Annotated in this window: 60 protein-coding genes and 1 tRNA gene (1 of these 61 cut by a window edge); 35 read left to right on the forward strand and 26 right to left on the reverse strand. The window is 71.2% G+C overall.

Annotated elements, in window-relative coordinates:
• Positions 1-220 precede the first annotated feature (220 nt).
• The 4 genes from AMY39116_RS0331095 (at position 221) to AMY39116_RS0331110 (ending at position 3,612) form a co-directional block, all read left to right on the forward strand.
• Positions 221-634, forward strand: coding sequence for a pyridoxamine 5'-phosphate oxidase family protein (locus AMY39116_RS0331095; protein ID WP_235716254.1), 414 nt, complete (start codon positions 221-223; stop codon positions 632-634).
• A gap of 16 nt (positions 635-650) precedes the next feature.
• On the forward strand, positions 651-2,162 hold the full coding sequence (locus tag AMY39116_RS0331100; protein WP_020421514.1) for a GAF domain-containing protein: 1,512 nt from the start codon (positions 651-653) through the stop codon (positions 2,160-2,162).
• Positions 2,159-2,854 carry a response regulator transcription factor gene (locus AMY39116_RS0331105; protein WP_020421515.1) on the forward strand — a complete coding sequence of 232 codons (696 nt, stop codon included), beginning with the start codon at positions 2,159-2,161 and terminating at the stop codon, positions 2,852-2,854. The genes AMY39116_RS0331100 and AMY39116_RS0331105 overlap by 4 nt, the downstream gene beginning before the upstream one ends.
• Before the next feature lie 137 nt (positions 2,855-2,991).
• Positions 2,992-3,612, forward strand: coding sequence for a VOC family protein (locus tag AMY39116_RS0331110; RefSeq protein ID WP_020421516.1), 621 nt, complete (start codon positions 2,992-2,994; stop codon positions 3,610-3,612).
• A 370-nt stretch (positions 3,613-3,982) separates the two neighbouring features.
• Here AMY39116_RS0331110 and AMY39116_RS0331115 read toward each other — a convergent pair whose 3' ends face one another.
• Complete coding sequence (locus tag AMY39116_RS0331115) at positions 3,983-5,149, reverse strand: kynureninase (protein WP_020421517.1); 1,167 nt, start codon at positions 5,147-5,149, stop codon at positions 3,983-3,985.
• A 132-nt stretch (positions 5,150-5,281) separates the two neighbouring features.
• Between AMY39116_RS0331115 and AMY39116_RS0331120 the strand changes: the two genes are divergently transcribed.
• Positions 5,282-7,069, forward strand: coding sequence for a long-chain fatty acid--CoA ligase (locus AMY39116_RS0331120; protein WP_020421518.1), 1,788 nt, complete (start codon positions 5,282-5,284; stop codon positions 7,067-7,069).
• A 3-nt stretch (positions 7,070-7,072) separates the two neighbouring features.
• Here the strand turns inward: AMY39116_RS0331120 and AMY39116_RS0331125 are convergent, their stop codons facing one another.
• Complete coding sequence (locus AMY39116_RS0331125) at positions 7,073-7,966, reverse strand: SDR family NAD(P)-dependent oxidoreductase (RefSeq protein WP_020421519.1); 894 nt, start codon at positions 7,964-7,966, stop codon at positions 7,073-7,075.
• A 437-nt stretch (positions 7,967-8,403) separates the two neighbouring features.
• On the opposite strand from AMY39116_RS0331125, the gene AMY39116_RS0331130 reads away from it, so the two are divergent.
• Entirely contained in the window at positions 8,404-9,597 is a 1,194-nt protein-coding gene (locus AMY39116_RS0331130; protein WP_020421520.1) for an MFS transporter, read from the forward strand.
• Between the two features lie 445 nt (positions 9,598-10,042).
• Here AMY39116_RS0331130 and AMY39116_RS48180 read toward each other — a convergent pair whose 3' ends face one another.
• Entirely contained in the window at positions 10,043-10,315 is a 273-nt protein-coding gene (locus AMY39116_RS48180) for a hypothetical protein (protein ID WP_354711842.1), read from the reverse strand.
• Between AMY39116_RS48180 and AMY39116_RS43915 the strand changes: the two genes are divergently transcribed.
• From AMY39116_RS43915 to AMY39116_RS0331150, 4 genes are all read left to right on the forward strand, one after another.
• On the forward strand, positions 10,212-11,441 hold the full coding sequence (locus AMY39116_RS43915; protein ID WP_369794369.1) for a GGDEF domain-containing protein: 1,230 nt from the start codon (positions 10,212-10,214) through the stop codon (positions 11,439-11,441). The two genes, AMY39116_RS48180 and AMY39116_RS43915, sit on opposite strands and share 104 nt — an antisense overlap.
• A gap of 652 nt (positions 11,442-12,093) precedes the next feature.
• The gene (locus tag AMY39116_RS0331140; RefSeq protein ID WP_020421522.1) at positions 12,094-14,256 is read left to right on the forward strand and encodes a phospholipase A2; all 2,163 of its coding nucleotides are present in this window, start codon (positions 12,094-12,096) and stop codon (positions 14,254-14,256) included.
• An 88-nt stretch (positions 14,257-14,344) separates the two neighbouring features.
• Positions 14,345-16,129 carry an LCP family protein gene (locus AMY39116_RS0331145; protein WP_020421523.1) on the forward strand — a complete coding sequence of 595 codons (1,785 nt, stop codon included), beginning with the start codon at positions 14,345-14,347 and terminating at the stop codon, positions 16,127-16,129.
• A gap of 190 nt (positions 16,130-16,319) precedes the next feature.
• Positions 16,320-16,793: a helix-turn-helix domain-containing protein gene (locus AMY39116_RS0331150; RefSeq protein WP_020421524.1), complete on the forward strand. Its 474-nt coding sequence runs from the start codon at positions 16,320-16,322 to the stop codon at positions 16,791-16,793.
• Between the two features lie 407 nt (positions 16,794-17,200).
• Here the strand turns inward: AMY39116_RS0331150 and AMY39116_RS0331155 are convergent, their stop codons facing one another.
• The gene (locus AMY39116_RS0331155) at positions 17,201-18,676 is read right to left on the reverse strand and encodes an NAD(P)/FAD-dependent oxidoreductase (RefSeq protein ID WP_027936374.1); all 1,476 of its coding nucleotides are present in this window, start codon (positions 18,674-18,676) and stop codon (positions 17,201-17,203) included.
• Positions 18,677-18,812: 136 nt separating this feature from the next.
• On the opposite strand from AMY39116_RS0331155, the gene AMY39116_RS0331160 reads away from it, so the two are divergent.
• Positions 18,813-19,367, forward strand: coding sequence for a TetR/AcrR family transcriptional regulator (locus tag AMY39116_RS0331160; RefSeq protein WP_020421526.1), 555 nt, complete (start codon positions 18,813-18,815; stop codon positions 19,365-19,367).
• Between the two features lie 230 nt (positions 19,368-19,597).
• Positions 19,598-20,077 (forward strand): hypothetical protein, encoded by a 480-nt coding sequence (locus tag AMY39116_RS44870; protein WP_020421527.1) that lies wholly within the window; start codon positions 19,598-19,600, stop codon positions 20,075-20,077.
• A gap of 4 nt (positions 20,078-20,081) precedes the next feature.
• Here AMY39116_RS44870 and AMY39116_RS0331170 read toward each other — a convergent pair whose 3' ends face one another.
• Positions 20,082-20,303 (reverse strand): DUF3618 domain-containing protein, encoded by a 222-nt coding sequence (locus AMY39116_RS0331170; protein WP_017984592.1) that lies wholly within the window; start codon positions 20,301-20,303, stop codon positions 20,082-20,084.
• Positions 20,304-20,404: 101 nt separating this feature from the next.
• Here AMY39116_RS0331170 and AMY39116_RS0331175 point away from each other — a divergent pair.
• Positions 20,405-20,478 (forward strand) — tRNA-Leu (locus AMY39116_RS0331175).
• Between the two features lie 32 nt (positions 20,479-20,510).
• Here AMY39116_RS0331175 and AMY39116_RS0331180 read toward each other — a convergent pair.
• Positions 20,511-20,861 (reverse strand): MerR family transcriptional regulator, encoded by a 351-nt coding sequence (locus AMY39116_RS0331180; protein WP_020421528.1) that lies wholly within the window; start codon positions 20,859-20,861, stop codon positions 20,511-20,513.
• Between the two features lie 86 nt (positions 20,862-20,947).
• On the opposite strand from AMY39116_RS0331180, the gene AMY39116_RS0331185 reads away from it, so the two are divergent.
• Positions 20,948-21,838 (forward strand): NmrA family NAD(P)-binding protein, encoded by an 891-nt coding sequence (locus AMY39116_RS0331185; protein WP_020421529.1) that lies wholly within the window; start codon positions 20,948-20,950, stop codon positions 21,836-21,838.
• 6 nt (positions 21,839-21,844) lie between these two features.
• Here the strand turns inward: AMY39116_RS0331185 and AMY39116_RS0331190 are convergent, their stop codons facing one another.
• The 4 genes from AMY39116_RS0331190 to AMY39116_RS0331205 form a co-directional block, all read right to left on the reverse strand.
• The gene (locus AMY39116_RS0331190) at positions 21,845-22,636 is read right to left on the reverse strand and encodes an aminotransferase class IV family protein (RefSeq protein ID WP_020421530.1); all 792 of its coding nucleotides are present in this window, start codon (positions 22,634-22,636) and stop codon (positions 21,845-21,847) included.
• Between the two features lie 63 nt (positions 22,637-22,699).
• A complete protein-coding gene (locus AMY39116_RS0331195) occupies positions 22,700-24,085 on the reverse strand; it encodes an alkaline phosphatase PhoX (protein ID WP_020421531.1) in 1,386 nt (461 codons plus the stop codon).
• 102 nt (positions 24,086-24,187) lie between these two features.
• Positions 24,188-24,400 carry a KTSC domain-containing protein gene (locus AMY39116_RS0331200; protein WP_020421532.1) on the reverse strand — a complete coding sequence of 71 codons (213 nt, stop codon included), beginning with the start codon at positions 24,398-24,400 and terminating at the stop codon, positions 24,188-24,190.
• Positions 24,400-24,846 (reverse strand): SRPBCC family protein, encoded by a 447-nt coding sequence (locus AMY39116_RS0331205; RefSeq protein WP_027936376.1) that lies wholly within the window; start codon positions 24,844-24,846, stop codon positions 24,400-24,402. The genes AMY39116_RS0331200 and AMY39116_RS0331205 overlap by 1 nt, the downstream gene beginning before the upstream one ends.
• A gap of 76 nt (positions 24,847-24,922) precedes the next feature.
• On the opposite strand from AMY39116_RS0331205, the gene AMY39116_RS0331210 reads away from it, so the two are divergent.
• Positions 24,923-25,381, forward strand: coding sequence for a nuclear transport factor 2 family protein (locus tag AMY39116_RS0331210; protein WP_020421534.1), 459 nt, complete (start codon positions 24,923-24,925; stop codon positions 25,379-25,381).
• Positions 25,382-25,465: 84 nt separating this feature from the next.
• Here AMY39116_RS0331210 and AMY39116_RS0331215 read toward each other — a convergent pair whose 3' ends face one another.
• Positions 25,466-26,191, reverse strand: coding sequence for an anti-sigma factor domain-containing protein (locus tag AMY39116_RS0331215; protein ID WP_020421535.1), 726 nt, complete (start codon positions 26,189-26,191; stop codon positions 25,466-25,468).
• Positions 26,188-26,781: an ECF RNA polymerase sigma factor SigK gene (gene sigK / locus AMY39116_RS0331220; RefSeq protein WP_020421536.1), complete on the reverse strand. Its 594-nt coding sequence runs from the start codon at positions 26,779-26,781 to the stop codon at positions 26,188-26,190. Before sigK ends, AMY39116_RS0331215 begins: the two co-directional genes overlap by 4 nt.
• Positions 26,782-26,864: 83 nt before the next feature.
• Between sigK and AMY39116_RS0331225 the strand changes: the two genes are divergently transcribed.
• On the forward strand, positions 26,865-27,206 hold the full coding sequence (locus AMY39116_RS0331225) for a putative quinol monooxygenase (RefSeq protein ID WP_020421537.1): 342 nt from the start codon (positions 26,865-26,867) through the stop codon (positions 27,204-27,206).
• On the opposite strand, the gene AMY39116_RS0331230 is transcribed toward AMY39116_RS0331225, so the two are convergent.
• Positions 27,194-28,981 (reverse strand): bifunctional sugar phosphate isomerase/epimerase/4-hydroxyphenylpyruvate dioxygenase family protein, encoded by a 1,788-nt coding sequence (locus tag AMY39116_RS0331230; RefSeq protein ID WP_020421538.1) that lies wholly within the window; start codon positions 28,979-28,981, stop codon positions 27,194-27,196. The two genes, AMY39116_RS0331225 and AMY39116_RS0331230, sit on opposite strands and share 13 nt — an antisense overlap.
• A 65-nt stretch (positions 28,982-29,046) precedes the next feature.
• On the opposite strand from AMY39116_RS0331230, the gene AMY39116_RS0331235 reads away from it, so the two are divergent.
• Together AMY39116_RS0331235 and AMY39116_RS43925 are read left to right on the forward strand one after the other, a co-directional pair.
• Positions 29,047-29,685: a TetR/AcrR family transcriptional regulator gene (locus AMY39116_RS0331235; protein WP_020421539.1), complete on the forward strand. Its 639-nt coding sequence runs from the start codon at positions 29,047-29,049 to the stop codon at positions 29,683-29,685.
• Between the two features lie 112 nt (positions 29,686-29,797).
• Positions 29,798-31,135: an MFS transporter gene (locus AMY39116_RS43925; protein ID WP_157358755.1), complete on the forward strand. Its 1,338-nt coding sequence runs from the start codon at positions 29,798-29,800 to the stop codon at positions 31,133-31,135.
• A gap of 630 nt (positions 31,136-31,765) precedes the next feature.
• On the opposite strand, the gene AMY39116_RS0331245 is transcribed toward AMY39116_RS43925, so the two are convergent.
• From AMY39116_RS0331245 to AMY39116_RS0331260, 4 genes are read right to left on the reverse strand one after another with little or no spacing between them, the layout of a single operon-like run.
• Positions 31,766-32,593, reverse strand: coding sequence for an SDR family NAD(P)-dependent oxidoreductase (locus AMY39116_RS0331245; protein WP_027936377.1), 828 nt, complete (start codon positions 32,591-32,593; stop codon positions 31,766-31,768).
• Positions 32,583-32,819, reverse strand: coding sequence for a hypothetical protein (locus AMY39116_RS0331250; RefSeq protein WP_020421542.1), 237 nt, complete (start codon positions 32,817-32,819; stop codon positions 32,583-32,585). The genes AMY39116_RS0331245 and AMY39116_RS0331250 overlap by 11 nt, the downstream gene beginning before the upstream one ends.
• Positions 32,816-33,856 (reverse strand): hypothetical protein, encoded by a 1,041-nt coding sequence (locus AMY39116_RS0331255; RefSeq protein ID WP_020421543.1) that lies wholly within the window; start codon positions 33,854-33,856, stop codon positions 32,816-32,818. Before AMY39116_RS0331255 ends, AMY39116_RS0331250 begins: the two co-directional genes overlap by 4 nt.
• Positions 33,853-34,395: a UGSC family (seleno)protein gene (locus tag AMY39116_RS0331260; protein WP_020421544.1), complete on the reverse strand. Its 543-nt coding sequence runs from the start codon at positions 34,393-34,395 to the stop codon at positions 33,853-33,855. The genes AMY39116_RS0331255 and AMY39116_RS0331260 overlap by 4 nt, the downstream gene beginning before the upstream one ends.
• Before the next feature lie 103 nt (positions 34,396-34,498).
• On the opposite strand from AMY39116_RS0331260, the gene AMY39116_RS0331265 reads away from it, so the two are divergent.
• The 3 genes from AMY39116_RS0331265 to AMY39116_RS0331275 are packed head-to-tail and all read left to right on the forward strand — an operon-like array spanning position 34,499 to position 36,787.
• The gene (locus AMY39116_RS0331265) at positions 34,499-35,887 is read left to right on the forward strand and encodes an MFS transporter (protein WP_039791861.1); all 1,389 of its coding nucleotides are present in this window, start codon (positions 34,499-34,501) and stop codon (positions 35,885-35,887) included.
• Between the two features lie 7 nt (positions 35,888-35,894).
• Positions 35,895-36,398 (forward strand): GNAT family N-acetyltransferase, encoded by a 504-nt coding sequence (locus tag AMY39116_RS0331270; RefSeq protein WP_020421546.1) that lies wholly within the window; start codon positions 35,895-35,897, stop codon positions 36,396-36,398.
• Complete coding sequence (locus AMY39116_RS0331275) at positions 36,395-36,787, forward strand: DUF2237 family protein (protein WP_020421547.1); 393 nt, start codon at positions 36,395-36,397, stop codon at positions 36,785-36,787. The genes AMY39116_RS0331270 and AMY39116_RS0331275 overlap by 4 nt, the downstream gene beginning before the upstream one ends.
• On the opposite strand, the gene AMY39116_RS0331280 is transcribed toward AMY39116_RS0331275, so the two are convergent.
• A complete protein-coding gene (locus tag AMY39116_RS0331280) occupies positions 36,771-37,343 on the reverse strand; it encodes a hypothetical protein (RefSeq protein WP_020421548.1) in 573 nt (190 codons plus the stop codon). The genes AMY39116_RS0331275 and AMY39116_RS0331280 overlap by 17 nt on opposite strands.
• Before the next feature lie 54 nt (positions 37,344-37,397).
• Between AMY39116_RS0331280 and AMY39116_RS0331285 the strand changes: the two genes are divergently transcribed.
• On the forward strand, positions 37,398-38,453 hold the full coding sequence (locus AMY39116_RS0331285; RefSeq protein WP_020421549.1) for a DnaJ domain-containing protein: 1,056 nt from the start codon (positions 37,398-37,400) through the stop codon (positions 38,451-38,453).
• Here the strand turns inward: AMY39116_RS0331285 and AMY39116_RS0331290 are convergent.
• The gene (locus tag AMY39116_RS0331290; protein WP_020421550.1) at positions 38,450-38,734 is read right to left on the reverse strand and encodes a winged helix-turn-helix domain-containing protein; all 285 of its coding nucleotides are present in this window, start codon (positions 38,732-38,734) and stop codon (positions 38,450-38,452) included. The two genes, AMY39116_RS0331285 and AMY39116_RS0331290, sit on opposite strands and share 4 nt — an antisense overlap.
• A 72-nt stretch (positions 38,735-38,806) precedes the next feature.
• Here AMY39116_RS0331290 and AMY39116_RS0331295 point away from each other — a divergent pair, with 72 nt between their 5' ends.
• Entirely contained in the window at positions 38,807-39,070 is a 264-nt protein-coding gene (locus tag AMY39116_RS0331295) for a helix-turn-helix domain-containing protein (RefSeq protein WP_027936378.1), read from the forward strand.
• Positions 39,071-39,581: 511 nt separating this feature from the next.
• Here AMY39116_RS0331295 and AMY39116_RS0331300 read toward each other — a convergent pair.
• On the reverse strand, positions 39,582-40,013 hold the full coding sequence (locus AMY39116_RS0331300; protein WP_020421552.1) for a TIGR03667 family PPOX class F420-dependent oxidoreductase: 432 nt from the start codon (positions 40,011-40,013) through the stop codon (positions 39,582-39,584).
• Between the two features lie 94 nt (positions 40,014-40,107).
• On the opposite strand from AMY39116_RS0331300, the gene pepE reads away from it, so the two are divergent.
• Positions 40,108-40,818 carry a dipeptidase PepE gene (gene pepE, locus AMY39116_RS0331305; RefSeq protein WP_020421553.1) on the forward strand — a complete coding sequence of 237 codons (711 nt, stop codon included), beginning with the start codon at positions 40,108-40,110 and terminating at the stop codon, positions 40,816-40,818.
• Here pepE and def read toward each other — a convergent pair.
• Complete coding sequence (def, locus tag AMY39116_RS0331310) at positions 40,787-41,434, reverse strand: peptide deformylase (protein WP_020421554.1); 648 nt, start codon at positions 41,432-41,434, stop codon at positions 40,787-40,789. The genes pepE and def overlap by 32 nt on opposite strands.
• A 46-nt stretch (positions 41,435-41,480) precedes the next feature.
• On the opposite strand from def, the gene AMY39116_RS43930 reads away from it, so the two are divergent.
• The 3 genes from AMY39116_RS43930 (at position 41,481) to AMY39116_RS0331325 (ending at position 43,198) form a co-directional block, all read left to right on the forward strand.
• Positions 41,481-41,906: a helix-turn-helix domain-containing protein gene (locus AMY39116_RS43930; protein WP_020421555.1), complete on the forward strand. Its 426-nt coding sequence runs from the start codon at positions 41,481-41,483 to the stop codon at positions 41,904-41,906.
• Between the two features lie 118 nt (positions 41,907-42,024).
• Positions 42,025-42,252, forward strand: a complete 228-nt coding sequence (locus AMY39116_RS43935; protein WP_020421556.1) for a hypothetical protein — start codon at positions 42,025-42,027, stop codon at positions 42,250-42,252.
• A 115-nt stretch (positions 42,253-42,367) separates the two neighbouring features.
• Positions 42,368-43,198: a PaaX family transcriptional regulator C-terminal domain-containing protein gene (locus AMY39116_RS0331325; protein WP_255346897.1), complete on the forward strand. Its 831-nt coding sequence runs from the start codon at positions 42,368-42,370 to the stop codon at positions 43,196-43,198.
• On the opposite strand, the gene AMY39116_RS0331330 is transcribed toward AMY39116_RS0331325, so the two are convergent.
• Both AMY39116_RS0331330 and AMY39116_RS0331335 read right to left on the reverse strand, forming a co-directional pair.
• Entirely contained in the window at positions 43,195-43,647 is a 453-nt protein-coding gene (locus AMY39116_RS0331330; RefSeq protein ID WP_020421558.1) for a MarR family winged helix-turn-helix transcriptional regulator, read from the reverse strand. The genes AMY39116_RS0331325 and AMY39116_RS0331330 overlap by 4 nt on opposite strands.
• A 37-nt stretch (positions 43,648-43,684) precedes the next feature.
• The gene (locus tag AMY39116_RS0331335; RefSeq protein ID WP_235716255.1) at positions 43,685-44,404 is read right to left on the reverse strand and encodes an IclR family transcriptional regulator; all 720 of its coding nucleotides are present in this window, start codon (positions 44,402-44,404) and stop codon (positions 43,685-43,687) included.
• Positions 44,405-44,486: 82 nt separating this feature from the next.
• On the opposite strand from AMY39116_RS0331335, the gene AMY39116_RS0331340 reads away from it, so the two are divergent.
• The 3 genes from AMY39116_RS0331340 to AMY39116_RS0331350 are packed head-to-tail and all read left to right on the forward strand — an operon-like array spanning position 44,487 to position 47,086.
• On the forward strand, positions 44,487-44,978 hold the full coding sequence (locus tag AMY39116_RS0331340; RefSeq protein ID WP_020421560.1) for a flavin reductase family protein: 492 nt from the start codon (positions 44,487-44,489) through the stop codon (positions 44,976-44,978).
• A 16-nt stretch (positions 44,979-44,994) separates the two neighbouring features.
• On the forward strand, positions 44,995-46,224 hold the full coding sequence (styA, locus tag AMY39116_RS0331345; RefSeq protein WP_020421561.1) for a styrene monooxygenase subunit StyA: 1,230 nt from the start codon (positions 44,995-44,997) through the stop codon (positions 46,222-46,224).
• Positions 46,225-46,255: 31 nt separating this feature from the next.
• On the forward strand, positions 46,256-47,086 hold the full coding sequence (locus tag AMY39116_RS0331350) for an alpha/beta fold hydrolase (protein WP_027936379.1): 831 nt from the start codon (positions 46,256-46,258) through the stop codon (positions 47,084-47,086).
• Positions 47,087-47,135: 49 nt separating this feature from the next.
• On the opposite strand, the gene AMY39116_RS0331355 is transcribed toward AMY39116_RS0331350, so the two are convergent.
• Positions 47,136-47,327 carry a DUF2795 domain-containing protein gene (locus AMY39116_RS0331355; protein WP_020421563.1) on the reverse strand — a complete coding sequence of 64 codons (192 nt, stop codon included), beginning with the start codon at positions 47,325-47,327 and terminating at the stop codon, positions 47,136-47,138.
• A 104-nt stretch (positions 47,328-47,431) separates the two neighbouring features.
• On the opposite strand from AMY39116_RS0331355, the gene AMY39116_RS0331360 reads away from it, so the two are divergent.
• From AMY39116_RS0331360 to AMY39116_RS0331375, 4 genes are all read left to right on the forward strand, one after another.
• Positions 47,432-48,049: a flavodoxin family protein gene (locus AMY39116_RS0331360; protein ID WP_020421564.1), complete on the forward strand. Its 618-nt coding sequence runs from the start codon at positions 47,432-47,434 to the stop codon at positions 48,047-48,049.
• A gap of 243 nt (positions 48,050-48,292) precedes the next feature.
• On the forward strand, positions 48,293-49,264 hold the full coding sequence (locus AMY39116_RS0331365; RefSeq protein ID WP_039791864.1) for a zinc-binding dehydrogenase: 972 nt from the start codon (positions 48,293-48,295) through the stop codon (positions 49,262-49,264).
• A gap of 317 nt (positions 49,265-49,581) precedes the next feature.
• Entirely contained in the window at positions 49,582-49,977 is a 396-nt protein-coding gene (locus tag AMY39116_RS43940) for a VOC family protein (RefSeq protein ID WP_020421566.1), read from the forward strand.
• The gene (locus AMY39116_RS0331375; protein WP_020421567.1) at positions 49,977-50,828 is read left to right on the forward strand and encodes a sigma-70 family RNA polymerase sigma factor; all 852 of its coding nucleotides are present in this window, start codon (positions 49,977-49,979) and stop codon (positions 50,826-50,828) included. Before AMY39116_RS43940 ends, AMY39116_RS0331375 begins: the two co-directional genes overlap by 1 nt.
• A 1-nt stretch (position 50,829) precedes the next feature.
• On the opposite strand, the gene AMY39116_RS0331380 is transcribed toward AMY39116_RS0331375, so the two are convergent.
• Together AMY39116_RS0331380 and AMY39116_RS0331385 are read right to left on the reverse strand one after the other, a co-directional pair.
• The gene (locus tag AMY39116_RS0331380; protein WP_020421568.1) at positions 50,830-52,473 is read right to left on the reverse strand and encodes a thiamine pyrophosphate-binding protein; all 1,644 of its coding nucleotides are present in this window, start codon (positions 52,471-52,473) and stop codon (positions 50,830-50,832) included.
• 22 nt (positions 52,474-52,495) lie between these two features.
• A complete protein-coding gene (locus tag AMY39116_RS0331385; protein ID WP_020421569.1) occupies positions 52,496-53,497 on the reverse strand; it encodes a glutathione S-transferase family protein in 1,002 nt (333 codons plus the stop codon).
• 93 nt (positions 53,498-53,590) lie between these two features.
• On the opposite strand from AMY39116_RS0331385, the gene AMY39116_RS0331390 reads away from it, so the two are divergent.
• A protein-coding gene (locus AMY39116_RS0331390) for a wax ester/triacylglycerol synthase family O-acyltransferase (RefSeq protein WP_020421570.1) crosses the window boundary here: on the forward strand, positions 53,591-54,346 show its 5' portion. Its footprint extends 609 nt past the window's final position; the window shows 756 of its 1,365 coding nt (coding positions 1-756); it begins with the start codon at positions 53,591-53,593; the stop codon falls past the right edge of the window.

Here is a 54,346-nt window from a genome sequence, read left to right on the forward strand (position 1 = left end):
TCGCCCCGCACCCCCAACCACAACCCCGGTCCCCACCCACCGCCGCGCCAACACCGCCGCCACAACCCGCGCCCACCCACCGCTCACCCCCACCCCCACCACAACCCCGCCCTCACCCACCCCCAGCCCAACCGGCCGCCGCGACCATCCCCAGCCGCCCCGGATCCCCCGGGTCCAATGGCCCTACCGGCCACCACCGGCCGGGGTGATCGTGGTGGCCGTGACGTTCCCCGCGCGCGAAAGACCGGTCGCTCCGATGCTCGATCCGTTCGGACTGGAAGTGCTGGGGCGGGAGCAATGCCTGGAGCTGCTCGCCACCGCCGGGATCGGGCGCGTCGTGTTCACCACGCGCGGTCTGCCCGCCGTCCAGCCGGTCCGGTTCGTGCTGGCGGACGACGCGGTCAACTTCGGCGCGCCGGCCGCCAGTCCGCTGTTCGTCGCCGCGCACGACGGGGTGGTCGCGTTCGAGGCGGACGCCTTCGCCCCGGACCTCGGGTCCGGCTGGTGGGTGACGGTGCTCGGCCGGGCCCGGGCCACCCGCGAACGCGCCAGGGCGTGGCCGGCGAGCACCGCCGATGACCGTTGGATCCGCATCCCGCTGGAAGTAGTCTCGGGTCGGCGGCTCGTGGGGTAGGGCTGCCGGAAGGGCAGTGGTGATCGGACCGGGCGTTCGCGGACTTGTCGAGGCCGTCGTCGGGGTCGCGGCTGACCTCAGCCTGCCCGAGATCCTGTCCAAGATCGTCACCAGCGCGTGCGGCCTCACCGGCGCCGCGCACGCCGTGATCCAGGTGCCGGACGCCGCGCCCGTGCGCACCGGCGACCCGGCCGCGCCCGGCTCGTCGCTGACGATGCCGCTGCACGCGCGTGGCGGGCGGTTCGGCGAGCTGCGGCTCACCGGCAAGGAGGGCGGGTTCACCGGCGCCGACCGGGAAGCCGTCGTCACGCTCGTCGCCGCGGCCGGCATGGCCATCGACAACGCCACCCTGTACGAGCGGACGCGCAGCCGCGAGCGCTGGTTGGAGGCTTCGCACGAGGTCACCGCGGCCCTGCTCACGGGCGAGGACCCGCAGCGCACGCTGCGCCTGATCGCCGAGCACGCCCGGGTGGTCGCGGGCGCCACGGCCGCCGCGGTCGCCGTCCCGCGCGAGGACGACCCCGGCACGCTGGTGTTCGAGGTCGTCGCCGCGGGCGAGGACGCCCCGCCCGGCCTGGCCGGGCTGACGGTGCCGGTCGACGGCACGGCGAGCGGTGCGGCGTTCCGCTCCGGTGAAGCGGTGGTCGTGCGCAACTACGGCCGCTACGCCGCCAAAGAGCAGGCCAAGGTCAACATCCGGATGCCGGATCAGATCACCGGGCTGGACTCGGCGGTCGCCGTGCCGTTGGTCGTCGGCGGGGAGACCCTGGGCGTGCTGCTGGTCGCGAAGTTCGGCGGCGCCGCGCCGTTCACCGACGACGAGGTCGGGCTGGCCCGCACGTTCGCCGGGCACGCGGCGCTGGCGATGGAGTTCGCCCGCGCCGAGGAGGACCGGCAGCGGCTCGCCGTGTTCACCGAACGCGACCGCATCGCCCGCGACCTGCACGACCTGGTCATCCAGCGGCTGTTCGCGACCGGGCTGGGGCTGGAGGCGCTGCGGCCGCTCGTCACGCAGCCCGAGGTCGCGGACCGGCTGACGGGTTTCGTGCAGGAGCTGGACCGCACCATACGCGAGATCCGCAACAGCATCTTCTCGCTGACCCAGCCCGACGAGGCCGCCGAAGGTGTGCGCGCGGAGCTGCTGCGGCTGGCGCAGGACTGCACCCCCGCGCTGGGGTTCACGCCCCGGCTGGGGTTCACCGGCCCGGTCGATTCGGCGGTGCCTGCCCCGGTGCGCGCCGATCTCACGGCGACGGTGCGGGAAGCGTTGTCGAACGTCGCCCGCCACGCGAAGGCGGACGCGGTGTCGGTGGAGGTGGCGGTGGACGTGGCCGGCCGGTCGCTGACGCTGACCGTCACCGACGACGGTGTCGGAATTCCGGACGAGCCCGGGCGGCGCAGCGGGCTGGTCAACTTGGGCGAGCGGGCGGCGCGGTGGCGTGGCAGTTGTTCGGTCGGCCGGAGTGGCGAGCGCGGGACGAAGCTCGTGTGGACGGCCGAGCTCAACGGCGCGGGGAGGGTGCGATGACGGTCTCGGTGTTCCTGCTCGACGACCACGAGCTGGTGCGGACGGGTTTGCGGACCGTGCTGGAGTCCGAAGGCGACATCCGGGTGGTCGGCGAGGCGAGCACCGTCGCCGAGGCCCTGCACCGGATTCCGCAGCTCACACCGGACGTGGCGATCCTCGACGTGCGCCTGCCGGACGGCGAAGGGATCGGGGTGTGCCGGGAGATCCGGTCGTCGGTGGATCCGGCGCCGGCGTGCCTGATGCTGACGTCGTACTCGGACGACGAGGCCCTGTTCGGGGCGATCATGGCTGGTGCCGCGGGATATCTGCTGAAGCAGGTGTCCGGGATGAACCTGGTGGACGCGGTGCGGCGGGTGGCGGCGGGCGCGTCCTTGCTGGACCCGGAGCTGACCGCCAAGGTGCTGAACCGGATGCGCGGCGAGGGTCAGGCGGATCCGGGGTACGCGCAGCTCAGCCCGCAGGAGCGGCGGGTGCTGGAGCTGATCGCGGACGGGCTGACCAACCGGCAGATCGGGGAGCACCTGCACCTGGCCGAGAAGACGGTCAAGAACTACGTGTCGTCGGTGCTGCACAAACTCGGCTTCGAGCGGCGTACCGAAGCCGCCGTGTACGCCACCCGGCGGCGTGACATTTCCCGTCGGCAAACAGGGCCATTGGACCCTGTTCGCGGCGCTCGTGATCGGCGAAGGTGAAGAGGTCAAAACAGAAGATTCTCGGCCGCGCCGGTCGCCGCGAGCTGAGATAACCGGCCGGAGCAGCGGCCTCCCACCCCTCCCGCTGCTCCGGTCAACTATTGTCTGTTGTGGACGGTGGGGGTAGGTTGCGCCGGATGGGGCTCACTGGGGCGGAGATCTCGGAAGCGGTGCACGACGCCGGCTGGCGGTACGTGCTGACGGGTTTGTCGACCGCGGTGGCGGTGCCGTCGGCGCGGGACGCGGGGGTTGTGGCGCAGCGGGTGCTGTCGGTGGCGGACGAGGTGGCGGTGGACATCCGGCCGGGTCGCGTGCGGCTGGTGCTCGCCCCGGTGACCGCGAGGGAGATCGACCTGGCCCGGCGCATCTCCGAGCTGGTGCGGGAGCTGGGACACGAGCCGTCGCCGGGGGACGCGCAGGTGCTGGAAATCGCGATCGACACGCTCGACGCTTCGCGGATCGCGCCGTTCTGGCGGGCGGTGATGGACTACGTCGACGGCCCGCGGCCGCCCGAGGTGGTCGACCCGCGGGGTCAGGGGCCGTCGATCTGGTTCCAGCAGATGGACGCCCCGCGCCCCCAGCGCAACCGGATCCACATCGACGTGTCGGTGCCGCACGACGAGGCGCAGCGCCGGATCGAAGCCGCGCTGGCCGCCGGGGGCGTCCTCCGATCCGCCGAGGCCGCCCCGGCATTCTGGGTACTGGCCGACGCCGAGGGAAACGAAGCGTGTGTGACGACCTGGCAGGGGCGGGACTAACGCTTCGGCGCCGCGCTGGCTTGTCCGCACTACCTCGCCGCGGCCAGCCTCGCCGGACTGCCTTGCTGCGGTGCCGACCCACCTGCGCGCCACGCTGCCTCACCGTGCTGCCGCGCGGCACTGCCACGCTGGCTTGCCGCACTGTCTCAGCTGCGATGCCGAGCCGCCTGCACGCCCAACCCGCACTCCGCACGCGCTTGAAAGGACCGTTCAACCGCCACGGCCCACCCAATCGCCCGTCGCACCTCGTTGAAATGCCCGTTCAACCCCGCACGACTGGGCACCTCACCGACCACCACGAATCACCCCGCCCAGAAAACCACCAACCACCCGCCGCGCAGAACCCCACCACCCAGACAACCCCAAACCCCTACCGCAACCCACTCAACTCCTCCGCCGCCCGCAGCACATCCGCGTACCGCACGTACAACCCGGCCAACCCGAACCGCAGGACTTCGGGCGGCCGGAAGTCCCCGATGACCCCGCGTGCGATCAGCTTCCCCATCGCTCCCTTGGCGTCCGGCCACGCGACCGACACCTGGTTCCCCCGCGCGTGCGACCGCGGCGTCACCACACGCGCGCCCGGCACCAGCGAGTCCAGGCACCGCAGGAAGAAGTCCCCCAGCGCGAGCCCCTTCGCGCGGACCTGGTCGATCATCACGTCGCGCCACACGTCCAGCGCGGCGTCCAGCGCCAGCATCGACAGGATGTCCGGCGTCCCGGTGCGGCCGCGGCTGATTCCCGCCCGCCCGGCATAGTCCGGAGTCATGCCGAACGGATCCGCATGCCCGGCCCACCCGGTCAGCGGCTGGTCGAAGTCGTCGAGCCACTTCCGCGCCACATAAAGGAACGCCGGCGCCCCGGGCCCGCCGTTGAGGAACTTGTACGTGCACCCCACCGCCAGGTCGACACCGGCGGCATCCAGCGGCACCGGCACCGCCCCCACCGAATGGCACAGGTCCCACACCACGACCGCGCCGGCCGCGTGCACCGCCGCCGTGATGCCCGGCAGGTCGTGCAGCTCCCCCGTCACGTAGTCGACGTGGTTGACCAGCACCACGGCCGTCCGCGGACCGACCTCCGACGCCAGCGTCCCGACCGGCACCCGCCGCACGGAGTGACCGGTCATGCGCGCCGCGCTTTCGGCGATGTAGCCGTCCGTGGGGAAAGTGCCCGCGTCGACCAGGATCTCCGGCCGTCCCGGGTTCAGCCGCGCCGCCGCGACCACCGCCTTGAACAGGTTCACCGTCGTCGAGTCGCCGACCACCACCTGGCCCGGCCCCGCCCCGATCAGCGGCGCGATGCGGTCGCCGATCCGCTCCGGCGCGTCCCACCAGCCTTCGTCCCAGGACCGGATCAGCCGCCCGGCCCACTGCTCGCCGACCACCTCCGCGAGCCGCGGCGCGACCCCGCGCGGCGGGGCGCCCAGTGAATTCCCGTCCAGATAGGACACGTCCGGGTCGAGATCGAACTCCGCCCGCTTGCCCGCCAGCGGGTCCAGCGCGTCGAGTTCGGCCGCTTCGTCTCGCAGCGACATCGTGTCCCTTTCTCTCTATCGCCCTGTGTTGGCGGTCACATAGGGTGGTGTCTCCGCCAGCTGATCACGAGGAGGTCGCAGTTGACCAGCCAACCGTCCGTCGCTGAGCAGGCCGAGGGCTTGACCATTCCCATGCTCCTCCGTCGCAACGCCGCGGAGTACGGCGACCTGCCGGCGCTCACGTCGCTGGACGACCCGGACCGCCCGACGCTGACCTGGTCGGCGTTCCGCGACGAGATCGCCGCGGTCTCCCGCGGCCTGGCCGACCTCGGCCTGCGCCGCGGTGAGCGGATGCTGATCATGGCGCCGAGCACCCCGGACCACCTGATCGCCGACCTCGCCGCCACGCACCTTGGCGCCATCTCGTGCACCGCGTACGCGACGCTGAGCCCGGAGCAGATCTCCTACGTCGCCCGCCACAGCGGCACCCCGATCGTGGTGCTCCAGGGCACCGACGAGCTCAAGCGCTGGCAGCAGGTCCTGCACGAGCTGCCCGCGCTGCGCCGCATCGTGATGATCGACGCGGACGCCGTCCCCGCAGGTGACGAGCGGTTCGTCAGCCTCGCCGAGCTGCGCGCCCGCGGCGCCGAACTGCACCAGGCCGACCCGCAGGCGTTCGAGGACAGCTGGGCGGACCTGCGCCCGGAGGACCCGATCGCGATGATCTACACGTCGGGCACCACCGGCGACCCGAAGGGCGTGGTGCTGTCCCACCACAACGTGATCTTCGAGGCCTACGCCGTGCACGCGCTGCACGAGTCGCCGATGCACCTGTCGAACATCGCGTACCTGCCCCTCGCGCACATCGCCGAGCGGGAGATCTCGATCTACATGCCGATCGTCTACGCCGGCCACGTGCACACGCTCGCCGATCCGACGCAGGTCGCCGGCGCGCTCGGCCGGGTCCACCCGCAGGGCTTCTTCGGCGTGCCGCGGGTGTGGGAGAAGATCGCCGCTGGGCTCAAGGCGATGCTGCCCAGCCTGCCCGAGGACCGGCGCGAAGCGCTGCTCTCCGCCAGCGACCTGCTGCAGCAGGGCTACAAGCTGCGCAACGCCGGCCAGGAGGTGCCCGCCGACCTCGCCGAGAAGATCGCCGAAGCCGACCGCACGGTGCTCGCCCCGGTGCGCGCGCTGCTCGGGTTCGACAAGCTGCACTTCTGCTCCAGCGGCGCGGCCGCGCTGCCGGTCGAGGTGCTGTACTTCCTCGCCGGGCTGGGTGTGGAGATCCACGAGGTGTGGGGCCTGTCGGAGACCTCCGGCGCGATCACGTCGAACTCGGCGAAGGCGTTCCGCGCCGGCAGCGTGGGTCGCGCGCTGGCCGACACCGAGATCAAGGTCGACGCCGACGGCGAGCTGCTGGTGCGCGGGCCCCTGGTGTTCATGGGCTACCTGCAGGAGGACGGCTCGATCGCCTCCGCGCTGGACGAGGACGGCTGGTTCCACACCGGTGACATCGGGACGATCGACGCCGACGGTTTCGTCACGATCACCGACCGCAAGAAGGAGCTGATCATCACCTCGGGCGGCAAGAACATCGCGCCGACCCGCATCGAGGGGCTGCTCAAGGAGCACCCGCTGATCGGCCAGGCGGTCGCGATCGGCAATGACAAGCCGTACGTGACGGCGCTGATCGTGGTCGACGACGAGTTCCTGCCGGCGTGGGCCGCGCAGCAGGGCATCGAGGGCAGCGACCCGGTGGTGCTGGCCGAGCACCCGGCCGTGCGGGAGGAGATCCAGCGCGCGGTCGAGGCGGCGAACGCGCGGCTGGCCCGCGTCGAGCAGATCAAGAAGTACCAGGTGCTGGCCAAGCCGTGGACACCGGAGAGCGGCGAGGTCACCCCGACGCTCAAGCTGAAGCGCCGGATCATCAACGACCGCTACGCGAACGACATCGCCGCCCTCTACACGGCGGACCAGTAGCGCCTAGGCCGAACGGAGAGGCGTGGTCCACTTGCGCAAGCGCGGTGGAACACGCTTCTCCAGGCCGTAGGGCTCCAGGTGGGCGCTGAACACCTCGTCGAAAGCCTGCCGCACCGTCTCGGTGTCCCACGTCTGCCGTTCGAGGATGGGCGCTTTCAGGTAGGGCTGCCCGACGATGTGCAGCTGCGGCCCGTTGCACCGCACGAGCTGCCCCGTGATGCCCTCCGCCTCGTCGCTCAGCAGGAACAGCACGACCGGCGCGATGCGGGACGGCGTCCGATCGGGGGGACAGTTGCGCAGCGAGCGCTCCGACTTCCAGACCATCCGGGTGTGGGCCAACGGGCAGACGGCGTTGACCCGGATGCCGGATTCCTCCAGATCGAGCGCCCAGGAGTAGGTGAGCGACGCCACCGCTCCTTTGCTCGCCGCGTACACGCCGAGCTTGCGCTGGCCGAGCGAGGCGCCGGAGGAGATGTTGACGATCGAGCCGCCGCGGCCTGCCGCGACCATGGCCTTCACGGCCGCGATCCCGGTGTACATCACGCCGAGGACGTTGACCTCGACCAGCTCCCGGACCTCGTCGAGGTCCTCCTCCCAGGGCAGCGCCTCGTAGTTGAGGCCGGCGTTGTTCACCAGTCCGTCGATCGCGCCGAACTCGGACACGCACAGGTCGACGATCGCCTGTGCCTGCGCCGGGTCGGCCACGCTGTGCCCGCTGGCCACCGCCCGCCCGCCGTGCGCGCGGATGTTCGCCGCGGTGCGTTCGGCCAGCTCGGCGTCGACGTCGTTGACCACGACCGCCGCGCCCGCCTGCGCGAGGTGCACCGCGAAGGCCTCGCCGAGGCCACGGCCGGCGCCGGTCACCACGACGGCCCGGTCCTGCATCAGCATGCTCATCGGTTCTCTCCCCACCGGCCAGTCCCCGAGCTCCAGCCCGTTCTCGGCTGTCTCCCTGGCCTGTGGTTCCAGTCTTCGCGCCGGGACTGCTCAACGGTGACCGCGCGCCGACGAACGGTCCGTCCACTGCGCTGAACGAGTGACGTCTGATCGGCCGGGCTTACCGCACCACGGGTCACGTGGCAGGGAAACTTCCACCGTTCGTCGTAACCCGAAGGTTAGAAGGTCTACGACCGTATGGGCCCAATGAGGAGATACGGTCGCGCTGTGACTGTTCGCCTGCGTGTAGTGAGCGGCATACTGATTGTTGCGGAATGTGTCACTTCGGTGATCGGCGTCACAGGAACCGGGCGGGCAGCGACAGAGTCAGTGAGCGCAGGCAGCCAGCCGACGAGGGGGAAGTGGGGAGAGGTGTGAAGACCACGACTCGCCCATCCATGGGTGCGGCGCTCGCCAACCGCGAGTTCCGCACCGTGTGGCTGGCCGAGGCCCAGTCGGTGCTCGGGGACCAGCTGACCACGGTCGCGCTGGCCCTCACCGTCTACCACCGCACCGGCTCGGCGCTGTGGTCCGCGGTCGCCTACGCCCTCACCTTCCTGCCCGCGCTGGCAGGCGGCCTCGGGCTGGCCCAGCTGGCCGACCGCTACCCGCGCCGCACGATCCTCGTGGTCACCGCGGCGCTGCAGGCGTTCTTCATCGCGATCATGGCCGTGCCGGGCATGCCGGTGGTGTGGTTGTGCGTGCTGGTCATGCTCGCGCGGCTGGCCGGCGCGCCGTCCAACGCCGCGCAGAACGCCCTGACCCGCGAGATCTTCACCGACGACGAGCTGTACCTGCGCAGCCAGGACATCCGCGGCATCACCACGAACACCACGATGCTGGCCGGGCTCGCGCTGGGCGGCGTGATCGTCACCGCCGCGGGCCCGTCGCTGGCGCTGGCCCTGGACGCGCTGACGTTCGCGATCAGCGCGGTGGCCCTGCACCACTGGGTGCGCCCGCGCCCGGCCGCGGGCGACGGCGACGGCTCCTGGTTCGGCGCCATCAGCTGGGTCGCCTCCCAGCGCAGGCTGCGCGTGCTGCTCGGCCTGTCCTGGCTGGTCGGGCTCGCCATGGTGCCGGCAGGCCTGGCCGCCCCGCTGGCGCGCGAGATCGGCGCCCCCGACCAGGCCGTCGGGTGGCTGCTGGCCGCGGACCCGCTGGGGTTCGCGCTGGGCGTGTTCGTCCTGTCCCGCTACGTCTCGGCCTCGGCCCGCCGCCGCACGGTCGGCGTGCTCGCGGTCGTGCCGACGGCACTGCTGCTCGCGTTCGGGCTGCGCCCGGACCTGGTGCTCGCCCTGGTCGTCCTCGCGCTGGCCGGCGCGACGGGCGCGTACATCATCACCGTCGGGGCCACGTTCATCACGTGGGTGCCCAACGAGCTCCGCGGTGGCGCGGGCGGGCTGTACCGGACCGGCCTGCGGGTCGCGCAGGGCGTCGGGGTCGCGCTCGGCGGCGTGCTCGCGCAGTGGTCCGGCGCGGCGACCACGGCGATCATGATCGCGGGCGCGGCCGGGGTGGTCCTCGGTGTACCCCTCGCGGTGGCGTGGGGCCGGGTGCTCGGCACGGACAGCGATGCGACCCGCACCGGCTGACGGCAGCGGCGGCTGCATTCGGAAGATCAGAAGTCACGGTCGCGCACGACGATTCACCTCACGTTATTCGGGCGGAAACAAACACAAATCGAGGGCACCTCAGAAGTCGCGGTCGCGCACGACGAACACCTCTCCCACGGGAACGAAAACGAGCGCTATTCAGACCAGGGGATCAGAAGTCGCGGTCAGACACGAGGAACACCTCCATTCGGTGCCTGTGGCCGGGACGCGTCACGTTCGCGCGGCCGCTCGTGGCGGCGGTACGCGACGCTTCGCGTGCGGTGAGATGATACCTGTTGATGGAAAGTACCCGGCGTCGTTCCGGGCACAGCAAAGTTACCCGGCGGCGGTACGCGATGTCGAGGGAAGGTGAGCCGATGCCTCCGCACCACGCGCGTCGGCGATCGCCTACACTCCACGGCGATCCGGACCTCAGGGAGGGCGTTCAGTCCATCGAGGAGCGAAATTCGGTACCCCGCCAAGCCGCGCCCGAGAGGGCGGAGGCGAACACAAAGCGTGATGCGTCGAGCACGCGCCGCGCCATGTTGCCGCGGAATTGGGCATTGTGGCGGCGGCCGAAGCGTTTCATCGTTTTCCTGCTCGTCACCGAACTGATTGCGGTCGCGTGGCTGGTCGTCGCATTCGTGAACGCGAGCCCGCCGAGCGGTCTCGATTGGCTGCGCTTCGCGATTCTCACCGTGGGCGCGACGGCGCACATTCAACTGACCCGGCGGCAGGAAGAACGTCGGCGAAATGCGGGCGGCCGGGTCCTGATCGACCTGACCGCGGTCTGGGTGGTGCCTGCCGCGATTATTCTCCCGGTGCCGTTGACGATCTTGGTCGTCGGCCTGGTCCGGGTGCAGCGCTGGTTCGTCGCGCGGCGGCCTGCGCACAACTTCGTGTACTCCACGGTGGCCCACATGCTGGCGGCGACGCTCGCCCACCAGGTCTACGTCGAGCTGGGTCCGCACGACTGGGGTTCGCTGGACGTCGCGGGCTCGCTCACCGAGTTCGGCTGGATGCTGGTGGCCGGGCTCATCTACGAGGGCGTGCAGATCCTCTACGTCGGATCCGTGATCGCGCTGGCCGCGCCGGAGAAGGCGAACGCGCGGACGGTGCTGGGCAGCCCGGCGGACAACGTGCTGGAGGCGATCACGATCGGCCTCGGCGCGGTGACGGCGATCCTGCTGGTGATCATGCCGCCGACGGTCGCGATCATGGCCGTGGTGACGGTGGTCTTCAACCGGCTCGCCGAGATCGAGCAGCTGCAGGCCGACGTGCGGACCGACCCGAAGACGCAGGTCGCGAACATGCGCGGCTGGACCGAGTCGGCCGAGCGGGCCCTGAACAGGGCGACGAAGGCGGCCGATCCGCTGGCCATCCTGATGATCGACCTGGACCACTTTAAGTGGATCAACGACACGTACGGCCACCCCGCGGGCGACGACGTGCTGCGGAACCTGGCGCAGCTGCTGGACGAGGTGACCCGCCCGAGCGACGTCGTGGGCCGCTTCGGTGGTGAGGAGTTCCTGGTGCTGCTGCCGGACACGGACCAGGCGGCGGCGACGGTCGCCGGGGAGCGCATCCGCTCGGCGGTGGCCGGACTGCAGATCAGGACGACCAACAAGCGCGGTGACCAGACGCTGGTGTCGGAGCGGACGGCCTCGATCGGGGTCGCGGTGTTCCCCGACCACGGCGACACCCTGCCGACGCTGATGCAGGCCGCGGACGCGGCCGTCTACGAGGCGAAGGAGGGCGGCCGCAACCAGGTCCGGATAGCCCGTGCCGCCCGCGATTCCGCGCTGACGCAACCCCCGCGCGAAGCCAAGCACATCACGCACTGAGCGATTGACGGGCGGCCCGGCGAAAGCCCTTCTCGCGCCCGCCGACTTGCACGCGCCCCCGCGCCAAGCGATTTCCGCCACGCCAGGGTGCAATTCACCCCGGCCACGCACGGCCACCTCAGACCACGCGCGCCGCCACGTCGATTCCCGCCACCGGAGCCCATTGCGGTCTGGCACCCCCGAGAAACCAGCACCGGCGCGGGCGACCGCCGTCATGGCAATTCCGAAGCCCCTCCCACACGGCACCCTCGAGACACGACCCCAACCACGCGGGCCCATCGCTACGGCGATTCCCACTACTGCGCGCCCGGCGCCCGGGCTCCCGTCCCCGACCCGCGCGACGGCATCGCCGAGACTCGACCACCGGCCACGCGACCAGCACAGCGATCCCCACCACGTCGCCCCGCCCTCCACGAGCGGCCCACTCACCCACCCACGACCGGCCCGCCCACAACCCCACGAAAGACCCACTGCACACCGAGAACGCCCCCATCCCCAGAGCACCCGCCCCCACCAGGGCGTTCGCCCTACCCCGGCCCCCCGACTCCTAAACCTCCCACCCCTCACCCACTAGAGTGGCGCACTCCGGAATCCACGATCAGGGAATTCCCTGGTGGCCGCAGAGGCCGCTCCCCTGCCACTCTGGGAGGCGATGATCACCCCAGCGACCTTCACCGACCACCCGCCACCCGGGCAGGCCACCACACCGGTGCCCCGGGTGCGCCGCCGCCTGGCCACCTCCGCCTGGCTGCTGGTGCTGTCGCTGGCCGTCGTCACCTTCGGGTTCGTCGCGTCACGGCCGGCCTCCCCGCCGGACGCCGGGCCGCCCACCGGCGGCGCCCTGGCCGCCCAGCAGGCCATCGAGGCGCTCGTCCACCCCGGCCCGCAGGCGACCGCGCTCGACCTCCTGCCCGCCGACTTCACCCAGGTCACCGGCGTCGTGCCGGGCCAGATGCAGGCGCGGGACGGCACGGTCCGCGCGGTGCACGTCGACGGCGGCTGCTCGACCCCGTGGGGCGACGACAACACGAAGTGGGACTACGCGGTCCCGTGCAAGGCACACGACCTGGGCTACGACCTCCTCCGCTACGCCGCCGCGGTCGGCCACCCCCTCGGCCAGGACGTCCGCGAGGCGCTGGACCAGCGCCTGTCCGACGACATGCACGCGGCCTGCGTCATCAACCCGATGGACTCGCCACGCACGTGCCGCGTCGTCGCGAGCCTCTACTCCGCCGGGCTCGTCGTGAACTCCTGGCACCAGCGCTGGGGCCCGCCGGTCGGCGACCCGATCGGCCCGCTGCTGGCAGGCGTCGCCGTGATCGGGTGCCTGTTGATCTTCCGGCTCCGCGGCTGGCTGCAGCACCGGCACGCCCGCGTCGCCACGCCCCCGCCGCCGGCCGCCACGAGGCCGCCTGCGCCGCTGTCCCCGTGGGTGACCCTCGGCGTGGGCAGCCTGGTGCTGCTGATCCTCGGGGAATCGGCCATCGCGCTGGCGCGGTGGGCCGGCGTGGGCGCGGACTGGCTGTGGCCGCTCACGTGGGTGGCTCAACTCGCCCCGGTGTTCTTCTTCGCCGGCGGCCGCGCCAACGCGGCGGGCTGGCGCGCCACCAGGGACAGCGGCGGCGGGTACCGCCAGTACCTCGCCCACCGCGCGAGCTGGCTGCTGCGCCCGGCCCTGATCTTCGTCGTGGTGGCGCTGCTCGTCCCGCTGGCGCTCGAACTGCTCGGCATCCCCGAGGGCACGAACGCCGCGATCATGCGCATCGCCCTGCACCCGCTGTGGCTGCTGGGCATCTACCTGCTCACGGTGGTGGCGACCCCGCTGATGCTCGCCCTGCACCGGCGCGCCGCGGCGGCCTCGGTCGCCGGCCTCCTCGCCTTCGTCGTGCTGGCCGAGATGGCGGCACGGGCCATCGGCTCGCCCATCCCGCGCTACCTGGCGGCCTTCGGCCTCGCGCTGCTCGCCCAGCAGGTCGCGTTCGGGCGGATCCGCACGTCCAACCGGCTGCTCCTGGTCGGTGTCACGGCCGCGGGGGTCACCGGTCTCGCCCTGCTCACCACGGTCGGCGGGCTCAGCCGCGACCTGCTCGGCGCGCCGGGCGCGCCGCCCGCGTTGTCCGGGCCCACCCTGCCGGTCCTGCTGCTCGGCGCCGCCCAGATCGGCCTGCTGGGCCTGGCCGCGAAACCGCTCGCCCGGCTGACCACCCGGTGCGCCGCCCTCGCCCGACTGGCGATGCGCGCGCCGATGAGCCTGTACTTGGGCTTCCTCGCCGCGATGCTGCTCGTCGTCGCGCTGGTCTACCTGCCGGACCACCCGGCAGCGATCTTCGGCTGGGTCCGCGACCCGCGCACGTGGTTCGCGCTGGCGCTGCTCGCGGTCCCCGCGCTGATGGTCTTCTGGTGGTTCGAGCGCCACCCGCGGGAGACGGCTGTCCCGGTCGCCGACCACCCGGCCTCCGACGGCTGGCTCGCCCACGCGGCGACCATGCTCGGAATCGGGTTCGCCGTGGTCGGGCTGTTCGGGTTCGCGCTGACCCGGTTCGGCGGTGACGACGGCTCGATCATGGGACTGCCGGTCGACCCGATCCAGAACCTTATCCAGCTGCTGATCGGGGTATTCCTCCTGCACACGGTGCGGACAGGGCTCAGCGGCGCGCGCAGCACGTGGGTCGTCACGGGGGTCGCGTGCGTTCCGGCGCTGCTGTCGGCGGCCGATCCCGTGACGATGGCGGTGCACGGCGTGACGGCCCTGATCGCACTGGCGGCGGTGGCCAGCACGCTCGTATCCACCAAGGCGGTGGCGCAAAACACGTAACCGAGTGTTGTGAACCACTTCCGGTTGGCCGTATGCGACGCTACGGCCGAGTAGGTGAACGATAGCGGCGACGAAAGGAGCACCTGGCGTGGACGACCCGCGGAACGATCGTGGGACCGGCCGGCCCGCACGGCCGCGACCGCGCCAGATCGACGCCCGCTACGAAGGCCCGGTCCGGCGCACGCCGGCGGACCGAGCCGGTCGCTCCTCCGCCGACCGCATCCCGCCCGAACGGGTGGGCCGCACCCCGGCCGACCGCGCCGGGCGCACCTCCGCGGGCCGCCCGGCCGTCGACCGCGCAGGTAAACCGGCGGGCAACCGCACCTCGGCAGGCCGCCCACCTGCCGGCCGCGCCGCACGGGGGCCGGCGCCCCGCGACCGGGCCGCGCCCGCCCAGATCCGCCGCCGTCCGCCGCCACCGCCGCCGAGGCGCTCGTCGCGCCGGGGCGCGAAGGTCGCCGTGGGGCTGGTGTCCCTGCTGGTCATGAGCCTCACCGGCTACGCGTGGGCGGCGATGCAGGGCCTGGTCAACGGCCTCACCACCACGGACGTGATCGACGCGAACCAGCCCGCCGACGGGGCCCGCGACATCCTCCTGGTCGGCATGGACAGCCGCACCGACGCGCAGGGCAACCCGCTGCCGGCGGACCTCCTCGCCCAGCTCCGCGCCGGTGTCGCGGACGGCGAGGAGAACACCGACACGCTGATCATGGTCCACATCCCCAACGACGGCAGCAAGGCCGTCGCGGTCTCGCTGCCCCGCGACTCCTACGTCAACATCCCCGGCTTCGGCAAGCACAAGATCAACTCCGCGTACGCCCGCGCGAAGGCCGCGGAACGCCGGAAACTGCAGGAAGAGGGCGAGACCGACGCCAAGTCCATCGAGGTGCAGTCCAACCAGGCCGGGGCCAAGACCCTCATCCAGACCGTCGAGCAGCTGACCGGCTCGACGATCGACAACTACGCCTCGGTCAACCTGCTCGGCTTCTCCGAGATCACCAAGGCCATCGGCGGCGTGGACGTGTGCCTGAAGGAGAACGTCAACGACCCGTACTCGGGCGCGAAGTTCACCAAGGGGCAGCACACGATCTCCGGTGTCGAGGCGCTCGAGTTCGTCCGGCAGCGGCACGGTCTTCCGCGCGGCGACCTCGACCGGGTCGTGCGTCAGCAGGTGTTCATGGCCGGGATGGCGCGCAAGGTGCTGTCGGCAGGCACCCTCGCCGATCCGGGCAAGCTGAACAGCCTCACCGACGCGGTCAAGAAGTCCGTGGTGCTCAACCAGGGCTGGGACATCCTCGGGTTCGCCCAGCAGATGAAGGGTCTCACCGGCGGGCAGCTGGAGTTCCGCACCATCCCGGTGGTCAACATGGACTACAGCACCCCGGATGACGGGCAGGCCATCCAGGTCGACCCGAACCAGATCCGGGAGTTCGTCCAGGGCCTGACCGCCCCGGCCCAGTCCGCACAGCCCGCCGAGACCGGTCCGGCCAAGTCGGCGACCACTGTGGACGTCCGAAACGGAACCGGCCGCGAGGGGCTCGCGTCCACGGTCCTGCAGAGCCTCACGGGCAAGGGCTTCACCGGCGGCCAGACCTCGAACACCACCTCGCGCAAGTCGACCGTGGTCCGCTACCCGGCAGGCGGCCAGGAGGCGGCCCAGCAGGTCGCCGACGCACTCGGCTCGGGCGCGACGATCGAGCAGGACCCGACCGTGACCAAGGGGCATGTCGTCGTGCTCGTCGGCAGCGACTACTCGACGTCCCCGTCGCGCGTGGTCCAGCAGGCGGCCGCCGCACCGCCCGCGAGCACCCAGGCCCCTGCGCCGGGCAGCGACGAGCCGATCACCGCCAACGGCATCACCTGCGTCAACTGACCACACCGTCCAGCCCACCCCGGGTTAGCCCGATCGGCCTAATAACGCCGGTCAAATGAAACGGACTGGGCAAAGTCGCGTAAGGAACCCGCACTCAGCGACTTACATACCCGTGAACACCGCTGGAGTTCGACCGGACGTGCCAGAGCAGGGGTGCGGCGCGACGCAAGGTCAGGGCAGGGGACGGGGAGTGCGCATCGACAATGACCTCTACCAGCGAATCCTGGGGGAGGAACTCCGCAAGCTGCGCCGGCGACGAGGCTGGACGCGCAAGGAGCTGAATCAGCACCTGCAGAGCGACATCTCGCTGCAGACGCTGGCGACCTACGAACTGGGCACGCGCCAGTGCTCGGTGGTGCGGCTCGTCGAGCTGTGCCTCGCAATGGACGAGCTGCCGCAGGACCTGCTGGCCCGCGTGCACCGGCGCGTCTTCGCCGACGAGCCGGGCAAGGTGCGGCTGGACCTGACCCGGATCGTCGCCGACGAGCGGACCGAGCTGCTGCCGCTGCGCCGGTGGGCGGAGGGCAGACTGCGCCAGCCCGGCGCCGCGCGCGAGGTGCGCCTGGACCGGGCGGCCATGTCGTGGATGGCCCAGCTGTGCAACCTCACTGTGCCCGAACTGCTGGACCGCCTACGCGCAATCTCCGGCGTAGAAGACGACTGACGTTCCTGCCGGAGCGCGACCCCAACTGGGCCGCACTCCGGCAGGACAAACTCCGCCAACCAGACGCCGCGCGACAGCGCGTCAACGGGACAGCCACGGCTTGGATAGCCCAGCTGCGCAACCTCACCGCCCCGCACCGCCGAACCGCCTACGCGCGATCTCCGACGTGGAAGACTACTGACACTCCCGGCCGGAGCACGACCCCAACCGGGCCGCACTCCAGCAGGACAAAGCCAACCCGGCACCGCGCGAGATGCGCGTCCACCGGGCGGCCAATGTCGTGCATGGCCCAGCTGCGCAACCTCACCGCCACCGCACCGCGGGACCGCCTACGCACAATCCCCGGCGCGCCGCCAATCCGGAGCGCGACCCCAACCGGGCCGCACTCCGGCAAGGCGTCACACGAGTCAGTCGCGGCCGACCAGCTCGAAGTCGGACGGCCGCAGCTTTCGCGTGTTCAGCCAGTACCGCCAGGTGAAGCCGGGCCAGATCGTCCGGTTCACGCCCTTCGCGTCGAGGTACCAGCTCTTGCAGCCGCCCTGCGTCCACACGCCCTTGGCCAGCTTGTGCTGGATCTCGGCGTTGAACCGCTCCTGCACCTCGGCCCGCGGCTCCAGCGCACCGGCGCCGGTCTGCTCCACCAGGCGGATCGCCTCGGCGACGTAGCGGATCTGCGACTCGATCATGAACACGACCGAGTTATGCCCCAGCCCGGTGTTCGGCCCGAGCAGGAAGAACATGTTCGGGAACCCGTTGACCGTGATGCCGAGGTGGGTCCGCATCCCCTCGGTCGCCCACTCCTTGTTGAGCTTGCGGCCCTCCACCCCGATGATGTCCAGGTTGTCGAACGCGTCGGTGACGTGGAAGCCGGTGCCGAAGATGATCGCGTCGACCTCGCGCTCCACACCCGTCGTGTCGATCACGCCGGTCTCGGTGACCTCGGCGACGCCGTTCGTGATCACGTCCACGTTGTCCCGGTTCAGCGCCGGGTAGTAGTCGTTGGAGATCAGCACGCGCTTGCAGCCCATCACGTAGTCCGGCGTCAGCTTCGCGCGCAGCGCCGGGTCGTCGATGTGCTTGTCGATGTTGGACTTCGCGAGCTTCTGCGCGACCTTCATCAGGCCCTGGTGGCCGTTGAAGCCGATCGCGCGGGCCTCCAGCATCCAGTACAGGAGGTTGCGGTAGGCGCGCTGCGTGCCGGGGACCTTCGCGAACACCGACTTGGCCCACTCCGGCATCGCGTGGTCCGGCTTCGGCATCACCCACGCCGGCGTGCGCTGGAAGACGTGCAACTGCTCGACCTCGGGCGCGATGGCCGGGATGAACTGGATCGCGCTGGCGCCGGTGCCCACGACCGCGACGCGCTTGCCGCGCAGGTCGTAGTCGTGGTCCCACTGCGCCGAGTGGAAGGTCTTGCCCTGGAACCGCTCGATGCCCTTGAGGTCCGGGATCTGCGGCAGGTGCAGCGCGCCGACGCCGTTGACCAGGAACCGGCCGCTGAACGTGTCGCCGTTCTTGGTGGTGACGTGCCAGCGGTGCTCGTCCGGGTCCCAGCGGGCGCCGGTCATCTCCTGGCCGAACCGGGTGCGGTCGTACAGGTCGTACTTGCGCGCGACACCGCGCAGGTAGTCCCAGATCTCCGGCTGTGGCGAGAACGAGCGGCTCCAGTTCGGGTTCTGCTCGAAGGAGAACGAGTACATGTGCGACTGGATGTCGCAGGCGCAGCCCGGGTAGGTGTTGTCGCGCCAGGTGCCGCCGACGTCGTCCGCCTTCTCCAGGATGACGAAGTCCTCGCGGCCCTCCTTGCGCAGCTGGATCGCCATGCCCAGGCCGGAGAACCCGGTGCCGACGATGATCACGCCCGTTCGCGTGTGCTCTGCCATGTACCTTCCTCCACACTGAGCATTAGGTGTTACCGCGAGTCCATCTTACTCGGAGTAGGTTACCTCCGGTAGAGTCAGTTTCATGACCGGGCCGACCCGTCGCAAACGCATGCCCCGAGCCCAGCGCGAGCAGCAGATGCTCGAGGTCGCGGAAGCGGTGTTCGCCGAGCGCGGGTTCGCCGCGGCGTCGATGGACGAGATCGCCGAGCGGGTGGGCGTGTCCAAGCCGATGCTCTACGAGTACTTCAACTCGAAGGAAGGCCTGCTGCTGGCGTGCGTCGCGCAGGCCAGGGCCGAGCTGCGCGAGGTGACCGAGCGTGCGGTGGCCGGCCAGACGGACGCGCGCGAGGCGCTGCGCAGCGGGTTGCGGGCGTTCTTCGTGTTCGCGCGCGAGCGGCGGCAGGGCTGGTCGCTGCTGCGCCACGAGCTCGCCCTGATCGGCACGTCGGCCTCGGACGCGCTGGAGGACACCCGGCGCCAGCAGACGGACCTGATCGCGAAGCTGATGGCGCAGTACTTCGACGCCGGCGAGGCGGGACACCTCCTGCTGGAGGCGACGGCCGAGCTCGTCGTCGGGGCGTGCGAGCGGCTCGCCATCTGGTGCGAGCAGCACGACGAGGTGACACCCGATCTGGCTACCGACCTCGCGATGGAGGTCCTGTGGGCGGGACTTGGTCTTCGCGCTCAGTGATCACGCGTATCCGCAGGTGGTTGCTCCATCCGGTCGTCACGCATCGCACAGTTTCGCCCAGAACTTGTCACGCAGAGTTCTGTTGATGTATCGATAGAAGCTGACAGAGCGTTAAGCAAATGGCGGCAGAAGCACGCCCGATCGGATGAACGCGATCGGCGTCATGAAGAGGCTTCGGATTGCTCCCTCAAAGTGGAGTTGCAGCCGAGAGCGGCAGGGGTGTGAGACTCATGGCGGTACCGATCACGGCGATCTACGTGCCGGAGGACGACGACTGGGCGGTCACCGTGACCGGCCATGGCAGGAGCCTGACCGCGCGGGCGCCGGGCATCATCGCGGCGCGGGACCGGGTCGACCAGTTCGTCGAGGAGCTGGGCGCGGAGGCGAAGGGGGCCACCGTCGTCCACCTGCTGAACGGCAGCGCGCTGGAGTTCACGGCCGCGTACATGACCGCGCGGCTGACGCGGCCCGAGCCGGCGCCGATCGAGGTTCCGGAGCCAGCCGCGCCCGCGGAGGCGTCGACGGCGGAGGAGGCACCGGCTGATGTACCAGAGCAGCCGGCGTCCAAGCCGGAGAAGAAGCCGAAGGCGAAGCTGACGGCGGACATCGGGGACGCGCTGACGGCCGCGAAGCCGGCGGCGCCGCAGCCGGCGGCCACCTCGTCGATCAAGGTGACCGCGGCCGCGAGCACGCCGGCCGCGCGGGCCTGAGCCCTCAGCGGAAGAGCTTGCGCACCAGCAGTGCGGCGACGAGCACGCCGACCCCGATCAGCGGGAACTTGACTTTGGGGTCGTCGAACTTCGTGCGCAGGGTCGTCTTGGCGTTGTCGGCCAGCCGCTTGGGGCTGGCCTTCTCGCCCAGCTGATCCAACGTCGACGCAAGCGCTTCGCGGGCCTTCACGATCTCCCGCTCGATGGTGTCCGGGTCGCGAGCCACAGGTCCTCCTCACCTTCGCAGGGCACAACCGTAGATCACGGCCCGCGACGGGCGGCACCGGCCACGCCGTACGAGGCCCGGGCGCTAGGCTGGTGGCGTCGGGGCCCGTAGCCCAATTGGCAGAGGCACATGGTTTAGGTCCATGCCAGTGAGAGTTCGAGTCTCTCCGGGCCCACCGCGAAGTCGCTCGACGGCGCCCGCCGTGCGTCAGGCGTCCTGGCGGCGCTCGATCACCGTGTCCAGTGCCGTCCGTGCGCCTTGCAGCCGGGCGATCGTCGCGTCGATGCGGGATCGTTCCGCGCGCAGTCGCTCCAGCACGCCGTCGCAGGCGGGGGTCGGCGGTTCGCCCCGCACGCATGTCCCGATCTCGGCTATGCCGGCCGTCGTCAGCCCGGCCGCGAGCAGCTCCCGGATGCGGCGCACCGCCGTCACGTCGTCCTCCGCGTAGTCGCGGTAACCGTTCGGCGTCCGCGCCGGCTGCAGCAACCCCTGTTTCTCGTAGTACCGCAGCAGCTGCTCGTCCACCCCGGTTCGCCGCGCGAGTTCTCCGATGCGCATCCGTCCGCCTCCGCGACTTGACCTTGTAACTGATTTCAAGGATTAGCTTCGACGCCGGACACGTCAACGTGACGAGAGGAACGGCAGTGACAGAGGTTTTCGTGGCCGGGGCGACCGGCATGCTCGGCGGCGCGATCGTGGACAGCCTGCTGCGGCGCGACGTCCGCGTCCGGGCGCTGGTCCGGCCCTCCAGCAAGCGGGAGACGGTCGATGCGCTCGCGGACAAGGGCGTGGTGATCGCCGAAGGCTCGCTCACCGAGGGGCCGGAACGCCTCGCCCGGTCGCTCGAAGGCGCGGACGTCGCGATTTCCGCTCTGCAGGGCGGGGAAGACGTCGTCGTCGACGGGCAGACGGCTCTGCTGCGCGCCGCCGAGAAGGCCGGCGTGCCGCGCCTGATCCCGTCGGACTTCGCCGTCGACCTGTTCCGCCTGGACGACGGCGACAACGTCTTCCTCGACCACCGGCGCCGGGCTCACCAGGCGTTCGACGGCACCCACGTACAGGTGACGTCGGTCCTGAACGGCGCGTTCACCGAGGTGATGACCGCGCCGTTCCTGGAAATCGTCGACTGGGACAACGACACCTTCGCCTACTGGGGCGACGGCGACCAGCCCTGCGACTTCACCACGGTGGCGGACACCGCGGAGTACACCGCCGAAGCGGCGCTCGATCCGGCCGTCGCCGGGCGGCCGGTCCGCGTCGCCGGGGACGTGCTCACGATGAAGGAGTTCCACGACGCGCTGCAGCGTGGGTCGGGCAGGCGTCTCGAACTCCGCGTGCGCGGCGACGTCGACGAACTGGAGGCCGAGATCCGGCGGCGCCGGGCCGTCGCCACCGGACCCGCCGACTTCGTCGCCCTCCAGTACGTCTGGGCCATGGTCACCGGGAAGGCCAAGCTCGACCCGCTCGACAACGACCGCTACCCCGCTGTCCGGCCGACCGGTGTGGCGGAGTTCGCCCGGCGCTTCGCGCGCTGACCGCCGTCACGGGGCGACCAGCGGCTCCTCCGCGTAGGCGCGGTGCAGCAGCTCCACAAAGGACTCCGGCGTGGCCAGCTCCACGTCGTCGATCCGGCGCACCGCCACGCCGGGTGTCCAGGAGTTCATGACCACCGCGCCGCGCAGGTCGCGCAGATCGGCCGTGGTCAGGACCTGCGATCGCTGCGGCACGCCGAGCCGGTCGAGTTGCCGCCGCAGGATGCCCATCGTGATCCCGGCCAGGACCGGCGCCTCGGGCCAGACCACCGAGGCGCCGTCCCAGAACGCCAGGTTCCAGATGGACGCCTCGGTGAGCCGGCCGTGGCGGTCGACGAACGCGGCGTCGTCGAAGCCGCGCGCCACCGCCTGCCGCGGGAAGTAGGTCTTGGCCACCTCGCCGACGTGCTTGAACGCGGGCAGGACCCGCTCGTACTCGAACGTCGCCAGGCTCAACGGTCCGGCCGGGCCGTCGGTGGCCGGTCCGGTGCGGACCAGCAACTCGGGCGCGGCGTCCGCCGTCGAGAACTCCGGCGAGTACACGGTGGCGCCCAGCGAGACGTCCTCCGGTCCCTCACGCAACGCGGCCCGCAGGTGCGCGAGCACCACGTCGTCGGCCAGTGCCCGGCCGAACAGCTCGGCCGACGCGGCACGCAGCCGGTTCAGGTGCAGGTCGAGGCCGCGGATCCGGCCGCCGCGCACCTGCATCGCCGTGAAGTGGGCGTACCCGGCGAAGGCGAGCGGGGCCAGATCCTCGGTGGTGGCCGGACGGCCGTTGCGGTGTACGACGAAAACGCTCATGCCGCCGAAACTAGAGCCTCACACCGGTGTGAGGCTCCAGCGGTGATGAGCTGGATCACCCGCTCAGCAGTCGCCCCACGGGCCGGTGATCGCGAAGACGTGGCCGGGGCTCTGGATGCAGGCGAACAGGATCCGCCCGTCCTGACTGAACACCGGCCCGGTGAACTCGCTGTCGTTGAGGTCGTTGCGCGCCAGCGGGTAGGACTTGCCGTCGCGGGTGACGCCGACGAGGTGGCTCAGGCCCTCCCCGTCCTCGGCGAGGATCAGGCCGCCGTGCGGGGACACGGTGATGTTGTCCGGCCCGTCGTAGTCGGTGTCGGCCTCCGGGTCGGGGTTCACGCCGTAGATCGTCTTCAGCTCGATCGTCTCCGCGCGCGGGTCGTAGAACCAGACCTGGCCGTCGTGCTCGTTGAGGCTGCCGTCGCTGATCCGGGCGTAGCTGGCGACGAAGTACGCCCCGCCGTCACCCCAGTAGGCGCCCTCCAGCTTGCGGCTGTGGGTCACCTGGCCCGGCTCGAACTGCTTGCGCACCGACACGGTCCGAGCGTCCCGGTCGGGCACGTCGACCCACCGGACCTTGTAGCGGGTGCCGGGCGTGGTCGCCTCCGACAGGTCGCCGATGTGCCTGCTGCCCTTGAACGCGCTCATCGCCTGCAGCCGGCCCGCGGTGTCGCCGCCCTCGGACAACGCCAGCGCCCGCAGCGCGCCCTTGCCCCCGCGGAAACCCTTCGGCGGCACCCACCGGAAGTACAGGCCGTTCGGCCCGCTCGCGTCCTCGGTCAGGTAGATCTCGCTGGTCTTCGGGTCGACGGCGACGGCCTCGTGCGAGTAGCGGCCGAGGAACTTCAGCGGGACCGGCTCGAGGTTCGCGTCGCGGTCGAACGCGTCCACCTCGAACACGTAACCGTGGTCCTTCTGGTACACGCCACCGGCGCGCTGCTCGGTCTCCTCGCAGGTCAGCCACGTGCCCCACGGGGTCTCGCCGCCCGCGCAGTTGTTGTGCGTGCCGGCCAGGCTGACGTACTCGCTCTTCCGGTTGCCCTCCCGGTCCACCACGATGGTCGTCGTGCCGCCGCCCGCGCCCGGGTCGTAGGTGAGGCCGGCCAACGCAGGCGTGCGGTGCGGCTCGCTGCCGCCGATCTCGTGGTTGTTGATCAGCACGAAGTCCCGGCCACTGCGGAAGCACGCCATGCCGTCGGGGTCGCTCGGGGTGAACTCGCCGGTCTCCAGCTTCGTCACGCCGGACTGCGCGATCACCTTGTACCGGAAGCCCTTCGGCAGCGCCAGCAGGCCGGCGGGGTCGTCGACGAGGGGGCCGTAGCCGGTGGCGCGGGTGACCTGCGCGGCCGCGGCGGGCGCCGCGATCGCGTCGACGCTGCCCGCGACGATGACCCCCAGACCGCTCGCCGCGCCGGTGCGCAGCAGATCACGCCGGGAAAGTGGAGCCATGACGACCTCCTGTGGTGGGAACCGTGCGAAGGGATCAAAACCGCCGATTCCGACCCGGGCGGGGACCGCAGACGACGCGCAGGCGAACGGACGGCGAACGGTTCAGGCGAGCCGCTCGTGCGGGTAGCGGTCCCGGATGCGGGCCTGGAAGTAGCCGCCCTTGCTCTCCGCGGCCAGCAACGCGCGGTAGATAGCGCTTTCCACGCCCAGGTACCGGTAAATGCCGTGGTGCAGGAATTCCACCTCCAGAATGCGCCGTGCCGCGTCGTACCCGACCGCCGCGAGCGCACTGGAGGAAACGGGGTGGCGACGCACTAGGGCCGTCCCGTTTCGAGCAGGTTCTTCAGCCTGCGCAGATCCTTGCGATTCGCGCGTTCCACCGCGGCGGCCATCACGCGGGCGCCCACCTTCGCGAATCCGCTCGGCTCGCCGCGGTTGCGCAAGACCATCCGAGTGCTGTGCGCGTCCAGGGATTCCCAGCTGTAGGTGGTTTCCATGGGGAACGGGCCCTGCGCGGTGCGCATCACGAGCCGTTCGCCGGGCACGAGTTCGATCACCTCGTACGTGTACCGCAGGGTCCGGCCGAGAAAACGCGCCACGAATCCGAGCCGGGTGCCCTCGCGCAGCGGTGGGCGGGTTTCCCATTCGACGTCCAGGATGTTGGCGTACCACTCGGGCGCGTTCGACGGGTCGCCCGCGTAGGACGCCACCTTTTCCCGGGGCAGCGCGACCACGATTTCGGTGCGCACGTCGACTGGCACGAATTCGAGGGTAGTTCAGCCTGCCCGGTTTTCGAACCGTACACTTCTTGCAACCGTTGCAAGAAGGAGGTCGACGATGACCGACTGGACCGCCGTGCACGAGAAGGCCGTGGCGGCCTTCGCCGAGGGCTGGGCGCGGCCACACCGGCAGGCGTGGGACGCACTGCTCGCGGAGGACGTCGAGCTGAACCAGCCGATGGTGCCGCCGACGCGGGGCAGGCAGGCGTGGGGGCAGGAGGCCGAACGGCTGCTCGGGTTCCTGCCGGACCTGCGGGGCGAGGTGCTCTCGTGGGCCGGACGGGAGGACCGGCTGTTCATCGAGCTGCGGCTGAGCGGAACCCTGCGCGGCAAGCCGCTCGCCTTCCGGGCCGTGGACGAGCTGTGGCTGACCGCCGACGGTCGGGTGACGCGCCGGGACTCCTTCTTCGACTCGATGCCGGTGGCGATGGCCGTCGCGGGGCGGCCCGGGGCGTGGCCGGCGTGGTGGCGATCCGGGCTCGGCCCCCTCACCGGACGACGCCGCTTGCAGCGGTGATCTCCCAGTCGCCGGCGCCAGCGCTGTCGGGTGTTGGCCAGTGCTGATGGCCAGGTGGCCGGAGCACCCCGGCCACCGGGCACGTCACGCCGGCATCGTGAACAGCACCACCGGCGCGCTGGTCGGCTGCTCCGAGCCGCCGGCGGGTTCGATCGTCACGGCGACCGTGCGCACCCCCGCCAGGCCCGCCAGCATCAGCGGCGCCCCGGTCGTTCCGGTGTGCCCCATCACCCCCGCCGGGTGCGGGCCCGCCGCGTCGATCGTCCACGCCTGGTACGTCACGTCGGCCGGCTGGTCGGGCATGCCGGTCATCATCAGCATCGCCCGGTCCTGGCTGGGCGACATCACCATCCGCGCCTCGCCCGGAATGCCCGCGTCCGCGCCGTTCAGGGTCTGCGCGTCGGGCGCCGACAACAGCCTCGTCACCGCCGCGTACTGCTCCTGGGCGGTCTCGAGCTGCCGCTCCGCCCGCACCGCGAGCACCCCGGCCACCGCCGCGACGGCGATCGCGATCACGGCCGCCGCCGCGAGGAACCGCGTCGTCCAGTTGCGGGAACCCCGCGTCGGCGCCCGGCGGCCTGGTGACTCCTGCCGCACCTGGCGCACGTCCCGCAGCACCCGGTCCCGCAGCGCCGCGGGCGGCGTCTCGGACACCGCCGCCCCGAGCCTGGCCGTCGTCGCGCGCAGTTCGGCCACCTCGCGCTCGCAGTCCGCGCACTCGGCCAGGTGCTCCTCGAACCGGCGCCGCTCCAGCTCGTCGAGCGCGTCGAGGGCGTACGCCCCGGTCAGCGTGTGGACGTCCGGGTTCACCGCGTCACCCCCAGGCAGTCGCGCAGGCGGATCAGCCCGTCCCGCATCCTCGTCTTGACCGTCCCGAGTGGACTCTGCAACAGGTCCGCGACCTCCGGGTAGGTGTGGCCGCCGTAGTAGGCCAGCATGATCGACTCGCGTTGCAACTCGGTCAGCCCGTTCAGGCAGCGGCGCACCTGCTCCCGCTCCAGGCGAGCGGTGACCGCCTCCAGCACCTCGTCGAACTCCCGCCCCGGCGCCATCGCACCGGCCCGCTGCTCGCGGTCGGTGCGCGCCTGCGCCGACCGCACCCGGTCGACCGCGCGGCGGTGCGCCAGGGTCAGCGACCAGTTCAGCACGCTGCCCTGCCCACGGTCGTACCGCGCGGCGGTGCGCCACAGCTCGACCAGCACCTCCTGCGCGACCTCCTCGGACTGGGCCACGTCGCGCACCACCCGCCGCACCACGCCGAACACCGGGCCGGCCACCACGTCGTAGAGCTGCTCGAACGCCACCTCGCTCCCCCGCGCGACCTGAGCCATCAGGTCCTCGGGCGAGGGGCCGCCCGGCCCCGGCGCGGCCGGGCGCATCGCCCGGACCGGATCGTCCATGCCGTCATCCTCCCTCACACCGACGCCCTTTGTTCGGCGCCGAAGCGGGACCGGATGGGCCGGTTCACTGGTTGGATGCGGTCATGAGCTTCTACGTGCGCGCCCGGTTCGACGTCCACGACGAGCAGGGGTTCGAGGAGGTCGCCCGCGCGCTGCGCGACCAGGCCGCGACCGAGCCGGGCACACTGACCTACCGGTGGTTCTCCGGGGAGCCGGGCAGCTACGTCGTCATCGAGGAGTACACCGACGTGGACGCCGCCTTCGCGCACAACGACCGCGGGGCTGCCCTGCTCGAGCGCGGCGGCGAGTGCGCGGACATGGTGGAAGCCGAGATCTACGGCGACATCACCGGCGAGCTGTGGGACTGGGTGGCGGCGAACCCGGTGTTCACCACCTACCCCGAGGTCTTCGCTCAGCCGGACTGACGCGCCAGCCGCAACCGCCGGTGCGCGGCCATCCGCACCGGTGCGTTGGCGGCCCCGTAACCGCGGTAGCCGCCGATGCGCTGGACCACCTCGAAGAACACCCGCGAACCCAGCACCTCGGTGTAGAAGTGCAGGAACTCGCCGTCCTCGTCGCGGTCGTAGAGCACCGAGTACTCGCGCAGGGCGGCGAGCAGGTCCGGCGGCGGGGCCAGCCGGGCGTCCAGGTCGTCGTAGTAGTTGCCCGGGATCTCCAGCAGCGGCGCGCCGGCCGCGTGCATCGCCTTGGCCGTGGCCAGCACGTCGTCGCTGGTGAAGGCGATGTGCTGCGGGTCGGGCACGCCGGGCGCCCACTCGCCGCGGCGCAGCAGCGCCACGTTCAGCGCGATCCGCACCGTGTTGGACGGGTTGGTCACCGCGCGGCTGCGGATCAGCCCGAACGGCGCGGCGAACTCGGTCGGCATCTCCGGGTGCAGGCCGAGCACCGTGCGGTAGAACAACGCGGCCTCGTCGAAGTTGTCGAACGGCTGGCTCAGCGACACGTGGTCGGTGCCCAGCAACCCTGCGCCAGCGGCGGAAGCACCGGTCGGCGTGAAGTCCGAGAGCCAGCCCTCCCGGCAGAAGAAGACGGCCGTGCCATCCGGGGCGGCCACCGCGGAGAGGTCCGCCTCGCCGGCGCGGTGCTCGCGGGGCAGCACGGGCGCGTGGAAGGACTCCGCCCGCTCCGCCGAGCGCGCCGGGTCCGCGCTCTCCACGGCCAGCGCGCTGATCTCGGTCGGCCCGCCGGTCGCGTTGAGCAGCACCCGCGCCTCGCCCTGGGTCCACAGCTGCACGGGCTTCGACCGGTGCTGCCCGGTGTGCGCGAAGCCCATCGCGGTCAGCGCCGCGGCCAGTCGCGGGCCGGTGGTCTCGTCCACGGCCAGCTCGGTGAACGCGTGCCCGGTCAGTTCCGGCGCGACGATCGCGGGCTCCCCCACCGATTCCTCCAGCCCGAGCAGCGACCGCATCGCGTCTACCGCCGCGCGCCCCGGGTCGGCCTGCCGGAACACGTCGTTGAAGACCTCCAGCGACAACGGCCCGGAGTAGCCGGTGGCGAGCACGTGCCCGACGAACGCGGTCAGATCGAAGGCGCCCTGCCCGGGGAACAGCCGGTGGTGCCTGCTCCACTGCAGGACGTCCATGTGCAGGCGGGGCGCGTCGGCCAGCTGCAGGAAGAAGATCTTCTCGCCCGGGATCGTCCGGATCAACGCGAGGTCGCTGCCACGGGAGAGCACGTGGAAGCTGTCCAGGCACAGGCCGACCGCCGGGTGGTCGGCACGCCGCACGATCCGCCACGAGTGGTCGTAGGTGTCGACGAACCGGCCCCACGCCAGCGCCTCGTATGCAATGCGAATACCGCGCTGAGCAGCTCGTACACCGAGTGTATGCAATTGTTCGGCGGCGAGATCGTCGTCGTCGACGGCGTCCGGCGACACCGAGGAACACACCAGCATCGTGTCGGCGCCGAGCTGCTCCATCACGTCGAACTTGCGCTCGGCGCGGCGCAGGTTCGCCTCGAACACCGGCGGCGGCACCGCCTCGAAGTCCCGGAACGGCTGGTACAGGTCCACCGACAGCCCGAGGTCGTCGCAGCGGCGCCGGACCTCGGCCGGCGACAGCGGCGAGACGATCAGGTCGTTCTCGAAGATCTCGACGCCGTCGAAGCCGGCGGCCGCCGCCGCCGTCAGCTTGTCTTCGAGCGTGCCGGACAGGCACACGGTCGCGATCCCTCGCCTCATGGCCGGGACTCCTCTCGCACGGGCCGGTGTTGGTCGAACCAGTCGGTGAGTCCTACGGTGCGCATATGCCGACCGAAAGCGCCGAACGCCTGCGCGACGCCGAGCGCACCCGCGCCGAGATCCTCGACGTGGCGACCCGCGAGTTCGCGGACCAGGGCTACGCCGGGGCGCGTGTCAACGAGATCGCCGCGAAGACCCGCACCACCAAGCGGATGCTCTACTACTACTTCGGCAGCAAGGAAGGCCTCTACATCGCGGTGCTCGAACGCGCCTACTCCGGCATCCGCGCCCGGGAGCAGGAGCTCGACGTCGACCACCTCGACCCGGTCGAGGCGCTGCGGCAGCTGGCCGAGCTGACCTTCGACCACCACGAGTCGCACCCGGACTTCATCCGGCTGGTCAGCATCGAGAACATCCACAACGCCGAGCACATCGGACGGTCCGAGGTGCTGTCGACGCTCGCCAACCCCGCGCTGGACGTGCTGACCCGCATCCTGGAACGCGGCCGGGCCGCCGGCGCGTTCCGCGAGGACGTCGACGCGCTGGACGTGCACATGATGATCAGCGCGTTCTGCATCTTCCGCACCGCCAACCGGCACACGTTCAACGCCATCTTCAAGCGGGACATGCTCGACCCCGGCCGGCGCGAGCACTACCGCAAGATGCTCGGCGACCTGCTTGTCGAGTACCTGACCGCGCACTGAGCGTTTCGTCCCCTTCTCCGGGTTGACAAGCCTCGTCCGGCTAACTCACCATCTGGTACGTAACCAGACGGTACATTAATCCGGTCCGCAACGGAGCGACAGGAGCGTGGACGTGGTCGAGCACGGAAAGCCCCGCAAGGCAGCGGTGGCCGCCTGGGTCGGAAGCGCGCTGGAGTACTACGACTTCTTCATCTACGGCACGGCCGCCGCACTCGTCTTCGGCAAGATCTTCTTCCCCAGCTCGGACCCGGCGGCCGGCACGCTGCTGGCGCTGGCCACGTTCGGCGTCGGCTACGTCGCCCGCCCGATCGGCGCGTTCATCCTGGGTCACGTCGGCGACCGCTTCGGCCGCAAGAAGGTCCTGGTCTTCACCGTGCTGCTGATGGGCGTGTCCACGTTCCTGGTCGGCTGCCTGCCGACGTACGGGCAGGTCGGCGTGCTCGCCCCGGTGCTGCTGGTGATCCTGCGCCTGCTGCAGGGGCTGTCCGCGGCCGGCGAGCAGGCCGGGGCCAACTCGATGTCGCTCGAACACGCGCCGGAGGACCGCCGCTCGTACTACACGAGCTGGACGCTGTCCGGCACGCAGGCCGGGCAGATCCTGGCGACCGCGGTGTTCCTGCCGGTCGCCGCGATGCCGACGGCCGCGCTGCAGAGCTGGGGCTGGCGGATGCCGTTCTGGGCCAGCGCGCTGGTGGTCGTCGCCGCGTTCGTCATCCGGCGCAAGCTGGACGAGACGCCCGTCTTCGAGCGCGAGGTGGCAGGCAAGGAGCAGGCGAAGCTGCCGGTCGCGGTGCTGTTCCGGGACCACTGGGCCGACGTGCTGCGGGTCGTGTTCGCGGCCGTGATCGCCGCGGTCAGCACGATCTTCACCGTCTACGCGTTGTCCTACGCGGTCAACTCGGCCGGGCTGGCGCGCACCCCGATGCTGTGGGTCGGCGTGCTCGCCAACGTCGTCGCGCTCGGCGCGATCCCGCTGTGGGCGATGCTGGCCGACAAGGTCGGGCGCAAGCCGGTGTTCATCGGCGGGTCGCTGGGCTGCGCGGTGCTGATCTTCGCCTACCTCGGCGCGATCGCGTCGGGCAACTACGTGCTGGTGTTCGTCGTGGGCATCCTGATGTTCGGCGTCGTCTACAGCGCGACGAACGCGGTGTGGCCCGCGTTCTACGGCGAGATGTTCCCGGCGCGGGTAAGGCTGTCCGGCATGGCGATCGGCACGCAGATCGGGTTCGCGATCGCCGGGTTCACGCCGACGATCGCCGCCGCCATCGCCGGTGACAAGAGCGCGAACTGGGTCGGTGTCGCGATCTTCACCGCGGGGCTGTGCCTGGTGAACGTGATCGCGGTGCTGACCGGCCGGGACAACTACCGGGTCCCGACCGCCGACCTGGGCCGCAAGGACGCGGGCGGCGGACGGGTCCCGGTGCCCTCCCCAGGCGGGGCGACCGCCTAGCGGTTGCGAGCAGCGTCGGCGGAGCGACTCGGGAAACGGGCCCGGTGCGGGCCACCCCCATCGACCCGGCAGCACCGCGCCCGACCACCGACCCGGGCCACAAGGACACGGGCGGCGGACGGGTCCCGCTGACCTCCCCAGGCGGGGCGACCGCTAGCGATTGCGAGCAGCCTAGGCCGAACGCTCGGAAAACCGGCCCGGTGCGGGCCACCCCCATCGACCCGGCAGCACCGCGCCCGACCACCGACCCGGGCCACAAGGACACAGGTGGCGGACGGGTCCCGGTGACCTCCCCAGGCGGAGCGACCGCCTAGCGATTGCGAGCAGCCTCGGCCGAGCGACTCGGGAAACCGGGGCGGTGCGGACCATCTCCATCGACCGGCAGCACCGCGCCCGAAACCTCACAAGGCGCGGTCGCCTAGCGGTAGCGAGCAGCACCGGTCGAGCGGCTCGGAAACCCGGCCGGTGCAGGCCGCCCCGTCGACCGACAGGACCGCGCCCGAAACCCACCGGGCGCGGTCGCCTAGCGATTGCGGGCGGCGTCGGCCGAGCGGCTCGGAAAACCGGCGCGGTACGGGCCATCTCCGTCGACCGGCAGCACCGCGCCCGAAACCCACCGGGCGCGGTCGCCTAGCGATTGCGAGCAGCGTCGGCCGAACGGCTCGGAAAACCGGCGCGGTACGGGCCACCACCGTCGACCGGCAGCACCGCGCCCGAAACCCACCGCGCGCGGTCGCTGGCCAGGAACAACGCGGCGTACGCGATGTCCCACCCGGTGCCCTCCGTCTGCAGCGCCACGCCCTTCGCCCGCACCTCCCGCATCTCCTCGGGCAGGTCCCGCGCCGCCATCGAGGACCAGATCGCGCCGACCCGCACGCAGTTCACCCGGATCCCCCGCGGGCCGAGCGTCGAGGCGGCGCCCTGCGTGAAGTGCTCCACCCCGGCCTTCCCGATCCCGTACACCGTGCCGGGCCCGGCCGCGGTGACCGCCGCGGACGAGAGGTTCACGACCGCCCCGCCGCCGGTCATCGCGTCCGCCGCGTGGCGCGTCATCATCCACGCCGTCTTGAGGTTGAGCGCGATCAGCTCGTCCCAGCGTTCCGGCGTGACGTCGAAGACCCCGGCGCGATCACCCGACGCGGCGCTGTTGACCAGCGCGTCCACACCGCCGAACTCCTCGGCGGTGGCGGCGACGGCGTGCTCGCAGTCCTCGTCCCGGGTCAGGTCGGCCTGGATGAAGATCGCCTCGCCGCCGTCGGCCTCGATGTCGGCCACCGTCCGCTTGCCCGCGGCCGGATCGCGGTCCAGCACCGCGACCCGGGCGCCCTGCGCGGCGAACACCCGGCTCACCGCGTACCCGACGCCGCCCGCCGATCCGGACAGTCCGCCACCGCTCACGATCGCCCGGCGGCCGGGCATCCACAGTGGACTCGCCGCGGCCAGTGGGTCACTGGTCATCGTGGTCTCCCGGGTAAGTCAGGTCGATCGCCTGCTCGGGCACGCCGAGCGACTGGTGCAGGATGCCGCGCATGATCGGCTCCGGCGCCAGGCAGTCCGCGCACGCGGCCGGATCGGCCACCGAGATCCGCACCGCCACCCGGCCGCCCTCCTCGGCGACGTCCAGGGCGTAGCCGTCCGCGGCGAGCGTCGTGCGCATCGCCTCCAGGCCGGTCTGGTCGATCATGCCGTTCCCTCCACTGCCACCGCCTTGCCGGACCATTCGCCGAACACCCGCACCACCATCGACATCGCCGCGTTGCGGGAACCCGCCACGACCACCGGGACGTGCCGCGGCGAGGGCAGGAACCGCTGGAACTCGTCGTCGCCGTCGGTGGAATCGGACGCTCCCCGCACGTGCTTCTCCCCCAGGCTCTTGCCCGCGCGCCGCAGATCCCGCCCGGCGCGGCCGACGTGCTCGACCATCCAGGCCTGGACGTCCTGTTTGGACATCCCGTTCTTGGCGAGCAGCTGGGCGTGTTCCGGCCCGAGCACCAGCCCGTAGGAGGCCTCGCGGAAGATCAGCGCGCCGGTGCGGGACATCGTGTCGGCCAGGTCCCACAGCACCTGCTCGTGGTCCTGGGTGTGCCGGTTGTCGACGTACTCGACGGTGCGCAGCAGCATCGCCGTGACCGCGCTGACCCCGTCCCCGAGCCCGGCGGACACCGACAGCGGCTCCCAAGGGCTTTCCTCTTCGTTCTCGCCGAAGCAGATCTGCCACCGGCCGGGCAGCCCCTGGGTCGCCTGCTCGAGGACGTGCGGGTGGATGCCGAACGCGTTGCGCACCATCAGACCGATCGCGCGCGGCACTGTCGCGTTCGGACGGAAGCCGGGCCCGAACACGCCGCCGGTGCTGTTGAACCCGAGCTCCTGGCGCACCGGCCCGTTGACAACGAGCATCGGCGACGGCCCACTCGTGCTCTGCCAGCCGCCGCCGCGGGCCGCGCGGTCCAGCATCAGCGCGTCCCAGGCGGCCAGTACGACCGGGAAGTACTCGGGACGGCACCCGGCCATCGCCGCGCTGATCGCGGCCTGCTCGACGGTGCACTCGCGGTCCAGCTGCTCGACCCGGCCGATCACCTCCTCCGGAGCGCGCGCGGTCCGTGCCAGGAACTGGTCGACCAGCGACCGGGACGCGGGCACCACCGGCAGCCCGTCGGACCAGCCCTGCTCGTAGCAGTACTCGATCGCCTCCTGCGCGACGACGGGATCGGGCGCGGTCACGACGCCACCGAGGTCAGGATCGCGACGACGTCGTCGAGCGCCTCCTCGGCGCGCTTGCGGACCTCGTCCGGCCCGAGCACCGCCACCGGGTGCGGCGTGACGACGTAGCGGTAGCCGGTCGCGTCACGCATCCCGGCCATCGCGTCCGCCGTCACGATGAACGCGTCACTGCAGATGACTGCCGCCGGGATGCCGTGGCGCTCGAACGCGATCCCGTCCGCGACCGCCGATGCGCTGCACGAGCCGCAGTCGCCGACGCCGGTGATCACCGCGTCGCAGGTCCGCGCCAGCTCCGCCAGCTGCTCCTCGGGGATCGGCATGGCGAACGCCGTCTTGGTGCGGGCGACCACCCCGGCCGCGCCGTGCCGTTCGACGAGCAGCCTGCCCAGTTCGGCGAGGAACGGCGCCGCGTTCTTCTTGGTGTTCTCCAGCAGCCCGATCGTCGCGCCGGCCAGCTTGAGCCGGTTCGGCGTGAGCACCGCGGCGCCCTGCGCGACGGCGCGCCGCCCGCCCGTCGGATCGAGTATGGCCTCAACCATCGGTGCGACTCCTTGTCTTCCGTGGGGCGGTGACCCCGCTTGCCGGTTCCGCGGCCGTGATCGGTAATGGCCTGACGCGTCACCGGAAGAAGGGACCTCCGCCTTGCCAGCCGATCTCCGCGGCAGCGCCGTGATCAACGCCCGCATCGACCGCCTCCCCGGCTGGGGACTGCCGAAGGCCGCGTTCGCGATCCTCGGCATCGCGTACTTCGTCGACATCTATGACGTGTCGATCGTCGGCTACTCGCTGCCAGTGCTGAAAGAGCACTTCCACCTGACGGCAACCCAGGTGACGGTCATGCTGACCGGCAATCTCGTGGCGACCGCGCTCGGCGCGATCCTGTTCGGGTTCCTGGGCGACATCCTGGGCAGGCAGCGGTCGTTCTTCCTCGGCCTCGGCGCGTTGACGGTGACCGCGCTGCTGACCGCGATCGCCTGGGACACCCCGTCGCTGCTGGTGTTCCGCGTGCTGTCCGGGTTCGCCACCGGCGGCGGGATCGCCGTGGTGACCGCGCTGGTGCAGGAGTTCTCCCCGGCCGCGCGGCGCGGGAAGTACCTCGCCTACAACGTGTTCTGGTCCGGGGTCGCCGCGGTGGCCGCCGCGTTCCTGTCGACCGCGCTGGTGCCCATGGAAAACGTCGGGTGGCGGATCCTGTTTGGCATCGGGGCGGTCGCGCTGGTGCTGATGTTCTTCACGCGGGAGCCGATCATCCCGGAGTCGCCGCGCTGGCTGGCCACCCGCGGGCGGCTGGACGAGGCCGACCGCATCACGACCGCGCTGGAGCGCCGGGTGGCGGCCGCCGGGCACGCGTTGCCCGCGGTCCCGGACGTGCCGCCGGACACCGCGGGCGAGAAGTTCCCGCTGCGCATGCTGTTCCGCCCGCCGTACCTGCAGCGGCTGCTGGTGGTGATCGGGTTCTGGTTCGGGGTGCAGTGGTCGGTGCGGGCGACGATCACGTTCCAGCCGACGATCCTCACCGAGTTCGGGCTGTCCCTGTCCAGCGGGACGATGCTGCTGGCGATCGGGACGCTGGCCGGGGTCGCGACCTACTGCGTCATGCCGTTCGTGATCGACCGGGTGGAGCGCAAGAAGCTGATCGTCCTGGGCCTGGCGCTGGCGACGCTGAGCCCGCTGCTGGTCACGGTCACCTCCGGCCACCCGGCGGCGGTGGTGCTCGGGTCGGTGCTGACGCAGGTGGCGGGGCCGATCCTGTTCGTGCCCGGCTTCTCCTACGCGGCGGAGGTGTTCCCGACGCACGCCCGCGCGAGCGGTGGTTCGCTGGCCGGCGGGCTCGGTCAGACCGGCGGGGTGCTGCAGTCGGTGGTGCTGGTCGCGGTCGCGGCGGCGGGACCGCACGTGTCGATGCTGGTGCTCGCCGCCGGTTACGTGTTCGCCGCGTTGATCATCTTCTACCTGGCCATCCCGACGACGGGACGGTCCCTGACGGCGATCAGCGCCGGGCGGGACTCGGCGGAGCGGGTCCGGGCATGATCGGGGCGTGCGACTGGAGACCGAGCGGCTGATCCTGCGGCCCCTCACGCCCGCCGACGCGGACCTCGTGGCCGACTTGAACAGCGACCCCGAGGTCATGCGTTACCTGGGCGACGCCGCCGCCGGCGACGTGGCCGGGCGGGAGGGGTACTTCGCCGCGGTCGAGAAGGCGGGCGGCGAGTTCACCGGCTGGTTCGAGTTCCGCCCGCTCGGCGGCGGCGAGGTGGAACTCGGCTACCGGTTGCGGCGGCGGTTTTGGGGCCGCGGCTACGCCTCCGAGGGTGCGCGGGCGCTGATCGCGCACGGGTTCGCCGAGGGCGACGTCGTGCGGGTCGTGGCGTTCACCATGGCCGTGAACACCGGGTCGCGGCGGGTGATGGAGAAGTCCGGTTTGCGGTACGTGCGCACGTTCCACGAAGACTGGCCGGATCCGCTTCCGGGGGCCGAACACGGTGACGTCGAGTACGCTCTGACCAAGGACGATTGGATACGACAGCACGGACTGCCATGACGACCGATCGCAATGTTCTGGGCGGCGAACTCGAGCCCTGCGGCACCGATCCGATGACGGGTTTCTACCGGGACGGGTGCTGCACCACCGGTGACGACGACCTCGGCAGCCACACGGTGTGCACCGTGGTGACCAAGGAGTTCCTGGAGTACCAGCGCGGGGTCGGCAACGACCTGTCCACGCCGCGCCCGGAGTACGGCTTCCCCGGGTTGCAGCCCGGTGACCGCTGGTGTGTGGTGGCCGCGCGGTGGCTGCAGGCGTACGAGGCGGGGGTGGCCGCGCCGGTGGTGCTGGCGTCGACGCACGAGCGGGCGCTGGACGTCGTGCCGTTGGAGGCGCTGCAGCGGCACGCGGTGGACGTGCCTGCGGACCCTAGTTCGCTGACCTGACGGAGCGCCGCACCAGCACGGCGGTCAGCGCGATCGCCCCGAGCACGGCGGGCACCTCCAGCAGGAGGGGGTGGCGGTCGGCGAAGTCCGGTTCGATGAGGTCGCTGGTCAGGATCGGCACCGCGGTCCCGACGGGCACGCGGTCGCCGGGGTCGGTGCGGATGGTCAGGGTGCCGCTGCCGCAGGCGAGGGTGTGCACGAAGCCGTAGTGGTGGTAGCGGGCGCCGGTCTCGATCATGACGCGGTCGGTGACCGTGCACGTCTCGGCCTGGCCGAAGGCGCGGAGCGCGAGCCCGCGGCCGGCGACGGTCAGCGCGGCGAAGAGGAGCGCCGCGCTGATCAGGCCGGCGACGAGGGCCCACCACCGGCCGTTCGCGCGGCGGGCGGTGCCGAGCGCGAAGGCCGCGCCGCCGACCAGTGCGAGCGCGATCGCGGCGAGGGTGCTGTGGGGTGGGAGGACGAAGAGGGCGGCCCCGAGGACGATCGCGGCGAGCCCGGCGGGCGCGACGTGGCGGCCGGTGCGGATGCCCAGCCTGTCCGTGATGTCGAGGACCATCGGCTGACTCTAGCCACATGTGGCGCGAAATCGGAGACCACATAAAGTGACCGCGTGCGTGGCGAGGGCTACTACGACCTGCTCGGGGTGGACCGGCGTGCCTCGACGTCGGAGATCAAGTCCGCGTACCGCCAGCGGGCGCGCACCGCGCACCCGGACGCCGGTGGTTCGCCCGACGAGTTCCAGGCGTTGCGGCAGGCCTACGAGGTGCTGGTGGACCCGTTGCAGCGCGCGGCCTACGACCGGGCGCTGGACCGCGCGGCCGCGACCTCGTCGCCGGTGCGGGCGCGGCGGCCGGGGCGGAAGCTGGGTGAGGACCCGAGTTTCACGGCCGAGTTGCCGGTGCTGGACCCGAATGCGCTGGAGTGGTGGGACGCGGCCAGGGAGAAGGCGCGGACCGGGGACCGGGCGGCGCCGGGGCACGCTCCGGCGGCTTTGTTGCTGGCGTGGTTGTTGCTGGTGGTGCTGCCGATCATGGCGGGCGCGCTGGCTGTCGCGGTGTGGCTGGTGCTGGCGTCGGCGGTGGCGATCTGGCTGGTGCGGCAGCACCGGGAGATGGCGCGGGCCGAGCGCGCGGTGGATGACGAGTTCGGTGGCACGGTCGTGTTCGGGGCGCCCGGTGCGGAGCCGGACCAGTGGGGCGAGCGGCTGACGGCGGAGTTGCTGGAGCGGTACCTGACGCGGTTGCCGGGGGCGCGGATCTTCCACGGGCTGGCCTGGCCGGGTTCGGTGTTCGCCGACATCGATCACGCTGTGCTGGCGGGTCGGCGGCTGGTGTTGATCGAGTCGAAGACGTGGTTGCCCGGTCACTACGCGGCTGACGAGTACGGCGAGCTGTGGCGGGACAACCGTCGTTTCCGCGGTGGGGCGACGCAGCTGCCGGAGGCTCTCGACGCCTTCCGCGCGTTGTTGCCGGGCGCGGAGATCCGGGGCGCGTTGATCGTGTACCCGAGCCGGACGGGCGAGATCACCACCGACGAGGACTTCGACGTGCCCGCGCCGCCGATGACACCGGACCAGTTCGTGCAGGTGATCGGCGACTGGCTGGCCGCCGAGCCGGCGCGTGTGGACGTGCGGCTGCTGCGGAAGGTGCGCGCGCAGGTCGTCTAGGCCACGAGGTACGGCTCGAAGCAGTAGACGGCCGCGCGGTTGGGCCGCTCCGCGACGAACGTGCCCTTGGACGGGATCGTCCGCACGAGCCCACGATCCCGCAGGACTTTCGTCGCGTGGCGGCACGTGCCGAGCGAGACACCGTACTGCCGGGCGAGCGTCTGTTCGGCCGGAAGCGGCGTGTTGACCGCGAGCTCACCCGTCTCGATGCGACGGGCCAGGTCGTCGGCCACGAGGTCGTAGAGGTAGGCGGGGCCGGTGGCGGGGAGTTCTCTGTTCACCCCTCCACGGTAGCATAGAAAAGACAAAAAGTCGGCTCAGCGGGACCGTTGGTAGGCTGCGACGCTGTGACGATGGAGGAGGCGCTGGACGCCCGGCTACGCGCCCTGGCGACGCGCGTGCGGAAGCTGCGGCGGGACCGGGACCTGAGCCAGGCCGACCTCGCCGACCGGGCCGGGGTGTCCCGCTCGGTGATCGCCGAACTGGAACGTTCGAGACTCGCGCAAGGCTCCCCACGCCCAACGCGCAACATCACGCTCGACACGCTGTTCCGCCTGGCCGAGGCAATGGGAGTGCACCCGGCGGAACTGCTGGACGACCGGAACGACAAGCACTAGCGGACTGACAAACCGCCGCCCGGCAACGGAAAGCAAGCGACTACCCCAACCAGACCTCCCCCGCCCCCGATCCACAGCCGATCTTTAGTCGCCGACCAGGGTTGTCAAGGCACGCTTTCCCGCCTTGACAAGCCTGTTCGGCGACTGAAACACACTCAAGGAGAGGGGGCGGGGGTGGTCGGAAGGTGACCTTTCGGCGCCGTGAGGCGCATTCCGCCCGCAGGGCGGACTCTTCGCCGCGCGAAGGCGCGGGTTTTAAAGATCAAAAGAGTCCTCGCCGGACGGGCAGGCTCCGGGATGACCAGGGGTTGGGTGCCTCGTCTCACCTTGGCGGGGTGGTCGCCGGGTGGTCATCCCGTCGCCTTCCGGTTTGTGCATATCACCTTGAGCCAGGGCCGCAAGCTTTGTGCTTTCGGCCGCCGGACCCAGCGCAGGTTGCGGCCCTGGCTCAAGGTGATCGTCACGTGTCAGGCGACGGGATGACCACCCAGCTACCTTGTGTTCACAGACCTCAATATCCGCGTATCGCGTTCACCTGCACGCGCAGTACCTGCGGATACGTCTTCGAGAACTCCTCCAGGCTGCCACTGACCGACTCCATTGCCTCCCGGTACTTCGCCACGTACGCGGCGTTCTCGTGGGCCGGGGGCAGCGTGTCGGCCGGGTGGGCCAGGCCGCGGAACACCACGACGTCCCCGCCCTGCTCGTCGCTGTTGAAGTGGAGCGTCACCTGCGGCCGGTCGCGGATGTGGGACAGCCGCTTGGCGTGCGCGAGGTTGTAGACCAGGAACCCGCCGTCGTCCCACACGAACCACACCGGGTTGGGCTGCGGGGTGCCGTCGGGGCCGGTCGTCGTGAGCCAGACGACCCGCTCGTGCTCGAGCCGTTCGCGCACCCGCTGCCCGAACGGGCTGGACGGGTCGGGGAGCACGTCACCTGCCATGTCCGCCAGCGTAGTGGCCGGGCTCACTTCCGGCGCAACTCCACGCACCGCCCGTGATAGGCATTCGGGGATCGAGCGCCGGAAAGGATCATCGATGCGTCTGCTGCTGCTGTCCAACTCGACCGCACCCGGACGCGGATACCTGGAGCACGCGACCGACGCGCTGGGCGAAGTGCTCCAGGACGTGCGCCGCCTGGTGTTCGTGCCGTTCGCGCTGGCCGACCACGACGGTTACACGGCGATCGTCGCCAAGGCGCTGGCCCCGTTCGGCATCGAGGTCGCCGGCGCCCACCAGGACGATCCGATCAGGTTGCTGAACTCCGCGCAGGCCGTGTTCACCGGTGGCGGCAACACGTTCCGGCTCCTGCGCGAACTGTACCGCCGCGAACTGCTCGCCCCGATCCGCGACCGCGTCGCGCACGGCACCGTCTACATCGGATCGAGCGCGGGCACGAACGTCGCCTGCCCCACCATCCGCACCACCAACGACATGCCGATCGTGCAGCCGCCGACGTTCGACGCGGCCGGGTTCGTGCCGTTCCAGATCAACCCGCACTACCTCGACCCGCAGCCGGGATCCACGCACATGGGCGAGACCCGTGAGGAGCGCATCGAGCAGTTCCTCGAGGAGAACGACGTGCCGGTGCTGGGAATGCGCGAAGGCACCTGGCTGCGCCGCGAAGACCGGTCCCTCACGCTGGGCGGCGACGACGCCGGCGCCCGCCTGTTCCGCCGCGGTTCCGAGCCCGCCGAGTTGCGGCCGGACGCGGACCTCAGCGACCTTCTGGCGTGCGAGATCGCCTGAGCTCGTCCGCCAGCTCGGCGCGGCGGGCCAGGACCTCGTCGCGCGACTTGGCCATGTCGTGCAGCACCGACTTGCGCTTGCGCAACGGCAACCGGTCCACGTAGAGGCCGCCGCCGAGGTGGTCGGTCTCGTGCTGCAGACACCGCGCGAAGTAACCCCGGCCCTCGACGACCAGCGGCTGTCCGTCCTGGTCGACCCCGCGCACGACGGCGTGGTCGGCGCGCGGCAGCTTCGCGTACGGGCCGGGCACGGACAGGCAACCCTCCGGCGCCTCGATCAGCCGCCTGCTGTCGACGGGCTCCTCGTCGAGCACCGGGTTGAGGATGTGGCCGATGTGCCGGTCGCCGTACTCGTCCCAGCAGTCCCACACGAACAGTCGCAGGTCGACGCCCACCTGGTTGGCCGCAAGGCCGGCGCCCTCGGCCACGTACAGCGTGGCGAACATGTCGTCGATCAGGGCCGACAGCTCCGGCGTGCCGAACTCCGCCGCCGCGCGGCACGGTCGTGCCAGGATCTCCTCGCCGATCTCGGTGATCCGCCGCGGCGTCCCGCGCCGGGCTTCCGGCAGCACCCGCGGGCAGTCGCCGACCGGCTGCCCCTGCACGTAGACGGCCATGCACCCCTCCTTGCAAGGTGCTTTGCAAACTAGCACACTTTGCAAAGTGGAGAACCGACCCGAGTCGAAGCTGCCCGACCACCCCGTCCGCGTCGCGCTGCTGGACCTGCTCGCCGAACTGGGCACCGTCACCGCGAACGAGGCCGCCCGCCGCCTCGGGTACAGCTCCGGCCTATGCTCGTTCCACCTGCGGCAGCTCGCGCGGGCAGGCCTGATCGAAGAGGCGCCGCGCGGCCGGGGGCGAATCAAGCCCTGGCGGCTGCGCTGGGATTCCGCGCAATCCCCGTACCCGGACGATCAAAGCTTCTCGGCCGTCCTGCACCTGACTCCGCACGAGCTGGCGGAACTCACCGCATCCGTGCGAGAATTGATCAAGCGTTTTCCGGAACGCGCATCCGGGGATCCCGATTCCCGGCCGGTCGAAGTCAATTTCTCCGCGTTTCCGGCGACTGTGAACCGCACCCGTCAATAAAAGGTTCAACGGAGTTTCAGCAGCCGAGACAACCGTTTGCTACATTCGGATGACGATGCTTCGTGACCGCTCCGGCCCGTGCCTACCATGGTGCAACTGCGAGCGACGGGATGCGATCATGACAACGCACATCGATTTTCGCCCCGCGGACAGCTGCTTCGGCTGCCTCGTTCCCCACGAGCAGACCCCCGCCGACGAGGAATGGTGTTTCGACGCGCAGGGCCACCCGCTTTGCGGGCAATGCGCCCGCGACGAGCAGATCATTCACGAACCGTGGACGGGCCCACCGGAGGCCCGCCGCGCCGAATGGGATTTGGTGCAGGACCTGTCGTATTTCCTCCATTGACCTACCGCGCACGGCGAACTGTGCCGGGTGGGCTAACCTGAGCAACGCCAATGGCGTCGAGGTCAGCTTGTGCGGGGAGGTGAGCGCGATCGCGGACACCACGGCCCGCCCCACCGTGAGCAGGCGGCGCGAGGTCAGCCACACGAGCGCGCGGTCGGTGCTGATGACCGTGCTCGGCGAGTTCGTGCTGCCCCGCGACCGCCCGGTGTGGACCTCCACCCTCGTCGACGTGCTCGGCATGTTCGGCGTCGAGGAGAAGTCGGCCCGCCAGGCCCTGGCCCGCACCGCGGCCGAGGGCTGGCTGGTGTCGCAGCGGCAGGGCCGGCGCGTGCGCTGGTCGCTGACCGCGCCGGGACGGCGGCTGCTGACCGAGGGCGCCGAGCGCATCTACGGCTTCGGCCGCGCGGACACCCCGTGGGACGGCACGTGGCTGATGCTGCTGGTGTCGGTGCCCGAGACGAAGCGGGACCTGCGGCACAGCCTGCGCACGCGGCTGACCTGGGCCGGGTTCGGGTCGCCGACGCCCGGCGTGTGGATCTGCCCCGACCCGAGCCGCCAGGACGAGGCGAACTCCATCGTGCGTGAGCTGGGTCTGGACGCGGAGGCGATGTCGTTCGTCGCGTCGTACGGCCGGATCGGCGACGAGGACGCGATGGTCGCGCGGGCGTGGGACCTGACGGCGCTGGAGGAGCGCTACGAGGACTTCATCGACGAGTTCGCCGCGCTGGCGCCCGAGTCGGGTGAGGCGGTGCTGCACGCGCAGACCCGCCTGGTGCACGAGTGGCGGCGCTTCCCGTTCCTCGACCCGCGCCTGCCGGGCCGCCTGCTGCCCGACGGCTGGAGTGGCGCCAAGGCGGCCGAACTGTTCCACCGCAGGCACGTGGAATGGCGGCCGGTCGCGCAGCGCCACTGGGACACGCTGGTGAGTGAGGAAGAAGCGGCCTAGTCCGGCAGGTTCCCGTCGCCGCCGAGGTTCGCGACCATCCGCCGCAGGACGTTGATCGTCGTCACGAAGTCGGCGGGGTCCACTCCCTCGTGCATCCGCTCGTGGACGCGCGCGTTGCGGTCGCGGGCCCGCAGGCGCCCGGCCTCGCCGGCCTCGGTGAGCGTCAGGCCGTCCCGCTCGGTCAGCCAGCCCCGCGCGACGAGGTCGTCGAAGACCGCATCGAAGTCGATGCCCAGGTCGTCGTAGCGGGCGAGGCGCCGGACGAGCGCCTCGCGCGTCCACTCCCCCGGTTTGCCCGCGACGTGGTTCAGCGTCCACCAGTGCGGCTGGGTGAGGTCCTCGACCGCGAGCGCCTCCCGCAGCGCACCGACGACCAACCGGTACGCCTCGCCGCTCCACGCCCCGATGGGCTGGGCGGCCACTTCTTCGTCGCGGTAATCCTTGATCACGAGCCGACCGTAGAACCTCCAGCGGACTGGAGGTCAACTACAGCTCCCAGACCTCGGACTCCGGCTGCGTCAGCCGGATCGCCGTGCGCCGCACCGCTTCGGCTGCCCGGTCCTCGTCCACGTCGCCCGGCACGAACACCACGGCGACACTGCCCGCGGCGCCGTGCGCGAGCCGGACGGGCGCGGCGATCTCGGTGAGCCAGGCGTGGATCTCGCCGACCGTGCGGACGTAGCCGGTCTGCCGCGCCCAGCCGACCTCAGGACGCTCGTCCGGATGTGCGGGACCGGTGGACTGGATGGCCAGGCCGCACGCCCCGCGGTCCAGCGGCGCCCGCGTCCACGGCTGGTAGGCGACGGCGGCTCGGCGGCGGTCCGGTTCGGCCGTCACCACGGCGACGACCTGGCCACCACGTGGCACCGCGAAGAACGCCGTCGCGCCCACGGTGTCGGCCAGCTCGCCGAGCACCTCGTGCAGGCGGGCCTGGGCGTCGCCGAGGACGGTCCGCGACAGGACGAGCAGCCCGAGCCCCAGCGTGTAGCGGCCTTCCGCGGTGCGCCGCGCCAGCTGGCGGTCCTCCAGCGTGCGCAGGATGCGGTAGACGATCGAGCGGTGCAACCCGGCCGCGTCGGCGATCTGGTGGCTCGTGCGCGGCTGCCCGTCGGCGAGGACGTCCAGCACGTCGAGCGCCCGGTCCAGCGTCTGCGCGCGAACGCCCGGCTTGGTCTCCACCCCGCTCCCCTTCGTTGCCCGCGTCACTTTAACACGCTAGGCTGCTCGCATATCGAGCTCAGAACACCGATCAACGCTCGATATCAGAGCTGCCTGGGGAGGCTTCGTCGTGCCCGAGACGTCGCTCGATGACCACCCGGCCGTCGACCCGGCGCACTTCCGCCGCACCATGGGGCGGTTCACCAGCGGCGTCACGGTGATCACCACGGTCGACGGCGAGCACGTACACGGCATGACGGCCAACGGCTTCCTGTCGGTCTCGCTGGAGCCGCCGCTGGTCCTGGTGTCGCTCGGGCGCCGGTCGCGGATGGCCGGCCTGCTGCGCCGCACCGGGCGCTACGCTGTCAGCGTGCTCGCCGGCGACCAGCAGGACCACTCGCGGCACTTCGCCGGGCAGCCGGTCCCCGGGCTGCGCCCGGAGTTCCACCACCGCGACGGGTTCGCCTTCCTGGGCGGCGCGCTCAGCCACATCGGCTGCGACGTCGTCGAGGTGCACCCGGCCGGGGACCACCTGCTGTTCCTCGGCCGCGTGACCCGTCTGTCCTATTCGGACGCCGAACCGCTGGTCTTCTTCACCGGTTCCTATCGCGCACTGCACTGAACGAGGAGAGTTCTCAATGGCGGGAATCGGCATCGTCGGCGCCGGGATCGCCGGCCTGCACCTGGGCCTGCAACTGCGGCAGCACGACGTCCCGGTCACCATCTACAGCGACCGGACCGCGGAGCAACTGGCGGGCGGCCGCCTGCCGAACAGCGTCGCGCACCACCACACGACGGTCGCGCGCGAGCGGTTGCTCGGCATCGACCACTGGGACGCCGAGGAGTACTTCTACTTCGGCCACCACCACTACATCGGACTGCCGGACCCGTTGTCGTTCCCCGGTTTCTTCACCGCGCCGTCCCGCGCGCTGGACTACCGCATCTACCTGCCGCGGATCCTGGCGGACTTCACCGACCGCGGCGGCGACTTCCAGGTGCGACCGGTCGGGCCGGCGGACGTGGCGGAGCTGTCCGACCGCCACGACCTGGTCGTCGTGGCTTCCGGGCGGGGCAGCCTGAGCGCGATGTTCCCGCGCCGGGCGGACAAATCGCCCTACGACAGCCCGCAGCGCAAGCTGTGCGTCGGGCTTTACGAGGGCATCGCGCACTCCGAACCGCGTGGCGTCACGATGAGCATCTCGCCCGGCAACGGCGAGCTGCTGGAGATCCCGATTTTCTCCTTCGCCGGTCACGTCACCGCGCTGCTGTTCGAGAACATCCCCGGCGGTGACACCGAGGTGCTGGCCGAGGCGCGCTACGACGACGACCCGGCCGCCTTCGAGAAACTGGTGCTGGAGAAGACGCGGCAGCACCACCCGCGGACGTTCGAGCGGATCGACCCGGCGAAGTTCCGGCTCACCGGGCCGCAGGACCTGCTGCAGGGCGGGGTCCTGCCGTCGGTGCGGGAGGACTACACGCGGCTGCCCAACGGCAAGTACGTCGTCGCGCTCGGCGACGCGCACGCCGTGGTGGACCCGGTGGTCGGCCAGGGCGCGAACTGCGCGTCGTACTCGGCGTGGGAGCTGGGCCGGACCATCCTGGAGGACCAGAACTTCGACGAGCGGTTCTGCCGGAAAGTGGCGCTGCGGCGGGAGAACGTCGTGCACGCGACGGCGGACTGGACCAACCTGATGGTCCGCGTGCCGCCCGCCCCGCACCTGCTGCAGCTGCTCGGCGCGATGTCGGCGAACCAGGCGGTGGCGGACACCTTCACCGACAACTTCAGCCACCCGGACCGCCAGTGGGACATCCTCGCTTCGCCCGAACGGGTGCGGAAGTTCCTGGCCGGGTACGGGATGGCGGACTGAACTGTCGGTGGCAGGCCGTAAGGTTCCGGGCGTGATGGATTACCTGAGCATCCCGACCGCGGCCGGCACGTTCGACGCGATCGCGGCCGGGCCCGCCGGCGGCAGGCCCGTGCTGCTGCTGCACGGCTTCCCGGAGGCGGCGATCTCCTGGGAGTACCAGGTCGCGGTGCTGGGCGACCGGGGGTTCCGCGCGGTGGCGCCGGACCAGCGCGGCTACTCGCCGGGGGTGCGGCCGGAGCAGGCGGCCTCCTACGGCATGGACGAGCTGGTCGGGGACGTGCTGGCGATCGCCGACGCACTGGAGTGGTCGCGGTTCGACCTGGTGGGGCACGACTGGGGCGGCGCCGTCGCGTGGTGGACGGCGTCGGAACACCCGGAGCGGCTGCGCACGCTGACGGCGGTGTCGACGCCGCACCCCGGCGCGCTGGGCCAGGCCGTGCGCACGGACGAGGACCAGCAGATGCGGTCGCAGTACATGCGTGACTGGCGGTCCAGTTCCACGGAACGGCAGATGCTCGCGAACAACGCCGAGGCACTGCGGCGCATGTTCGAGTGGAAGGTGCCCCAGAGCCGGGTCGACGAGTACATCCGGCGGTTGTCCGAGCCGGGCGCGCTGACCGCGGCGCTCAACTGGTACCGGGCCAACCGCCCGCGGGCGACCATCGACAAGGTGTCGGTGCCGACGCTGTACGTGTGGAGCACGGAGGACGTCGCCCTCGGCTCGACGGCGGCGCTGGACACCGAGAACTGGATGACCGGGCCGTACACGTTCCAGATGCTGGAGGACGTCACACACTGGATCCCGGAGGAGGTTCCGGAGGTGCTGACGGCGATGATCCTGGAGCACCTGAACGCGTTCTGACGCCACCGCGGCGCCGTGCCTGTTCACGGCGCCGCGCGTCGGTCTCGGGTCAGGAGCGCGAGAATTCGGCGCTCACCGCGTTCGGGCCGTCGTACTCGCGGTCCGGCAGCTTGCGGAGGTGGTCCAGCACGTCGTCCGGCGCGCCCTGGCTCTGCGCGTGGTCGACCAGCTTGTCCCGCGTGCACGGGTAGTCGACGCCGGACAGGAACTTCTGCATCTGGATCGGGTTCGGGGCAGCCATGTCCTGCTCCTTCCTGTTGTCTCTCGGTCGCCCCGGGGGCTACCCACCGATCGGGCCGTCACTCGCCCTGTTTCGGGGATCGACCCGACGGGAAGCCCGTCACCATGCGCGCGACCATCCTGAACTGCACGTTGAAGCCCTCGCCGGAGCCGTCGAACACCGACGCGCTGGCCGAGGTCGTGGCGGCAGGCCTGCGCGAACTCGGCGCCGACGTGCGGACCATCCGGCTGGTCGACCACGACATCAAACCGGGTGTCAGCAGCGACATGGGCGACGGCGACGAGTGGCCCGGAATCCGCGAGGAGATCCTGAACTCGGAGATCCTCATCATGGCGTCACCCACGTGGGTCGGGCACCCCTCGTCGGTCGCGCAGCGGGCGATCGAACGCATGGACGCGATGCTGTCCGAGACGGGCGATGACGGTACACCGGTTGCATACAACCGCGTCGCGGGCGTGGTCGTGACCGGCAACGAGGACGGCGCGCACCACGTGATCAGCGAGATCAACGGCGCGCTCGGCGACATCGGCTTCACCATCCCCGGGCAGGCCTGGGTGTACTGGAACATGGGCCCCGGACCGGGCCCGAGCTACAGCGACACCGACCACGGGCACCAGTACGTGCACCAGGTGGCGGGCCTGATGGCGAAGAACCTCTACGCGGTGGCCGCCGCCCTGCGCGACCGCCCGATCCCGGCACAAGTCTCGCGCGGCGAAGACTGAGGTTCCCGGGCGGCTGCTCGCCTGACCCGGCTCCTGGCCCAGTCGCGCCGCCGCCCTTACGCGACCGCAAAACCGCCCCCGGCGAAGACTGTGAACCACTCACCCCATTGCTCATCCCGTCCACACGGCGAACCCACACGGCGAACCCACCCGGCGCACCCACCCGGGTGACAGTCCGCCGCTGACGCCCCGGAATTGTCGTACCCCCTCGCTAGTGTTCGCGGTGTCCGGAAGGGGGCGGAGATGCGAGCGGTTGTGGTGGACGGCCCGGGCGGGCCGGAAGTGTTGCGGGTGCGGGAAGTTCCGGTGCCCGAGGTGCGGGACGGCTGGACCCTGGTGCGGGTCGAGGGGTTCGGGCTGAACCGGTCGGAGCTGATGACCCGGCAGGGGCATTCGCCGAACGTGCGGTTCCCCCGGGTGCTGGGCATCGAGTGCGTCGGCGTGGTCGCGGAGTCCGCACGGCTCGCGCCGGGCACCAAGGTGGCCGCGGTGATGGGCGAGATGGGCCGGGAGTTCGACGGCGGGTACGCGGAGTACGCGCTGCTGCCGGACGATCTGCTGATCCCGGTGGAGACCGATCTGCCGTGGGAGGTCTTCGCCGCGCTGCCCGAGACCTACTTGACCGCGTGGGGGTCGCTGGAGGCGTTCGGGCCGGTGTCGCCAGGGCAGAGCCTGCTGATCCGCGGCGGGACGTCGTCGGTGGGGATGGCGATGCTGTCGCTGGCGCGGGAACGGGGGCTGGTGACCATCGCGACGACTCGGAACCGGGACAAGGTGGCGGCGCTGGAGAAGGCGGGCGCGTCGCACGTGGTGGTGGACGGCGGGGACATCGGCGCCGACGTCCGCGCGTTGTGCCCGGACGGCCCGGACTTCGTGCTGGACCTGGTCGGAGCGCCGACGGTGCCGGAGTCGCTGCGGCTGGTCAAGCGCGGCGGCACGGTGTGCGTGACGGGCATGCTGAGCGGCAAGTGGGCGATCCCGGACTTCCAACCGGTGGCGGCGATCCCGTCCGGCACGAAGCTGACGGCCTTCCAGAGCAACGACATCCGGGGCACAGCCGGCGGCGGCGCGCTGCAGGCGATCGTCGACGGCGTGGCGAGCGGCGCGTACCAGCCGAACCTCGACCGGGTGTTCCGGCTGGAGCAGATCGTCGAGGCCCACACCTACATGGAGACCAACCAGGCCACCGGAAAGGTGGTGGTCCGGAACAACTGACCCCAACGGCCGACAAACCCACGCCAGATCCAGCGCGGCTGCTGCCACCGGCACGCAGCCGGTGACAGACGGCCAGCCGCCGAACCTCCGACGGGACTGGTCCGCCGGTTGCTGCCACCGGGAGGCACCGACCGCAGGCGACTCGACGCACCACCCACAGCACTGGCCCGCCCGCGACTGCCCGCGCCCGCCGCCCGCGCCTCCCCAGCCACGGCGGCCGGCGGCGCGCTGCCTGTTCCTTGCGCCTGTTACCTCTTCCCGTCGCCACCCGTCATTTCGGTGCCAACCCGAAACCGAGGTCGTCGGACGAGGACGAGGTGGAGAACAGGGTGCTGACGAACATCATGTACGCGACGGTCTACGTGACCGACCAGGACCGCGCGCTGAAGTTCTACACGGAGAAACTGGGCCTGGAGCGGGGCGTCGACTACCCGCGCCCGGACGGGCGCTTCCTCACCGTGGGCGTGCCCGGCAGCCGGTCAAGATCATCCTGTGGTCGCACCCCGCGGCCGCCGGACAACCCGGGTGGCCCGCCGGGGCCGCTCGTCCTCGAATCGGACGACCTGCGGAAGGACTTCGAGGTGCTCCGCCGCCGCGGCGTGACGTTCGACGAACCCGAGCCGCAGGACTACCCGTTCGGCGTCCGGATCGAGGCGTTGGATCCGGACTGCAACCGGATCTCGCTGCGGCAGCCGCGACCCTGGAACGGCTGATGATGACCGACAACCGACCCGACCCGGTGACCGAGGCCTTCGAGGCCCAGCGCGACCGGCTGCGCGCGATCGCCTACCGCGTGCTCGGCTCCCACGCCGACGCCGAGGACGTGGTCCAGGAAGCCTGGTTGCGGCTGTCCCGCCAGGACACCGTCACCATCGCGAACCTGGCGGGCTGGCTGACCACGGTCGTCGGCCGCCTCAGCCTGGACCTCCTGCGCGCGCGTCGAACCGAAACACACCACAACGAGCTGCCGGAGCTCGTCGTGACAGCCGACGATGCCATGCCCGAGGACGACGTGGCGCTCGCCGACTCGGTCGGGCTCGCGCTCCTCGTCGTACTCGAGTCGCTCCGGCCGGGTGAGCGGTTGGCGTTCGTGCTGCACGACCTGTTCGCGGCGCCGTTCGACGAGATCGGCCGCATCGTCGGGAAATCCACCGCCGCCACCAAGATGCTCGCCAGCCGCGCGCGCCGGAAGGTGCGGGCGAGCGGTCAGCCAACGGCCTCGGGCCGGGAGCAACGAGAGGTGGTCCAGGCGGCCACCCATCGCGGCGGCTTCGAGGGGTTGCTGCGCGTGCTCGATCCCGACGTGAAGCTCACCGCCGACACCCCCGACGGCACGGTCGTCGTCCTCGGCGCCACCAAGGTCGCCGCCGGCGCGCGGTTGTCCGCGGCCGCGCGCGGACACGCGGTGCCCGTCAACGGCCGCCCCGGCTTCGTCGCCTGGAGCGAAGATGACGCACCGCTCTCGATCGTCGCGTTCACCGTCGCCGACGGGCGGATCGTGGACATCGCGGTCGTGACCGACCCGGCCAAGCTCGCGGCGGCGAACCTGCCCCATCCGGCTTGACTCAACGCGACCGCATGGCCCGGTACCACCGGGGCGAAGTGTTCACGGGAGGCTTCAACGACGCACGCACCACCAGGACGTTCGGCTCGTCGCTGCGCACGAACTCGCCGAGCAGCCGCCGGAAAGCACGGCCGAAACCCTCCACCCGCCCGGCGTCCACGCCGAAAGACCGCGCCAGTCCGACGAAGTCCGGCGTGTGCAGGTTGACCCCGCGGTGCGGCAGGCCCTCCCGGTCCTGGTCGAACCGGAGCATGCCGTACCCGCCGTCGTCGACGATGATCACCGTCACCGGCAGCGACTCCTGCGCCAGCGTCGCCAGATCGCCGCACCCGTACAGGAAACCGCCGTCGCCGCTGACGCACACCACCCGGCCCGCGCCGGTGGCCGCCGCGCCCAGCGCGGCCGGGAACCCGAACCCGAGCGTGCCCCAGCCCATCGGGTACGCGAACCGGTGCGGCGCGCGCACGCGGTGGAAGCCGCCCGCCCAGTAACCGGCGATGCACATGTCCGCCACAAGCATCGCGCGCTCGGGCAGCGTCTCTTCCAGCGTGCGCAGGAAATCCGCGGCCTGCGGCTCCTCGCTGCGGATGCGGCGGCGCACCTGCTCGGAGATCCGCTGCAGCCGCTCGGTCAGCTCGGCGAGCCCGGGCCGGGCCGGCAACCCCTGCAGCAGCTCGGGCACCACGTCCCGCGCGTCGCCGGCCAGGGTGATGTCGGGCGGGTAGTTCTTGGCCGCATCCTTGGGATCGACGTTGATCACGATGAGCTTCGGCGGCTTGGGCATGAGCCAGTTCTGCGTCATCAGGCCGTCGAAGTCGGTGCCGATGCCGAGCACCACGTCGGCCTCGTCCCACAGCGCGCCCACCTCCGGCGCGTGCACGGGGTTCGGCGCGGCACACGGGTGCGCGGGCGGCAGCAGACCACGCGCGGCGAACGTCGTGATCACCGGTGCGGCCAGCTTCTCCGCCAGCTGCCCGATCACCTCTCCCGCACCCGCCCTGGCCGCGCCGCCGCCCGCCCAGATCAGCGGCCGCGACGCCATCGCCAGCATGCGCCGCGCCGCGTCGAGATCCGACACGGCCAGCGCCGGGAACGCCTCGGTCGGCTCCGGATCCGGGCCGCGGAAACCGTTGTGCCGCAGGAAGTCCGTGGGAACACCGACGTACACCGGACCGCTCTGCGGCCGCAACGCCAGCCGGGCGGCGCGCAGGACCGTGGGCGCCAGGTCCTCGGGCGTCTCGACGGTGAACGCCGCCTTCGTCACCGGCGCGAACAACGCGGCCTGGTCGCTGGTCTCGTGCAGGACACCGCGCACCATGCCCGGCCGCCGCAGTCCCGCCGGGATGTCGGTGGCGATCACCAGCACCGGCGAGCCGGACGCCATCGCCTCCCCGACCGCGGCGATCGTGTTCGCCGCGCCCGGTCCGGTCGTCACGATCGCGACGCCGAGTTTGCCGGTCGCCCGCGCGTACCCGTCCGCGGCGTACCCGGCGGTCTGTTCGTGCCGGACGCCGATCAGCCGGAGCGGGCTGTCCGCGAGCGCTTCCCAGATCGGCAGGTTGTGCACGCCCGGGAGGCCGAACGCGACCTCGGCCCCGAGCTCGAGCAGCGCGTCCACGAGGTGCTGGGCGCCGGTCTTCGTCACGCCGTCAGAGTATGGCACCCCGTCACCACTGCGGGGGCACGACCTCGTCCGGGGGCGGCGGCCCGGGCGGGGTGCCGTCGCCGAAGGGCCGTCCGCCCAGGTCGGCGCGCCCGTGCGGCTGCGCCCACCCGGAAAGGTCCGGACCATTCGGCACGATCCGCGTCGGGTTGACCTGCTCGTGCACCTGGTAGTAGTGCCGCTTGATGTGGTCGAAGTCCACGGTGTCGCCGAAACCGGGCGTCTGGAACAGATCCCGCGCGTACGCCCACAGCACCGGCATCTCGGTCAGCTTGTTCCGGTTGCACTTGAAGTGGCCGTGGTAGACCGCGTCGAAGCGGACGAGCGTGGTGAACAGCCGGATGTCGGCCTCGGTGATCGTGTCCCCGACCAGGTACCGCTGGCCCGCCAAGCGCTCGGACAGCTCGTCGAGCCGCGCGAACAGGCGCCGGTACGCGTCGTCGTAGGCGGACTGCTTCGTCGCGAACCCCGCTTCGTACACGCCGGCGTTGACGTCGCGGTGCACCGCCCGGTTGATCTCGTCGATCTCGTCACGCAACGCCTCGGGGTACAGGTCCGGCGCGCCGTCGCGGTAGTGGGCGCCCCACTGCGTGTCCAGGTCGAGGGTGATCTGCGGGTAGTCGTTGGTGACCAGCTTGCCGCTCGGGATGTCGACGATCGCGGGCACGCTGATGCCGCCGTCGTAGTCCGGGTCGGCCGCACGGTAGGCCTCGCCGAGGAACTCGATGCCCAGCACGGGATCGCGGCCGCCGGGGTCGAGGGTGAACCGCCAGCTCCGCTCGTCCTGGATCGGGTCGGCGATCGCGACTGACAGCGCTTCCTCCAGCCCCATCAGCCTGCGCACGATCAGCGCGCGGCTGGCCCACGGGCACGCGCGGCTGACGACGAGCCGGTACCGGCCCGCCTCGGCGGGCCAGCCGTCCGCGCCGTCGGCCGTGATCCGCGCCGTGAAGCGGTTCGGCGCCCGCTTGAACTCGCCGGTTTCCGGGTCCGTCGGGATGGTCATTCCCTCAGCGTAGATTGTGTTCCGGGCCGTAGCAGTACGCGTAGACTCAATGACCCTGGGCACACCAGCGCCCTGGACGGAAGGTGGTCACCGATGCCGTTGATGCCCTTCACCGACTCGATGTTCCTGCTGGTGGAAAGCCGCGAGCACCCGATGCACGTCGGCGGCCTGCAGCTGTTCCAGACTCCCGAGGGCGCCGACCACACCTGGCTGCGCAGCCTGCGTGAGGACCTGGTCAAGAACACCGACGTGCGGCAGCTGTTCCGGCAGCGCGTCGCCCGCCCCGTGAACACGCTCGGTTACGCCGCCTGGGCGAGCGACGACGACCTCGACCTCGACTACCACTTCCGGCATTCCGCGCTCCCGTACCCGGGCCGGGTGCGGGAGCTGCTGGAGCTGACGTCGCGCTGGCACAGCACGCTGCTCGACCGGCACCGCCCGCTCTGGGAGATCCACCTGGTCGAAGGCCTGCAGGACGGCCGGTTCGCCATGTACAGCAAGGTGCACCACGCGCTGATGGACGGTGTCTCGGCGTTGCGGCATCTGCAGGGCACGCTGTCCGACGACCCGGACGACCGCAGCTGCCCGCCGCCGTGGGGCTCGCGTCAGGTGCCGCGCGGCAAGCCGCCGCGTAACGCACGGTCACTGCTGCGGATGGGCACGAGTTCGCTGAAGCAGATCGCCGGAATGGCGCCGGCGGCGGCGAAGGTGGCGCGGGAAGCCTTCCGCGAGCACACGCTGCTGCTGCCGATGCAGGCCCCGAAGACGATCTTCAACGTGCCGATCGGCGGCGCACGCCGGTTCGCCGCGCAGTCCTGGCCGCTCGGGCGGGTGCGCGCGATCGCGACC

It is taken from the genome of Amycolatopsis sp. ATCC 39116 (genome assembly GCF_000231075.2).
In the GTDB taxonomy this organism is placed as follows: Bacteria; Actinomycetota; Actinomycetes; order Mycobacteriales; family Pseudonocardiaceae; genus Amycolatopsis_E; species Amycolatopsis_E tucumanensis.

Excerpts from the sequence above, each read along its gene's own strand:
- AMY39116_RS0331105 (WP_020421515.1), top strand. The coding sequence starts at position 2,159 with ATGACGGTCTCGGTGTTCCTGCTCGACGACCACGAGCTGGTGCGGACG.
- AMY39116_RS0331110 (WP_020421516.1), top strand. The coding sequence starts at position 2,992 with ATGGGGCTCACTGGGGCGGAGATCTCGGAAGCGGTGCACGACGCCGGC.
- AMY39116_RS0331115 (WP_020421517.1), bottom strand. The coding sequence starts at position 5,149 with ATGTCGCTGCGAGACGAAGCGGCCGAACTCGACGCGCTGGACCCGCTG.
- AMY39116_RS0331120 (WP_020421518.1), top strand. The coding sequence starts at position 5,282 with ATGCTCCTCCGTCGCAACGCCGCGGAGTACGGCGACCTGCCGGCGCTC.
- AMY39116_RS0331125 (WP_020421519.1), bottom strand. The coding sequence starts at position 7,966 with ATGAGCATGCTGATGCAGGACCGGGCCGTCGTGGTGACCGGCGCCGGC.
- AMY39116_RS0331130 (WP_020421520.1), top strand. The coding sequence starts at position 8,404 with ATGGGTGCGGCGCTCGCCAACCGCGAGTTCCGCACCGTGTGGCTGGCC.
- AMY39116_RS48180 (WP_354711842.1), bottom strand. The coding sequence starts at position 10,315 with ATGTGCGCCGTCGCGCCCACGGTGAGAATCGCGAAGCGCAGCCAATCG.
- AMY39116_RS0331140 (WP_020421522.1), top strand. The coding sequence starts at position 12,094 with ATGATCACCCCAGCGACCTTCACCGACCACCCGCCACCCGGGCAGGCC.
- AMY39116_RS0331155 (WP_027936374.1), bottom strand. The coding sequence starts at position 18,676 with ATGGCAGAGCACACGCGAACGGGCGTGATCATCGTCGGCACCGGGTTC.
- AMY39116_RS0331160 (WP_020421526.1), top strand. The coding sequence starts at position 18,813 with ATGCTCGAGGTCGCGGAAGCGGTGTTCGCCGAGCGCGGGTTCGCCGCG.
- AMY39116_RS44870 (WP_020421527.1), top strand. The coding sequence starts at position 19,598 with ATGGCGGTACCGATCACGGCGATCTACGTGCCGGAGGACGACGACTGG.
- AMY39116_RS0331180 (WP_020421528.1), bottom strand. The coding sequence starts at position 20,861 with ATGCGCATCGGAGAACTCGCGCGGCGAACCGGGGTGGACGAGCAGCTG.
- AMY39116_RS0331190 (WP_020421530.1), bottom strand. The coding sequence starts at position 22,636 with ATGAGCGTTTTCGTCGTACACCGCAACGGCCGTCCGGCCACCACCGAG.
- AMY39116_RS0331195 (WP_020421531.1), bottom strand. The coding sequence starts at position 24,085 with ATGGCTCCACTTTCCCGGCGTGATCTGCTGCGCACCGGCGCGGCGAGC.
- AMY39116_RS0331210 (WP_020421534.1), top strand. The coding sequence starts at position 24,923 with ATGACCGACTGGACCGCCGTGCACGAGAAGGCCGTGGCGGCCTTCGCC.
- sigK (WP_020421536.1), bottom strand. The coding sequence starts at position 26,781 with ATGGACGATCCGGTCCGGGCGATGCGCCCGGCCGCGCCGGGGCCGGGC.
- AMY39116_RS0331225 (WP_020421537.1), top strand. The coding sequence starts at position 26,865 with ATGAGCTTCTACGTGCGCGCCCGGTTCGACGTCCACGACGAGCAGGGG.
- AMY39116_RS0331230 (WP_020421538.1), bottom strand. The coding sequence starts at position 28,981 with ATGAGGCGAGGGATCGCGACCGTGTGCCTGTCCGGCACGCTCGAAGAC.
- AMY39116_RS0331235 (WP_020421539.1), top strand. The coding sequence starts at position 29,047 with ATGCCGACCGAAAGCGCCGAACGCCTGCGCGACGCCGAGCGCACCCGC.
- AMY39116_RS0331245 (WP_027936377.1), bottom strand. The coding sequence starts at position 32,593 with ATGACCAGTGACCCACTGGCCGCGGCGAGTCCACTGTGGATGCCCGGC.
- AMY39116_RS0331250 (WP_020421542.1), bottom strand. The coding sequence starts at position 32,819 with ATGATCGACCAGACCGGCCTGGAGGCGATGCGCACGACGCTCGCCGCG.
- AMY39116_RS0331260 (WP_020421544.1), bottom strand. The coding sequence starts at position 34,395 with ATGGTTGAGGCCATACTCGATCCGACGGGCGGGCGGCGCGCCGTCGCG.
- AMY39116_RS0331275 (WP_020421547.1), top strand. The coding sequence starts at position 36,395 with ATGACGACCGATCGCAATGTTCTGGGCGGCGAACTCGAGCCCTGCGGC.
- AMY39116_RS0331280 (WP_020421548.1), bottom strand. The coding sequence starts at position 37,343 with ATGGTCCTCGACATCACGGACAGGCTGGGCATCCGCACCGGCCGCCAC.
- AMY39116_RS0331295 (WP_027936378.1), top strand. The coding sequence starts at position 38,807 with ATGGAGGAGGCGCTGGACGCCCGGCTACGCGCCCTGGCGACGCGCGTG.
- AMY39116_RS0331300 (WP_020421552.1), bottom strand. The coding sequence starts at position 40,013 with ATGGCAGGTGACGTGCTCCCCGACCCGTCCAGCCCGTTCGGGCAGCGG.
- pepE (WP_020421553.1), top strand. The coding sequence starts at position 40,108 with ATGCGTCTGCTGCTGCTGTCCAACTCGACCGCACCCGGACGCGGATAC.
- def (WP_020421554.1), bottom strand. The coding sequence starts at position 41,434 with ATGGCCGTCTACGTGCAGGGGCAGCCGGTCGGCGACTGCCCGCGGGTG.
- AMY39116_RS43935 (WP_020421556.1), top strand. The coding sequence starts at position 42,025 with ATGACAACGCACATCGATTTTCGCCCCGCGGACAGCTGCTTCGGCTGC.
- styA (WP_020421561.1), top strand. The coding sequence starts at position 44,995 with ATGGCGGGAATCGGCATCGTCGGCGCCGGGATCGCCGGCCTGCACCTG.
- AMY39116_RS0331355 (WP_020421563.1), bottom strand. The coding sequence starts at position 47,327 with ATGGCTGCCCCGAACCCGATCCAGATGCAGAAGTTCCTGTCCGGCGTC.
- AMY39116_RS0331360 (WP_020421564.1), top strand. The coding sequence starts at position 47,432 with ATGCGCGCGACCATCCTGAACTGCACGTTGAAGCCCTCGCCGGAGCCG.
- AMY39116_RS0331365 (WP_039791864.1), top strand. The coding sequence starts at position 48,293 with ATGCGAGCGGTTGTGGTGGACGGCCCGGGCGGGCCGGAAGTGTTGCGG.
- AMY39116_RS0331375 (WP_020421567.1), top strand. The coding sequence starts at position 49,977 with ATGATGACCGACAACCGACCCGACCCGGTGACCGAGGCCTTCGAGGCC.
- AMY39116_RS0331385 (WP_020421569.1), bottom strand. The coding sequence starts at position 53,497 with ATGACCATCCCGACGGACCCGGAAACCGGCGAGTTCAAGCGGGCGCCG.